The sequence below is a fragment of the Micromonospora wenchangensis genome (assembly GCF_002210435.1).
Classification (GTDB): domain Bacteria; phylum Actinomycetota; class Actinomycetes; order Mycobacteriales; family Micromonosporaceae; genus Micromonospora; species Micromonospora wenchangensis.
The window spans coordinates 115,344-173,014 of sequence record NZ_MZMV01000005.1 but is presented as its reverse complement, the minus strand read 5'-3'; the positions used below and the strand labels follow the sequence as shown (position 1 = coordinate 173,014).

General features: G+C 69.9%; 43 protein-coding genes and 1 pseudogene (2 of these 44 cut by a window edge). 21 read left to right on the top strand and 23 right to left on the bottom strand.

All coding sequences use genetic code 11. The features are described 5' to 3' along the window. From B5D80_RS04605 to B5D80_RS04555, 11 genes are all read right to left on the bottom strand, one after another. Window positions 1-451: the beginning of a sensor histidine kinase gene (locus B5D80_RS04605; protein ID WP_144081579.1), read on the bottom strand. The gene continues 1,004 nt to the left of window position 1, outside the view; the window shows 451 of its 1,455 coding nt (coding positions 1-451); its start codon is at window positions 449-451; the stop codon falls past the left edge of the window. 11 nt (window positions 452-462) lie between these two features. Then, complete coding sequence (locus B5D80_RS04600) at window positions 463-1,224, bottom strand: response regulator transcription factor (RefSeq protein ID WP_088642493.1); 762 nt, start codon at window positions 1,222-1,224, stop codon at window positions 463-465. A gap of 237 nt (window positions 1,225-1,461) precedes the next feature. Beyond that, a complete protein-coding gene (locus tag B5D80_RS04595; protein ID WP_088642492.1) occupies window positions 1,462-3,117 on the bottom strand; it encodes a PhpK family radical SAM P-methyltransferase in 1,656 nt (551 codons plus the stop codon). Window positions 3,118-3,156: 39 nt separating this feature from the next. Continuing rightward, on the bottom strand, window positions 3,157-4,479 hold the full coding sequence (locus tag B5D80_RS04590) for a class I SAM-dependent methyltransferase (RefSeq protein WP_211291394.1): 1,323 nt from the start codon (window positions 4,477-4,479) through the stop codon (window positions 3,157-3,159). Continuing rightward, window positions 4,476-6,266 carry a non-ribosomal peptide synthetase gene (locus B5D80_RS04585; RefSeq protein ID WP_088642522.1) on the bottom strand — a complete coding sequence of 597 codons (1,791 nt, stop codon included), beginning with the start codon at window positions 6,264-6,266 and terminating at the stop codon, window positions 4,476-4,478. The genes B5D80_RS04590 and B5D80_RS04585 overlap by 4 nt, the downstream gene beginning before the upstream one ends. After that, a complete protein-coding gene (locus B5D80_RS04580) occupies window positions 6,263-7,360 on the bottom strand; it encodes a thioesterase domain-containing protein (RefSeq protein WP_088642491.1) in 1,098 nt (365 codons plus the stop codon). Before B5D80_RS04580 ends, B5D80_RS04585 begins: the two co-directional genes overlap by 4 nt. Next, window positions 7,357-8,586, bottom strand: a complete 1,230-nt coding sequence (locus tag B5D80_RS04575) for a cytochrome P450 (RefSeq protein WP_088642490.1) — start codon at window positions 8,584-8,586, stop codon at window positions 7,357-7,359. Before B5D80_RS04575 ends, B5D80_RS04580 begins: the two co-directional genes overlap by 4 nt. Continuing rightward, window positions 8,583-14,477: a non-ribosomal peptide synthetase gene (locus tag B5D80_RS04570; RefSeq protein ID WP_088642521.1), complete on the bottom strand. Its 5,895-nt coding sequence runs from the start codon at window positions 14,475-14,477 to the stop codon at window positions 8,583-8,585. The genes B5D80_RS04575 and B5D80_RS04570 overlap by 4 nt, the downstream gene beginning before the upstream one ends. A gap of 30 nt (window positions 14,478-14,507) precedes the next feature. Next, window positions 14,508-14,756: a hypothetical protein gene (locus tag B5D80_RS04565; protein WP_088642489.1), complete on the bottom strand. Its 249-nt coding sequence runs from the start codon at window positions 14,754-14,756 to the stop codon at window positions 14,508-14,510. Continuing rightward, window positions 14,753-14,974 (bottom strand): MbtH family NRPS accessory protein, encoded by a 222-nt coding sequence (locus tag B5D80_RS35055; RefSeq protein WP_088642488.1) that lies wholly within the window; start codon window positions 14,972-14,974, stop codon window positions 14,753-14,755. The genes B5D80_RS04565 and B5D80_RS35055 overlap by 4 nt, the downstream gene beginning before the upstream one ends. Window positions 14,975-15,008: 34 nt before the next feature. Beyond that, complete coding sequence (locus tag B5D80_RS04555) at window positions 15,009-16,262, bottom strand: MFS transporter (RefSeq protein ID WP_088642487.1); 1,254 nt, start codon at window positions 16,260-16,262, stop codon at window positions 15,009-15,011. A 380-nt stretch (window positions 16,263-16,642) separates the two neighbouring features. Here B5D80_RS04555 and B5D80_RS04550 point away from each other — a divergent pair, with 380 nt between their 5' ends. Genes B5D80_RS04550 through B5D80_RS04545 form a run of 3 tightly spaced genes read left to right on the top strand, consistent with a single transcriptional unit; the run spans window position 16,643 to window position 20,748 of the window. Next, entirely contained in the window at window positions 16,643-18,091 is a 1,449-nt protein-coding gene (locus tag B5D80_RS04550; RefSeq protein ID WP_088642486.1) for a B12-binding domain-containing radical SAM protein, read from the top strand. Between the two features lie 30 nt (window positions 18,092-18,121). After that, the gene (locus B5D80_RS33620; protein ID WP_169733034.1) at window positions 18,122-18,919 is read left to right on the top strand and encodes a hypothetical protein; all 798 of its coding nucleotides are present in this window, start codon (window positions 18,122-18,124) and stop codon (window positions 18,917-18,919) included. Continuing rightward, on the top strand, window positions 18,916-20,748 hold the full coding sequence (locus tag B5D80_RS04545) for a B12-binding domain-containing radical SAM protein (RefSeq protein ID WP_211291392.1): 1,833 nt from the start codon (window positions 18,916-18,918) through the stop codon (window positions 20,746-20,748). The genes B5D80_RS33620 and B5D80_RS04545 overlap by 4 nt, the downstream gene beginning before the upstream one ends. 57 nt (window positions 20,749-20,805) lie before the next feature. Here B5D80_RS04545 and B5D80_RS04540 read toward each other — a convergent pair whose 3' ends face one another. Genes B5D80_RS04540 through B5D80_RS04525 form a run of 4 tightly spaced genes read right to left on the bottom strand, consistent with a single transcriptional unit; the run spans window position 20,806 to window position 28,788 of the window. Further along, the gene (locus B5D80_RS04540; RefSeq protein WP_088642485.1) at window positions 20,806-22,620 is read right to left on the bottom strand and encodes a non-ribosomal peptide synthetase; all 1,815 of its coding nucleotides are present in this window, start codon (window positions 22,618-22,620) and stop codon (window positions 20,806-20,808) included. Further along, the gene (locus tag B5D80_RS04535; protein WP_088642484.1) at window positions 22,617-24,527 is read right to left on the bottom strand and encodes a condensation domain-containing protein; all 1,911 of its coding nucleotides are present in this window, start codon (window positions 24,525-24,527) and stop codon (window positions 22,617-22,619) included. Before B5D80_RS04535 ends, B5D80_RS04540 begins: the two co-directional genes overlap by 4 nt. After that, the gene (locus B5D80_RS04530; RefSeq protein WP_088642483.1) at window positions 24,524-25,501 is read right to left on the bottom strand and encodes a TauD/TfdA family dioxygenase; all 978 of its coding nucleotides are present in this window, start codon (window positions 25,499-25,501) and stop codon (window positions 24,524-24,526) included. Before B5D80_RS04530 ends, B5D80_RS04535 begins: the two co-directional genes overlap by 4 nt. Then, entirely contained in the window at window positions 25,498-28,788 is a 3,291-nt protein-coding gene (locus tag B5D80_RS04525; protein WP_088642482.1) for a non-ribosomal peptide synthetase, read from the bottom strand. Before B5D80_RS04525 ends, B5D80_RS04530 begins: the two co-directional genes overlap by 4 nt. A gap of 228 nt (window positions 28,789-29,016) precedes the next feature. Between B5D80_RS04525 and B5D80_RS04520 the strand changes: the two genes are divergently transcribed. Continuing rightward, window positions 29,017-30,636 (top strand): amino acid adenylation domain-containing protein, encoded by a 1,620-nt coding sequence (locus tag B5D80_RS04520; RefSeq protein ID WP_211291391.1) that lies wholly within the window; start codon window positions 29,017-29,019, stop codon window positions 30,634-30,636. 140 nt (window positions 30,637-30,776) lie between these two features. Here the strand turns inward: B5D80_RS04520 and B5D80_RS04515 are convergent, their stop codons facing one another. Both B5D80_RS04515 and B5D80_RS04510 read right to left on the bottom strand, forming a co-directional pair. Beyond that, complete coding sequence (locus tag B5D80_RS04515; protein WP_088642481.1) at window positions 30,777-31,787, bottom strand: methyltransferase; 1,011 nt, start codon at window positions 31,785-31,787, stop codon at window positions 30,777-30,779. Window positions 31,788-31,796: 9 nt separating this feature from the next. Further along, a complete protein-coding gene (locus tag B5D80_RS04510) occupies window positions 31,797-32,303 on the bottom strand; it encodes a phenolic acid decarboxylase (RefSeq protein WP_088642519.1) in 507 nt (168 codons plus the stop codon). Between the two features lie 353 nt (window positions 32,304-32,656). Between B5D80_RS04510 and B5D80_RS04505 the strand changes: the two genes are divergently transcribed. From B5D80_RS04505 to B5D80_RS04470, 8 genes are all read left to right on the top strand, one after another. Then, window positions 32,657-35,803: an amino acid adenylation domain-containing protein gene (locus B5D80_RS04505; protein ID WP_088642480.1), complete on the top strand. Its 3,147-nt coding sequence runs from the start codon at window positions 32,657-32,659 to the stop codon at window positions 35,801-35,803. A gap of 184 nt (window positions 35,804-35,987) precedes the next feature. Then, window positions 35,988-36,650: a hypothetical protein gene (locus B5D80_RS04500; protein ID WP_088642479.1), complete on the top strand. Its 663-nt coding sequence runs from the start codon at window positions 35,988-35,990 to the stop codon at window positions 36,648-36,650. A gap of 20 nt (window positions 36,651-36,670) precedes the next feature. Continuing rightward, window positions 36,671-37,951: a protoporphyrinogen/coproporphyrinogen oxidase gene (locus B5D80_RS04495; protein WP_088642478.1), complete on the top strand. Its 1,281-nt coding sequence runs from the start codon at window positions 36,671-36,673 to the stop codon at window positions 37,949-37,951. Next, complete coding sequence (locus tag B5D80_RS04490; RefSeq protein WP_088642477.1) at window positions 37,948-38,715, top strand: HisA/HisF-related TIM barrel protein; 768 nt, start codon at window positions 37,948-37,950, stop codon at window positions 38,713-38,715. Before B5D80_RS04495 ends, B5D80_RS04490 begins: the two co-directional genes overlap by 4 nt. A gap of 30 nt (window positions 38,716-38,745) precedes the next feature. Further along, window positions 38,746-39,717, top strand: coding sequence for a zinc-dependent alcohol dehydrogenase family protein (locus B5D80_RS04485; RefSeq protein ID WP_088642476.1), 972 nt, complete (start codon window positions 38,746-38,748; stop codon window positions 39,715-39,717). A gap of 201 nt (window positions 39,718-39,918) precedes the next feature. Then, on the top strand, window positions 39,919-41,151 hold the full coding sequence (locus B5D80_RS04480; protein WP_088642475.1) for a helix-turn-helix domain-containing protein: 1,233 nt from the start codon (window positions 39,919-39,921) through the stop codon (window positions 41,149-41,151). Between the two features lie 219 nt (window positions 41,152-41,370). Next, entirely contained in the window at window positions 41,371-42,177 is an 807-nt protein-coding gene (locus B5D80_RS04475; protein ID WP_245854232.1) for a MerR family transcriptional regulator, read from the top strand. Window positions 42,178-42,231: 54 nt separating this feature from the next. Next, on the top strand, window positions 42,232-43,098 hold the full coding sequence (locus B5D80_RS04470; protein ID WP_211291390.1) for a hypothetical protein: 867 nt from the start codon (window positions 42,232-42,234) through the stop codon (window positions 43,096-43,098). A 90-nt stretch (window positions 43,099-43,188) separates the two neighbouring features. On the opposite strand, the gene B5D80_RS04465 is transcribed toward B5D80_RS04470, so the two are convergent. Next, window positions 43,189-43,833, bottom strand: coding sequence for a Dps family protein (locus B5D80_RS04465; RefSeq protein WP_088642472.1), 645 nt, complete (start codon window positions 43,831-43,833; stop codon window positions 43,189-43,191). A 209-nt stretch (window positions 43,834-44,042) separates the two neighbouring features. Continuing rightward, window positions 44,043-44,834 carry a rod shape-determining protein gene (locus tag B5D80_RS04460; RefSeq protein ID WP_158224124.1) on the bottom strand — a complete coding sequence of 264 codons (792 nt, stop codon included), beginning with the start codon at window positions 44,832-44,834 and terminating at the stop codon, window positions 44,043-44,045. A gap of 227 nt (window positions 44,835-45,061) precedes the next feature. Between B5D80_RS04460 and B5D80_RS04455 the strand changes: the two genes are divergently transcribed. From B5D80_RS04455 to B5D80_RS04445, 3 genes are all read left to right on the top strand, one after another. Next, the gene (locus B5D80_RS04455) at window positions 45,062-45,268 is read left to right on the top strand and encodes a hypothetical protein (RefSeq protein ID WP_245854230.1); all 207 of its coding nucleotides are present in this window, start codon (window positions 45,062-45,064) and stop codon (window positions 45,266-45,268) included. 166 nt (window positions 45,269-45,434) lie between these two features. Next, window positions 45,435-46,187: a rod shape-determining protein gene (locus B5D80_RS04450; RefSeq protein WP_088642469.1), complete on the top strand. Its 753-nt coding sequence runs from the start codon at window positions 45,435-45,437 to the stop codon at window positions 46,185-46,187. Window positions 46,188-46,258: 71 nt separating this feature from the next. Further along, window positions 46,259-46,522: a cation:proton antiporter regulatory subunit gene (locus tag B5D80_RS04445; RefSeq protein ID WP_088642468.1), complete on the top strand. Its 264-nt coding sequence runs from the start codon at window positions 46,259-46,261 to the stop codon at window positions 46,520-46,522. A 74-nt stretch (window positions 46,523-46,596) separates the two neighbouring features. Here B5D80_RS04445 and B5D80_RS04440 read toward each other — a convergent pair whose 3' ends face one another. Both B5D80_RS04440 and B5D80_RS04435 read right to left on the bottom strand, forming a co-directional pair. Continuing rightward, entirely contained in the window at window positions 46,597-46,926 is a 330-nt protein-coding gene (locus B5D80_RS04440) for a TraR/DksA family transcriptional regulator (RefSeq protein ID WP_088642467.1), read from the bottom strand. A 177-nt stretch (window positions 46,927-47,103) separates the two neighbouring features. Then, window positions 47,104-48,390, bottom strand: a complete 1,287-nt coding sequence (locus B5D80_RS04435; protein ID WP_088642466.1) for an NAD(P)/FAD-dependent oxidoreductase — start codon at window positions 48,388-48,390, stop codon at window positions 47,104-47,106. Window positions 48,391-49,005: 615 nt separating this feature from the next. On the opposite strand from B5D80_RS04435, the gene B5D80_RS04430 reads away from it, so the two are divergent. Next, window positions 49,006-50,247, top strand: a complete 1,242-nt coding sequence (locus B5D80_RS04430; protein WP_245854228.1) for a PucR family transcriptional regulator — start codon at window positions 49,006-49,008, stop codon at window positions 50,245-50,247. A 394-nt stretch (window positions 50,248-50,641) separates the two neighbouring features. On the opposite strand, the gene B5D80_RS04425 is transcribed toward B5D80_RS04430, so the two are convergent. Then, a complete protein-coding gene (locus B5D80_RS04425; RefSeq protein ID WP_158224123.1) occupies window positions 50,642-52,033 on the bottom strand; it encodes a condensation domain-containing protein in 1,392 nt (463 codons plus the stop codon). 283 nt (window positions 52,034-52,316) lie between these two features. Here B5D80_RS04425 and B5D80_RS04420 point away from each other — a divergent pair, with 283 nt between their 5' ends. From B5D80_RS04420 to B5D80_RS04400, 5 genes are all read left to right on the top strand, one after another. After that, a complete protein-coding gene (locus B5D80_RS04420) occupies window positions 52,317-53,576 on the top strand; it encodes a glycosyltransferase (RefSeq protein ID WP_088642463.1) in 1,260 nt (419 codons plus the stop codon). A 348-nt stretch (window positions 53,577-53,924) separates the two neighbouring features. Beyond that, entirely contained in the window at window positions 53,925-54,560 is a 636-nt protein-coding gene (locus tag B5D80_RS04415) for a SipW-dependent-type signal peptide-containing protein (protein ID WP_158224122.1), read from the top strand. A gap of 4 nt (window positions 54,561-54,564) precedes the next feature. Next, window positions 54,565-55,203 (top strand): hypothetical protein, encoded by a 639-nt coding sequence (locus B5D80_RS04410; protein ID WP_088642461.1) that lies wholly within the window; start codon window positions 54,565-54,567, stop codon window positions 55,201-55,203. 12 nt (window positions 55,204-55,215) lie between these two features. Continuing rightward, window positions 55,216-56,481, top strand: coding sequence for a signal peptidase I (locus B5D80_RS04405; protein WP_088642460.1), 1,266 nt, complete (start codon window positions 55,216-55,218; stop codon window positions 56,479-56,481). Between the two features lie 83 nt (window positions 56,482-56,564). Next, complete coding sequence (locus B5D80_RS04400) at window positions 56,565-56,966, top strand: hypothetical protein (protein ID WP_144081577.1); 402 nt, start codon at window positions 56,565-56,567, stop codon at window positions 56,964-56,966. Between the two features lie 180 nt (window positions 56,967-57,146). On the opposite strand, the pseudogene B5D80_RS04395 reads toward B5D80_RS04400, so the two are convergent. Beyond that, window positions 57,147-57,671: pseudogene (locus B5D80_RS04395) on the bottom strand (transposase family protein) (its annotated part continues 179 nt past the right edge of the window); the annotation flags it as partial.

The window sequence follows — 57,671 nt, the reverse complement described above, 5'->3', positions numbered from 1 at the left end:
TGCTGAGCGTGATCCCCGCGGCCGCGCCGGAAAGGTCGATGATCGTCAGCCGGTAACCGGGTCCGCCACCCGCGCTGGCGGCGGTGAACGGCTCGGAGGTGGCCCTGATGGATTCGGGCAGGACCGGCGGCGTCAGATCCTCGTTGCCGGACACCGCCTCGTGCGCCACCAGCAGCGACCCGTCGTCACCTGCCACGGCGACGTACTGGGTGCTGGGTGCCAGCATCCGCACCGTGTCCCAGCTGATCGTGTTTCCGCTGTCCCTGCCGACCTGACCACCGATCCGGTCCGCCAGCGACTGCAGGGTCGCGTCGAGCCGGTTACGCAGGAATGTCTCCAGCGCGGCGTAGGCGGTGACGTCGGCGACGAGCAGCCCGGCGGCGAGCAGCGCGAGGGTCCCGGCCAGCAGGCGTCCCCGCAGCCCCTGCCAGGCGCTGGTGACATGCGGCACCGCCGGCAGCCTCACGCCGCGGGCCCCCGCATCGCGTAACCGAATCCCCGAACGGTGTGCAGCAGCGGCGTCACGCCATCCGCGTCGATCTTGCCGCGCAGCTGGCTGATGAACTTCTCCACCACCGAGGTGTCGCCGCCGTCGTAGCCCCACACCTCGCGCAGGATCTGACGGCGTGACAGCACCAGTTCGACGTGGCGCATGAAGTACTCCAGCAGCCGGAACTCGGTCGGCGACAGCGTGATCGACCGACCGGCGCGGACGACCCGATGGGTCCGCTCGTCCAACTCCAGATCCCCCACGCGCAGGCACGTGGCGGGTTGCGCCGCCGGCACCGTACGGCGCAGCAGCACGTTCAGCCGGGCGACCACCTCCGCGGTGCTGAACGGCTTCGTCACATAGTCGTCAGCCCCCAACGCCAGGCCGGTCACCTTGTCCTCGATCCCGTCGCGGGCGGTCAGCAGCAGAACCGACAGCTGTTCGTCGCGGGCCCGAAGCTCCAGGCAGAGATCGAGACCGGAACCGTCGGGCAGCATGACGTCCAACACCGCAAGCTCCGGCATGAACTCGCGCGCCAGCACTCGCGCCTCGGCGCAGCTCGCCGCCGCCCGCACGGTGAAGCCCGCGAACGACAGCATCGCGATCAGCACCTCCGCGATCGCCGCTTCGTCCTCGACCACCAGCACGCGGGCCGGCCGCAGAGCAACGAGTCCGGCGGCGCGCGGGCGGAGCCCACCCGAGCGCCCCCGGCCGGCGGGGTTCGGGGTCGTCACCGCTCAACCATGCCGCACCGCCGCCGCCGATCACCCGGTGACAAGCTTCTCATCGCCTGCTGATTGGCTGAATCCGCCGTCCGGGAACCGACCGCAGTCACCATCCGGCGTGACGTGATGTCGTCCTGCGCGATCAGCACGAACGCCCACCTGACCGCCCTCCTCCGCCCCGGGGCAGCACTGCCGGTCCCGGCCATCCCTGGGCTGGATGTCAACCGGAACGTGCCAGAGCGATACCTAGGCGAGTCGGGTGGATCCGTAACGTGAGGGCCGCACGTCCACCCCGGCGTACCAGTCGGTCAGGGCCCGTTCCGCGATCCGGCGGCCTGCCTCGGCGGCCTCGCCGTCACCGTCGTTGAGCAGCATGAGATCACGAGCCAGCCGGTGCAGCTCGACGACCTGCTCGGCGCTGAACCCCCGGCCGCGCAGGTAGGGCAGCGCCCAGAAGTCGAAGTTCCACATCGGCATCCACGATGACTCGGTCACCTCGGCGAAGACCCGATCCACCGCGTCGCAGGCACCGGCCGAGTCCATCGTCGCGTGCCGCCAGCGGAAATCGCGCCCCGTCAACGCGTACTGCGCCGCCTGCTGGTGGATCGGGGCCCGATGGTTGTACCACCACGGCTCGATCCGGAAGAACGTCGGTGCCGCGTCGTTGACGAAGTCAATGGTGTTCTGCACGGTCTGTTCCGTCTCGCCGGGAAAGCCGGCGATGAACGAGGCGAACGAATTGATGCCGCGTTCGTTGAGCCGCTGGATTCCGTTGCGGTACCGGTCGACGCTCGCCGACTTGTTCATGGCCTTCAGGACCGTGTCGTCGCCCGACTCGATCCCGAGGAAGACACCGGCGCACCCACTGCTCGCCATCAGATCGAACATCTCGCTGCCCCGGACGTTGCCACACCGGAAGTACGAGTACCAGCGGAAGCCGTACCCCTTGCGGATCATCAGGTGGCAGATGTCGACAAAGCGCGGAAGCGGCACGTTGAAGGTGTCATCGATGAAGACGACGTCCGTCGCGCCCAGCTCGGCCATGGCGTCGAGTTCCCGTTCGATCGTCGACAGTGAGGCCAGCGACAGCGCCCCGGCGCGTACGGGGTAGTCGCAGAAGCTGCACTTGAACGCGCAGCTTCGCGCCGTGCGGGTCTGCAACACCGGTCCGAGGTCGGCGCCGTCGAAGTGGCTCCACTCGACCGCGCACTCATCGAGGGAGTTGTTCTCCGGTATCCGCCGGGTGCGCACCACCGTCTCCCCGTCCCGGACCCACAGCAGGTTCGGTACGCCGTCGAGTGACTGGCCGCCGCGGACGGCCTCGACGAGCTTGCGCAGGGTGTCCTCGCCCTGACCGTCGTGCACGTACACGTCGGCGCCGATCTCCGCGAGCACCCAGGGCAGCGTGGCCGAGTCGGTGTCCATGATCAGGTTGGCGACCAGCGGTCCACCGACCACCACCATCGTCTCCGGGTTCTGTTGCCGCACGTACTCCACCAGTTCGATGGCCGGACCCGGCGAGATGTAGAAGGTGGTGGTGATGATCGTGATCAGAGGATCACGGTCGGTGAGCAGTGCCGTCAACCGATCCTGTTCGGGGCGGAACGCCGAGACGAAGTCCGCCTCGTACCCGTGCTGGCGCAGGTGGCTGGTCAGGTACACCGCCGCCAGGTTCGGGACCTCCCCGATGTGGAACCCGACGTGGCCGGTGCCCGCGCCGGACCGGCGGCGGTCCAGTTCCGCCAGCAGATCCATGTACGGCAGCCGCTGGCCGTCGAAGCGGACATGGTCGTGACGCGCGGTCCGGTACTCGATGGCCTGGCCGCCCTTGCGGCTCACCAGGTCCAGGTGGCGCCCGAAGGGCGTGTCGTTGTAGCCGATGACCAGACAGTCGAGCCGCATGTCGTGTCCCTCCAGAAGCCTCTCCGAGGCGTCGCCGCCCTACCGGCGCGCGCTGAGCATGAACATCTGACCCGGTGCGGACCGGTCCCGGCCGGTGCGCTCCGCGTCCAACTCGACCAGCCAGGCCAGGTGCGCCGCGCCGGCACCGGACGCGCTGCCCCCGGTGATCAGCCAGTCCGGGAACGTGCAGAAGCTCCTGGTCGCGACGTCGTGGAACCCCGATCGCGCGCACTCGCTGGTCAGCACGTCCGGTGGGACGAGCCGCCCGCGTAGGTCAGCCGCCTCCTGCGGTGAGTAGAAGGACAGGAAGGTCTGGAACCGGCAGTCGGGGTTCCAGGCGCTCACCACCAGCCGGCCCCCGGGACGCAGGGTTCGCCCGACTTCGGAGAAGAACCGCTGGCGCTGCGCGGCCGAGAGGTGGTTGACGGTGCCCATCATGCAGCTCACGAGGTCGAAGGCGCCGTCACGGAACGGCAGGAAGGTGCCGTCGGCCACCGCGAACCGCCGCTGCCACCGCCCGTCGACACAGACCCGAACGCCGGCGTCGCTCAGATCGACACCGAAGGAGCGGACCCCGTACCGGTCCAGGACCTGGGGGTAGCGCATGGTGCCGCTGCCGATGTCGAGCGACGTACGGTAACCGTCGACAGGACCCAGGGCCCGGAACAGCTCGACCATCTCAAGCTGCTTCTTCGCGGTGTCTGCCGCCCCGGTGTTCTCGAACTGGAGATAGAACGTGGCGTCATAGGCGTCCAACCTGGTCCCGCCGGTGTCGAGCAGGCCACGGTCGTCGAGTTCCCTGACCAGTGCCGCCGGTCCTGACACGGTCCGGATCGGCGGCGACGCGTCGGCGACGGCCGCGCGGCAGGCCGCGTGCCGTGCGAGGGCGTCGAGGTAGGTGGCGTCCCAGGCCAGCAGGATCTCGAAGCGGTCGGCGGCCTCGCCGGCACGGCCCTCCTCCTGAAGGCGTCGGGCCAGGTGGTAGAGCTGTCGCAGCTCCTCCCTACCCGGTCCGGCCAGCGCCGCCTGCTGGAACGCGATCGCAGCCGCGGCCGGTGCGCCGATCCGCTCGAAGCATTCGGCTGCCGCGTGCCAGGCGGACGCCCGCAGCGGCGGGGACGCGCCGGCCGCCTGGAAGTAGCCGACCGCCTCGCCCGGCTCGCCCCGGCCGCGTAGCGCCTGCCCCATTGCGTACGCCGCCGCCGCGCGAGCGTCCAGAGCCGCCTCGGCCGTCCGGCCCACCGCCTCGATTGCCGGGTCGCCGTCTGCGGTGTCCGAGTGGTCCGCGTCGTCGCCCACGCCGAGCGGTCGGTGTTCGGCCTCCGTCAGGGCGGCGGCCCGAGCCGTCCAACGCGGCTTCACCGGCCACTCCCGTCGACCACCGGCGCCGTCGGCTGCTTCCCGATCCACGCGCTCAGCTCGGCCACGGTCGGATACCGCAGGAACGTCTCCAGCTCTGCCTGGATCCCGAGCTCCTCGTTGAGCCGGTTCGTCAGCACCCCCGCGAGCAGCGACGTGCCGCCCAGTTGGAAGAAGTTGTCGTCCGGGCCCACGTCGACCGCGTCGAGGACCTCCTCCCACAGGCGGCGGACCGCGTCCTCGACCGGCCCCTGCGCGGCGGTCGCGGTGCCGGTGCCGCTGACCGCCACGTCCCGCGCGGCCAGCGCGGCGCGGTCGACCTTGCCGCTGGGCGTCGTCGGGAACCGGTCGACCGCCAGGACCGCCACCGGCACCATGTACGCGGGCAACGTCGCGGCGAGTTGCCCACGTACGTCGGCTGGCCACCCCTCGGGGCCGGCGATGGCGTAGGCGACCAGCCTCCGCTCTGCGCCGGGCCTGCCGTGCGCGACCACCACGGCGTCGGCGAGGCCCCTGACGCCCTTCACCGCGACCTCCACCTCGCCCAACTCGACCCGGTGGCCACGGATCTTCACCTGGCCGTCGTCGCGGCCGAGGAACGTGACGGAACCGTCCTCGGCCAGGCGTCCCCGATCACCGGTGAGATACAGCCGCCCGCCGGTGGCGTCGTACGGGTCGGGGACGAAGCGTCGCGCCGTCAACGCCGGGCGGTGCAGGTAACCGCGGGCCAGTACCCGTCCGCCAACGGCGATCTCCCCCGTCGCGCCGACCGGCAGCGGCAGTCCCCGGTCGTCCAGCACCACGATCCGTGCCCCGTCGATCGCGGTGCCGATCGACGGCAGCTCGGGCCAGCCGGCCGGGTCACGCCCCAACCGGAACGAGGTCACGATGTGCGTCTCCGAGGGACCGTACTGGTTGACCAGGGTGGCCGCCGGCAGCTCGGTGAAGAAGCGCCGCAGCGTCGGCGTGACGTAGAGCTGTTCCCCGGCGGTGATGACCTCCCGCACCGTCCGGGGGAACCGTCGCTGCCCGGCGGCTGCGCCGGCCAGTGCCTGGAGCGCGACGAACGGCATGAACATCCGGTTGATCCGGTTGTCGTCGACGAAGCGCAGCAGCCGGTGCGGGTCACGCCGTATGTCCTCGTCCACCAGCACGAGGCAGCCGCCGGCGGCCCAGGTGCTGAACATCTCCTGGAAGGACGCGTCGAAGCTGAATGCGGAGAACTGGAGCGTACGGGTGCCCTCCGCGCAGTCCGACGCTCCGCGCTGCCAGTCGATGAGATTGACCAGCGGTCCATGGGGCATCGCCACGCCCTTGGGTACGCCGGTGGAGCCGGAGGTGTACATGACGTACGCCAGGTCGTCGACGGTGACGGTTGGTGGTGGCTGCCCGGTCGGGGCGTCACCCGGCGGGTCGTCGTCGTCCAGCCACAGGATGCTGACGCCGTCGCTTCGCGGCAGTCGCTCGGCGACACCGGGCTGCGCCAGCAGCACCGGCACGTCGCTGTCGCGCAGCATGAACGCGAGACGCTCCGGCGGGTAGGCCGGGTCGAGTGGCAGGTACGCCGCTCCGGCCCGGAGCGTGGCCAGCACCGCGACGGGAAGGTCGACGGAACGGTCGACGCAGACGCCGACGACGCGGCCCCTGACGTCGTGGCGCAGCAGCCGCCGCGCCAGCCGGGACGCCGCGGCGTCCAGGGCCGCGTACGACACCGTCCGTCCGTGGTACTCGACGGCCGGGGCCTCCGGTGTCGCCCGACACCGGTCGTCGAAGCCGCGCAGGACGGTCATGACCACGCCGCCGACGTTGCCAGGGCTTCGGTGAGGATGGCGGCCAGTTCCCCGACGTGTGGTTCGGTCAGCATCGAGTAGTGGTCGCCGGGGACCAGGTGGCGGCGTACCGGGTACCTGGTGATCCGCTGCCAACTGGCGGCGGCGCGGTCCTGGGCGACCGGGTCCCCGTCCGATGCGAAGACCAGCACCAGGTGCTCCACGGGCCGGTTTAGCCGATGGTGGCGGCGGGCGTGGTCGTGGGCGCGGAACAGCGTCAACCAGCTCAGCAGCTCGCTGAGGTCGGTGTCGGAGGACACGGCACCCACTTCCCTGGCCGTGGCGAGGACCCGGGCGAGGCCGTCGTCGAAGGTGAGCTGCCGCAGGTCGTCGGCGGGCACGGAGAAGGGGCGACCCAGCACCCGGCCCAGGTGCGTGGCGAAGGCGGACAGGATCGCGGTCTCGTCCGGTGCCCCGGTCTCCTCCGCCGGGTAGCTGTCCACGGCCGCCAGCAGATCGACCCGCGCGCCCGCCTCGCGGAGCAGGCCGGCCATCTCGGCGGCGATCAGCCCGCCGAGGGACCAGCCGATCAGCGAGTACGGTCCGGTGGGGTGCGCCTCGGTGAGCCGGGAGAGGTGGTGCCGGGCGATGTCGGAAAGCTCCGGTTCGTAGGGTTGGGTGTCGGCCGGGGGCGCGGGCAGACCGTAGACCGGTCGTTCGGCAGGCAGCAGCCGTACCAGCTCGCGGAAGCCGACGAGGTCCCCGCCAGCCGGATGTACGCAGAACACCGGGTCGGCGTCGCCGCCGTGCCGTAGCGTCACCGGGCCGGCCGGGGAGTCGGGCAGCCGGACGCCGAGGTCACGTCGAACCAGACCGCTCAGCACCGAGACGGTCGCCGCTTCCTCGTCGGCGTGCTCGAACAACGCGGAGACGGGCACGACCGTCCCGAACGTCTTCTTGATCCGGGCGAGCATCTGGATGGCGAGCAACGAGTGGCCGCCGAGCGCGAAGAAGTCGGCGTGGATGTCGACCTCGTCCAGGCCGAGCAGATCTTCGTAGATCCGCGCCACCCCGAGTTCCACGCTGTCACCCCGGACACTGCGTGTAGCGGTCATACCGTCACTTCCCCGTCGGGACGATGGATGGGCAGGAGGGCGACCTCGAGCCGGTCGAGGCCGTGCAGGAACGTCGAGGCGGTGCGGACCGGCTCCCCGCGCAGCTCGATCCGGTCGACCTTGTCGAGCAGCACCTGGAGCAGTACGCGCACCTCGATCCGGCCGACCGAGGCGCCGACGCAGTAGTGCGGTCCCGCGCCGAGGCTGAGGTGCCGGTTCGGGCGGCGGTCGATGCGGAACGCGTCCGGTTCGGCGAAGACCGACTCGTCGCGGTTGCAGGACGGGATCCAGAGCACCACCCGGTCGCCGGCCTGGACCCGGGCGCCACCGAGCAGGACGTCACTGGTGGCCGTACGCATGATGTGCATCGGTGGTGAGGCCCAGCGGAGCACCTCCTCGACGGCCGACGGGATGAGCGAGTGGTCCTGCCGCAGCCGCAGCCACTGGTCGGGATGCCGGGCGAAGGCCAGCAGCACGCCGGAGACGGCGTGTCGGGAGGTGCCGAGCCCGCCGTTGACCAGGCCGTCGCAGCTCAGCAGGATCTCGTCGTCGGCGAGCCGCCGGTCCGGGTCCGGTTCGTGTGCCAGGGCACTGACGACGTCGCCGCGGGGATCCTCCCGCCGGCTCTCCAGCAGGTTGGCGAAGTAGCCGAAGACGTGGGCGCTGGCGGCGCGCCGCGCGCTGCGGCGTCCCTGTCCGGTCTCCTCGGCGAAGGCCGCGCGGACGAACTCGGCGAGCCGGGTGGTGTCGGCCTCGCTGGTGCCGAGCATCCGTCCCATCGCCCAGACGGGCACCGTGTCGGCGAGGCGTTGCACGATTTCCACCGGCTCGCCGGTGGCCAGCGTTTCCACCTCGGCTTCGAGCCGCTGGCGCAACGCGTCCCGCATCGCTGTCACCTCGTCCGAACGAAACCACGCCGCGTGCGCCGCGCGTAACCGGGCATGGTCGGCACCGTCGGCGACGACGAGCATCCTGCCGGCGGCGGCGGTCACCGCGGCCTCGTCGGTGCCCAGTCGCATGCCGCGGGTCGAGGTGAACCGGACGGGATCTTCGAGTACCTGCCGGGCGAGGTCGTGGGTGGTCACCGACCAGAACGGGCCGTGCCGGGAGGAGCTGATCCTGACGATCGGACACCTGCGACGGGCGGTCCGCCAGAGGGCGAGGCGGCCGGTCCCCCGGTAGGTCGCCGGGTCGGTGAGGTCCACACCGGTGAGTTCCGGTGTCATGGCGACCCGTTCCGCTCTCGCGGGATCCCGACCGGGCCCGCCGGGTCGGTCGTCATCATGTCCAGCGCCACGGCGAGTTCGCCGATCACCCGGTCGACGGTCGTCTCGTCGAACAGCGTCGTGTCGTACTCCAGGAAACCCGTCATCGGCCCGGGGCCGTCCTGAAGGACGAGCGCGAGGTCGAACCGCACGGCGTCGGAGGCGACCGGTACCTCTGTGACGTCGAGACCGGGCAGTGTCGCCGGTCGGAGCGGCGTGTTGTTCAGCACCAGCTTCACCTGGAAGAGGGGGGTGTTGCGACCTGAGCGGCGCGGTCTCAACGCCTGCACGACCCGTTCGAACGGCACCTCCTGGTGACGCAGCCCGTCCAGCACGGTGGTGCGGGCGCGGTCGAGCAACCGCAGCCAGGTGGGGTCGCCGCCGGTGTCGATCCGCAGCACGATCTGGTTGATGAAGAATCCGAGCATGGTCTCGGTCTCCGGGGTCGACCGGTTGGCGACATCCGTGCCGACGGCGATGTCGTCGGCACCGGTGAGGTTGTGCAGGGTCGCGGCCAGCGCGGTCAGCAACACCATGAACGGTGTGGTGCCGGTCGTCTGGCTCAGTTCCCGGACGGCGTGGCTGGTCTCCGTGGACAACCGGACCGGTACGGTCCGGCCGACGGGTCGCGCCCCGGGCGGTCCCGGACGGTGCGTCGGAGGCGGGAACAGGTCAGGGACACCGGCGAGCCGTCGTTTCCAGAAGTCGAGTTGAGCGCCGACGTGCCCCTCGTCGTACGACCGCCGCTGCCAGACGGCGTAGTCGGCGTACTGCAGGGCCGGCGGTGCCGGATCGGGCGCACGTCCCGCCACCAGTCCGGCGTAGGTCTGCGCCAGTTCGGCCGTGAGCAGGCCGAACGACCAGCCGTCGTGGACGATGTGGTGCATCGACAGCAACCACGCGTGGTCCTCGACGCCGAGCCGGACCACCTGTGTCCGCAGCACGGGGCCGGTCGCGAGGTCGAAGGGACGCCGGTACTCCCCGTCGACCAGCCGGCGCAGTTCGGCCTCGCGTCGCACCGCCGGCAGTGCGGTGAGGTCGACCAGCGGCATCGGCACCGGCGCTGCCGGCAGGATCCGCTGTCGGGGCACGCCGTCGTCGGCCACGATGGTGGTACGGAGTATCTCGTGCCGGGCGACCACCGCGTCAACGGTCGCGGCCAGGGCCCGCACCTGCAACGGGCCGCTGATCCGGTCGAACACCGGGACGTTGTACCGGTGGTTCCCCGGGTCCAACTGCTCCGTGAACCACAGGCGTTCCTGGGCGAAGGAGGCTGGCAACCGGGCGCTGCGGTCGACCGGGACCAGTGCCGGGGCGTCGTCGTGGGCGCCGGCCAGGGCATCGACGTAGCTCGCCAGGTCGGCCAGGGTCCGGTGGTCGAAGGGTGCCCGCACCGGCACCTCGACACCGAGCTGTCTGCGCAGCCGGAACACCACCTGCAGGGTGAGCAGGGAGTGGCCGCCGAGCCCGAAGAAGTCGTCCTCGGGGCCGACGTCGTCGCAGCCGAGCAGCGCGCGCCAGATGTCGGCGACGACCTCCTCGGTCGCGGTCAGCGCTCGCGGAGGCGTCGTCCAGGTCTCCTCCAGCGCCGCCGGATCCGCCGCCATCCGGCGCAACTGTGCCCGGTCGACCTTCCCGTTGCGGCCCAGCGGCAGTTCGGTGACGGGCAGGTAGCGGGTCGGCAGCGCCGGTTCCGGCAGCCGCTCGCGCGCGTGCGCGGCGAGTTCCGGGACGATCGCCGCGCAGGCCCGACCCCAGAGCGGGTCGTTGGCGTACGGTGTGGGGTCCCAGCCCTCCTCCGGCTGGCGGGGGACGGCCCCACCGGGCGCGTCGACGGCCCCGGGGCGGCGCAGCACCACGTCGTAGGCGCCGTCGGCGTGTCCGGCCGCCCAGCTCAGCTCGACGTCGAGGGATCCGTCGTCGGCCAGTTCCCACCAGTCGTCGGGTGCGATCCCCTCCGGCGGCAGGCCGGTGACGTGGGCGACGAGTTCACCGACCGAGGAGGCCGCCTCTCGTTCGGCCAGCGACCGGCACAGGTGACGGGCCCAGGACAGGCGCGCGTTCGGCACGGCGGTCAGCCGTACGGCGGCACAGCGCTCGGCGTCGAGCAGGCCGAGCAGGTCGCGCGGGGTACGACGACCGGGTCCCCAGGCGTAGGTGGGGGGTTCCTCGACGGCGACGGGGGTGCCGACGGTGAGTATCACGTCGTACCGGAAGGTGACGAGTTCGTTGTCCTGACGGCCGCGTTTGGGTAGCACCTGGACCCGCGCGATCCTCGGCCACCGCGCGCCGATCTCGGCGAACACGACGGGGTCCAGGCAGAGTTCGGACTCGCGGGCGACGCTGCGCCGGACCCGCTGGCGCAGCTCGGCCAGGCGCATCCCGACCGGGGCCAGGTGCGCCTCGACGCAGGTGTGGAACAGCTTCGTCAGCGACAGGTTGCGTACGTCGCCGACAAAGACGTGGCCGCCGTCGGGCAGTACGTCGACGGCCTGGCGCAGCACCAGCAGCAGGTACTCGACGGACGGGAAGTACTGCACCACCGAGTTCATGACGACGGTGTCCGGCGGGGCGGTCGTCGGGGCGGCCCGGAAGCTCTCGTGGGCCGGCGCGACCCAGGTTTCGACCCGCTCGGACAGTGCCTCGCCCGCGCCGCGCACCGCGTACCGGACGTACTCGACGGCGGCGGCGGAGTTGTCGGTCGCCCGGTAGGATTCGCAGGTCGGGGCGATCTGGCCGAGGATCATGCCGGTGCCGCAGCCGATCTCCAGGACCCGGCGCGAGCGCAGCAGCCGGATGCGACAGGCGGTGTCGTCGAGCCAGGCCCGCATCTGCGCCGGGTCGAGGGGCCGCCCGGAGTAGCTGCTCAGCCAGCCGGTGAGGTTGAAGAAGGGGTCGTGGTCGCCCCGTAGGTCGCGGTACGTGTCCTCGTAGAGGTCCCGCCACTCCCGTACCCGGTCGTCGTCCCAGTCGCCGTCGCGCGTCCGCTGGTTCTCCAGGCAGACGAATGCCACGATCTGCTCGTCACCGGTGCCCGTGCCGATCAGGGTGGCGGCGCTGGAGCGGACCGCCGGGTGGCCGTCCAGCACGGCCTCGATCTCCCCGTATTCGATCCGGTGGCCGCGTACCTTGACCTGCTCGTCGCGGCGGCCCAGGTATTCGAGGTCGCCGTCGGACAGGTACCGGGCGAGGTCACCGGTGCGGTAGAGCCGGCCGCCCGGCTCGGTGCCGAACGGGTCCGGCACGAAGGCCGCAGCGGTGAGCGCGCCCCGACGCCAGTAGCCGAGGCCCACCCCGGTGCCGCCGACGTACAGTTCGCCCGGCACGCCGATCGGTGTGGGGCGCATGGCGGCGTCCAGGACGTAGACGCGCAGGTTGCTGATCGGTGTGCCGATCGGAACCCGCCCGTAGGGCGTGACCCGGTCGCCGTCGTACGCCGTGCACGCGACGGCCGTCTCGGTCGGGCCGTACTCGTTGACCAGTCGGATCGCGAGGTGCCGGCGGCGCAGTCCCGCGACCGCCTCGCCGTGCAGCGCCTCGCCGCCGACGGCGACCGTCCGGCACGGCAGTGCCGGTGCGTCATCCGTCGAGGAACGGGCCAGGAACCGCAGGTGGGACGGGGTCAGCTTGATGAGGCTCAGGTCGTCGGCCTGGTGGAGGACGGCCAGCAGTTCCGCTCCCGGCACGTCGCGCTCGGCGTCGCCGATCACCAGGTGCTGGCCGGCGAGCAGCGGCGCGAACAGGCTGGTCACCGTGAGGTCGAAGGCCAGCGACGAGTGGACGGCCACCCCGGTCCCCCGGGACAGGGTGTAGTACCGGGCGGCCCAGCGCAGATAGTTCACCACGTTGCGGTGGGTGAGCAGCGCCGCCTTGGGCTGGCCGGTCGAGCCGGAGGTGTACATCAGGTACAGCGGGTGGTCGGCGGAGACCGCCACCGCAAGGGGCTGCGCCGGTCGCGCCGCGATCGAGGTGCGTTCGGCGTCCAATCCGACCACCAGCAGCCCGGTGCAGTCGACACCGTCGGGCACACCGTCGGCCACCACGAGCAGGGTGGCCCCGCTGTCGGCGAGCATGGCGTTGGTCCGCAACGCCGGCTGTCCCGGGTCGAGCGGGAGGTAGGCCGCGCCGGTCTTCATGATCGCGAGGAGCACGGCAACGGTTTCCGGAGCGTGCGACAGCAGTACCGCCACCGTACGGCCGGGTCGGGCGCCGGCCTCACGCAGGTGCTGGCCGATCCGGTTCGCCGACCGCACCAGGTCGCGGTAGACGACGACGGCTCCGGCGTGCAGCACCGCCGGCGCGTCCGGGGTCAGTTCGGCCTGTTCGTCGACCAGCTCGTGCAGCGGCACGTCGACGCCGGGTGCCGTGGTGTCGTTCCACTCGACCAGGATCCGGTGCAGCTCCCGCCCCGGTGTCACCGGCAGCTCGCCCAGCCGCCGTCGGGGGTCGGCGGTGGCCGCCGCCAGCAGTTCGCGGAACGAGGTGGCCAGCCGGGCGACGGTCGACTCGTCGAACAGGTCGGTCGAGTAGTCGACCAGGCATTCCAGGCCCTGATCGGACTCCCAGACGTTGAAGTCGAGGTCGAAACGGGCCGAGTCGGTGTCGGTCTCCAGCAGCGTCACCGTGAGGTCGGAGAGCGACCCGCTCAGCGGCGGCGTGTTGTGCAGTGTGAAGTTGACCTGGTAGAGCGGGTTACGGCCGAGGTCACGCTCGGGAAACAGCCGCTGCGCGATGAGGTCGACGGAAACGTCCTGGTGTGCGTATGCCGCCAGGCACGTGTCGCGTACGTGCCGCAGGAGTTCGTCGAAGGTCTGCCGGCCGTGTGGGCGGACCCGGAACAGGACGGAGTTGGCGAAGAAGCCGATCAGGTCGTGCAGTTCGCGGTGCCGGCGGTTCGCCACCGCGCCACCGATGACGATGTCGTCCTGCCCGCTCCACCGGTGCAGCACCGCGCTCAGCGCGGCGAGCAGAGTCATGTGTGTGGTGGTGCCGTGGCCGAGGCTCAGTTCGCCGACGGCCGCGGTCAGTTCGGGGCCGAGTGCGAACCGGTGGGTCGCGCCACGATGGGTTTGTACGGCGGGACGTGGACGGTCGCCGTACAGCGTCAGCGCCTCCGGTGCCCCGCTGAGCTGGGCCTGCCAGAAGGTGAGCTGTTCCTGCGCGGCCGTGCTGTTCTCCCAGTCCACCTGCCATCGGCTGTATCCGGCGTACTGCACGGGCAGCGGGCTCAGCGGGCTGGGCCGGCCGGCGGTGAAGGCGCGGTAGAGCTGGTCCAGCTCGCGGCCGAACACGCTCAGCGACCAGCCGTCGACCGCGACGTGGTGGAACGTGACGAGCAGGATCGACTCGTGCCCCGACAGGAGGACGAGGCTGGTCCGCATCGATGGTTCGACGTCCAGGTCGAATGGCCGACGACGTTCGATCGACGCGAGGCGGGAACTCTCCCGGTGTGCGGCGTCGGGTTTCAGGCCGCGCAGGTCGATCACGGGCAGTGCCGTTTCGACGGCCGGCCGGACGCGCTGGCGTGCCACCCCGTCCACCACCGGGAAGACCGTGCGCAGGATGTCGTGCCGGGCCACGATCGCGCGCAGGCAGCGGTGCAGCACGTCGACGCGCAGTGGCCCGGCCAGGTGGAACGGGTTGACGCTGGTGTAGAACCCGCTGTCCGGCCTGAGCCGGTGCAGGAAGAGGATGCGGCGCTGCGCCGACGACACCGGGGCGTCGCCGTCGCCGGGCCGGTCGTACAGGGCCACCGGAGCGACCATCCGACGGTCCCGAAGCCGCTCCAGCAGCAGGCCACGCTGCTCGGGGGTGAGGCTCTGGATCCGCTGGGTCAGTTCACGCGCCGTCACCGTGCTCCGCCGGTCCACGTCGTGCCGCCGTCAGCTCGCGTCGGTCCGCAACTCGGCGGGCACCTCGAAGCGGAGTACGGACTCGCAGAACGTCCGCCACTGTGGGGTGTCGGCGTCCCACAGCACGCCCTCGTCGTCCTGCACCGGATGCAGCACGACGGTCAGGTCGTGGCGTAGGTAGACCACCGTCTCGTCGGTCAGGTCGGGTCGTTCCGGCTCGACCCATTGGGGAAAGCGACGCAGGTCGGCCAGCAGGTGCCCTCGGTAGTACGGGATCATCGGCGGGCTCCCTGCGCGGAGCGGACGCGTGGGCTCGACGGGCGGGTAGCCGTCCACACCCCGTCGATCCGGGTCGGGCGCCTGCGGCGCGGTCCGACGCGGCCGGCGTCCCGCCAGCCCGGCGGGTTCGGTCGTTCGTGCGGCGAGTTGGAGTACTGCTCCTGGTGGTGGTGAACGACGTGGTAGAGCCGCGCGTCGTCCGCATCCCCGTTCGTCATCGTCCTCGTCTCCTACGCGGGTTGGACCGGGTCTCTAGGAACGCGCGCCCTCCAGGGCCGGCTCGGCAGCCGGTGTCACTCCAGCCCGGCCGATGCTGCTGAAAGCCCCGGACAGCGCGATGAGGACCATCGCCGTGCCCACCACGACAAGGACGGGGGTGACACCGAACCCGGCCGCCAGGGCCGTGATCGTGGCCGCCCCGAGTGGTCCCAGCGCGGAGTGGATGGTCCAGAAGGCCGCGGTCACCCGGCCCAGCAGATGGCTCGGGGTGATCTCCTGGCGCAACGACATCGAGCAGATGCCGGCAACCCCGCTGCCGAGCAGCATCACCGCCATGAACACCGCGAGCGCCGGCACGTGGTGCACCAGTCCCATTCCGGCCACGGCGAGGCCGGCGAGGCTGAAGGCGCTGATCCAACTGGGCCCGAAGCCGAGCCGTCCACGGACCCGGGCGACCACGGAGGACGCCACGAAGGTGCCGACCGTGCCGGCGGTCAGGACGTAGCCGACCACCGCGTCCGACTGCCCGAGTTCGTCCTTGAGCCGGAAGATGACGGTGTCGGTGAGTCCGTAGGTCAGGAACGTCAGCAGCGACAGCAGCAGGGTGAGCTGGCGCAGCAGGGGATGCGCCCACACGAAGCGCGCACCGGCCAGGAACTCGTTGCGTACGCCGCCGGCTTCGGCGTCGGCCGGGCCGGGCTGGGCCGGTCGTGCGGCCAGCCGGATGAACAGCACGCCGATCGCGGCGACGGCGAAGGTGATCGCGTCGACGCCGATGGCCGCCGCCGCGCCGAAGGCTGCAGCCACGAGGCCGGCAAGCGCCGGTCCGGCGACGCTCGCGATCGCGTACGTGGCATAGAGGTGGCCGTTGGCCCTGGTGATCTGGTCGGTCGGGACGATGGCCGGGACCACGGCCACGTAGGTGACCTGGAAGATCATCGAGAAGACGCCGGCCAGTGGCACGACGAGATAGATCAGCCAGGACGGCTCGGCGACGAGGAAGACCAGCGCGACGGTTCCGTACAGCACGCAGCGGGCGCCGTCACAGATCATGAGGAGGGTCCTGCGGTCGAAACGGTCGACCACCACGCCGGCGAACACCCCGGTGGTGATGGAGGCGACGCCGGTCAAGCCGGTGACGATTCCCATCTGGACGAGTGAGCCGGTGACCTGGAGGACGAGCAGTGGTATGGCCACGTAGGAGAATGAGTCCCCGATCGCCGAGAGCGTCTGGATTCCCAGGAAAGTCCGGTAGTTCGAGTTACGCCACAGCGAGGTGCCGGCCACCGCGGCGTCGGGTCGGTGACCGCTCGTGGGATCGACTTCCCCGCCGACCCGTCCGGGTGGGTCCGTAGCGACTTCTGGATCAAGGTCGGACACGAGCAATCCCCTAACGTGGACCCGATTAGTCCATCATGATAGTTCTGCTCGGTCAAGGCTGGGTGCCGGGTGTGATCATCCGGTTGACAGGGATAAATGACTGACCTATGGTTCCATTGGTACATGTCACTGTAGTGACGGTTCCGACCTGGCCACAACGGGGCATTTATCACTGCCGGGTATCTGTCGCCGCACCGGGCGTCGCCGAAATGATCATGGAATGTCCCACCATCCTGACGGGCGAATTCTGACGGGCGAAAATGCGGGTATCATTCGTTCACACACCAATGTCCACCGTGCCGGTCCCGCAGCGTAGGTTGTTCTGGCGGAATTTCGACATCCAGTACCACTCGGTGCACCCGAACCTGCGGCACATGAAACGCAACATGTGGGAGCTGCCACACTGGGCGCTCTGGCTCGGCGGGGTCCTGGAGGCCCACGGCTATTCCGACATGGGCGTCCTCGACCTCTACACCGATCCGGGCACCTTCAACGCGCCGGGCCGCCTGGCGAAGGACGTCGTCGAAAAGGCGGCCCGCGACAACCCGGCCGACGTCTATCTCTTCTCCCCGATGACGGTCAACCTCTGCTACGCGTACGAGATCTCCACCGTCATCAAGCAGGTCCACCCCGCAGCCACGGTGGTCTACGGGGGCGTGGTGGCGACTCCGCTCGCCCACGAGGTCGCCGCGCACCCCAGCGTGGACTACGTCGTGGTCGACCGGGGTGAGCGCGCGCTGCCCGCACTGCTCGACGCGCTGCGCGACGGGCGGGACGTGGCGACCGTCGGCAACCTGGTCTACCGGGACAGCCACGGCAGGACCAGCCGGACCGCGATCCGCTATCCCGACGTCGCCCCCGCCGACCTGCCCTTCCCGAAAATCGACCTGTTTCCCGCCAGCAGCGGCGGGGACATCAGATATCTGCGGCAGGTCTACGCGCTCGGCTGCCCGTACCAGTGCACGTTCTGCACCATCCAGACGATCGGCCGCCGGCCCGGATACTTCCCTATCGAGCGGGTGCTGCGCGAGATACGGGCGTACCGCGCGCACTACGGCGCCCACCACAACATCTACTGGGGTGACGAGACTTTCACCCTGCACCCGGAACGGACGCTCGAACTGCTCGACGCACTCGACCGGGAGGGCGACGTCCGATACGATTGTCAGACGCGACTCAATTGCCTCACCGACGATCGGGTCCTGCGTAAACTCAAGAGCAGCGGCTGCCAGTGGATCGAGATCGGCCTGGAGACCGCGTCACAGGACTCGCACCACACGCACAAGCACCACATGAACCTGGACACGACCATCGAGACGCTGAAACGCGTCCGGGACGCGGGACTGGCCACCTGCGCGTTCACCGTCAATGGGTTTCCCGACCAGACGCCGGACGACATGGTCCGCAGCATCGACTGGATCAGCGACCTGATCGATCAAGATTTACTACAGGCCACCTACCTGTTTGGTCTCGTACCCTATCCGGGAAGCGGCATGTACCAGAATCCCGAGCGATTCGGTATGAAGATCCTGCACCGCGACTTCAGCCTGTACCACGAGGACCTGCCGCCGGTCTACGCCACCGACAAGGCCACACCGGACCAGATCTACCAGGTCTTTCTCGACGGGCTGGATACCTTCGCCCAGGCCATGGACAAGCGGCCGTACTTCAGTGACGTGCCGCCGGTCGGCGATCTGACGGAGTACGGCGGGTTCTGGGCGGACGCCCATGTGTAGCGTTCCGCGGCCCCAACGGACGGGAGCATGATGACTTCTTCCCCCTGGCGCGTGCTGGCCGACGGCAGCGCCGGCGTTGTCCTCACCGTCGCGTTCGAGGCGCGGCGCGGTGACCCCGGATTCGCGGACCTGGCCTCGTACCTCACCGGGTACCGGGTGCTTGAGGCGGTGCCGCCGGCCACGACCGTCACCGAGGTCACGGAGTACGGCAGCTACATCGAGCCGTGGTTGACCGGCGCACTGGCGGACGGCTCGTCAGTCGTCGGCGTCCTGGGGCACTGCGCCGGGGCGCCGCTCGCAGCCCGGCTCGCCACGGCGATCCGCCGGTGCGGGGCTGCCGAGCCGGCTCTCGTCACGGTGGACCCGGTCCTCGTGGACAGCCGGATCGCCGCGCAGGAATACCGCCGGGCCGTCGACTCCCTCGCCGCCCAGCTCACACCGGAGGAGTTGGCGGGCGCCCGCGCCGTCGGCGCCGGTACGGGGCCGACGACGACCGGCCGGGCGTTGCTTCCGGTGCTGGTCGCCCTGGAGGACGCCTACCGGACGGCCCTCGCCGCGGCCTGCCGCACCGTGCGCGTGCCGGCCGCGATGCGGCAGCAGCTCGCCGACCGGTTCTCCGCCTATCTCGCCTACCTCGCCGCGTCGTCACTGTCGGCCGACGAACCGCAAGCGGTGGCACCCCTCGGAGCCCTGGTGCTCTCCGGCACCCAGGACGCCGAGTACCCCGCCGGGCTCCTGGTGGGCGCGACCACGTTCCCGACCGACCGACCCCGGCTGCTGGCGGACGCGGACGTGGCGGCATTCATCCTGAAGGTCCTCGGGCCGTGACCGGCGCGCAGGAGCGCATCCGCCGGGAGCGGGCGGCGCGCATCGCACGGGACCTCTCCGAGCACGAGCGGGGATGGCGCTGGTACCCCGGGGACGGTCTGGACCCCGGTACGGTCTCGGCAGAGGCGATGCGGCGTGAGCTGGACCGGGATCGGGAACTGGTCGAGCGACTGGGCACCGCCACCGGGCCCGAGGCGGATCGGCTACGGCACCGCCTCAAACACTTTCCCGTCCTGTTCATCAGCGCGCCCCACGTGGAGGAACACGCCACCGGAGCCTTCCCCGGCATGCCGACTCCGCTGTTGTACGCCACCTGCCTGCTCGACCGTATGCTGCGCATCGACGAGTTCTGCGGCGACCGGGTGCCCGAGGTGGTCGGCGTGCTGAACCCGCCGGCGTACAGCGACGCGTTCGAGAGGACGCTCGTCGAGTGCGTTGCCGAACACCTTCCCGTGGTCGTCGGCATCAGCAACCTGTCGGAGGGTCACCACTTCGCGCTCCGCATCGCCGAACTGGTCAAGTCGGTCTCGCCGAACAGCATCGTGCTTCTCGGCGGGCAGCACGAGGATGCGGTGAATCCCGATGCCTACCGGTCCACGTCGGAGCGGGTCGGTGCGATGGGCGATCGCCAGCGGGAGGTGCACCGCTCGTACTCGTTGACGACACGGCAGTTGGACCGGCTGGCGGCCCTGCAGACCTTCGCCACGGAGCGGGAACGCACGATCGTGGACATTGTCTTCGCCGGGGACGCGGTCTTCGCCCTGCCGGAGCTGCTCGCCGTGGTCGCCGAGAGTCTGCCTGTCGACGCCCGCGCGCTGCGCAAGAGACTGCTCGCCGACCGGGCGCGCTTCGCCGCCCTCCCCGGGGTCGGGCAGCTCGTCCTCGTCGACGACGACACCCAGCTCATCACGTCGATTCCGCTCAGCGGAGTGCCGATCGACGGTAACAAGCTGCCGTTCATCGACGTGACCAGGATCAGCCACGAGAACCTGTTCTCCGTCTTCGGCAACCGGCCGACCGCCCAGGTCATGGCCGCTCTGGGCTGCAAGTACTCGTGCTCGTTCTGCCACGAGTCAGCGGATGCCTTCCTCTACAACCAGCCGAAGATCCGGCAGCGTACGCCCGAGCACGTGATGCGGGAGATCCGTCTCAGGATCGACCAGGGCTTCGACGCGGTGTTCTTCGACGACAGCACGTTCACCCAGAACCGCCGCTGGCTGTCGGATCTGCTCACGATGCTCGAAGCGGACCGGGCCGCCGGACGGCGGTTCGAGTGGGGCTGCCAGACCACCGTCAACGACGTGGACGAGGGGCTGCTGCGCCGGATGGGCGAGTCCGGGTGCAGCTACATCTACTTCGGGGTGGAGTCGGCACAACCGGACGCGGTGCGGGTCCAGAAGGTGCAGCAGTTGCGGCTGCTCGCCGAGCCGACGGACTGGACGGAACAGTTCCGACGGGTTGCCCGCTGGTGTCGCACCGCCGGCATCCGGGTCGGCACCTCGCTCCAGTTCGGTCTCGGCGAGACCGACGAGCAGCGGATCCGGACGCTCCAGCTCGTCGCGGACCTGCATCGGGAGGGATGCGTGCCTGACGGTTGCGTGGCCCTGAACCTGAACAGCCCGTATCCCGGCACCCGCCAGTGGCTGGACCTGATGCGGTCGGACGCGCCGTTGCCCGACTACCGCGACAAGCTGGAGCGGCACCCGGCCTTCGAGACCGCGCACCAGTTCTCCGCGATCACCGGCGAGGCCGTCTCCGACCTGTACCACCTCGCCGCGGACATCCTGGGCTCCGCGCTGCACCAGGAAGCGGTCCGGACGCGGCAGTGAACGGGCCGTCCGGACGAGACACCGCAGCGTCCGGCCGGCGACCGCGCCGGGTCATGGCTACGACCGCTCCGGGACCTGTTCCAGGGTGTCGGCGAGGCTTCGTGCGGCGAGGATGCGCGTGTAGCGCAGTTCGATGCCCACTGCCCTGCACCGGGCGGCCAGCTTCATCGCGGCGATCGAGTCTCCGCCCAGGGCGAAGAAGTCATCGTCCAGCGAGACCTCGCCCAGCTCCAGCACGTCCCGTACGCACCGCAGGAACTGTTCCGCCACCCCCTCGGGATGCCGGCTGGTCGGTCGCACCGCAGGCCGGGGCGCCGCAGTGACCGCCAACTCGGCGAGGGCGGCCCGGTCGAGCTTGCGGTTGGCGGTGAGCGGCAACGCGTCCAGCACGACGAACCGGTGCGGCAGCATGTAGTCCGGCAGCGCCTCGGCGAGCGTGGCGCGCAGCCCGGCCGGCTCCAGCCGGACGTCCCGCTCCGGTACGACGAACGCCACCAGGGCGTCCCCGGGGGAGGCGACCTTCACGACGGCGGCGGAGCGCACCGCACCGGTCGCCAGGACAGCGGCCTCGACCTCGCCCAGCTCCACCCGGTACCCACGGATCTTGACCTGGTCGTCGGTTCGTCCCACCACCACCAGGCGCCGCTGGTCGTCCACCCGTACCAGGTCGCCGGTACGGTACGCCCGGGTGTCGTCCGGCAGCGTGACGAAGCTCCGTTCGGTGAGTTCGGGCAGGTTCAGATAGCCGCGAGCCAGGCCGGTCCCCCCGATCAGCAGCTCACCGGCGTCGTCCGCCGCCTCTCCCGGCTCCGTGGGTAGCAGCGTGATCCGGGTGTTCGGGATCGGGCCGCCGACGGGCACCGGATCGTGGGCGGCGTAACTGTCGAGGTGGAATCCGGCGGACTCGTCGAGGCGCAGGAAGCAGCGCCCGACCACCGTCTCGGTCGGCCCGTAGTGGTTGTAGATGGCCGACCCGGGGAAGATCCGGCGCAGGGTCGACACCTGGTGCGCCCGCAGGATCTCGCCGCCGACGACGACGAACCGTGGCCCGGGTGGCGTCGGCCGCCCGTCCGTGGCGGCGTCCAGCAGTTCGGCGTGCGAGGGGGTCACCCGGACGAGGTCCAGCCGGGAGTCCTGGAGCAGCCGGGCGAGGACCTCGTGGTCGGCGTCCGGCGGCGCCAGCGCGAGGCTTCCCCCGGTCACCAGCGGGAGGTAGACGTTGGTGACGGAGAAGTCGAACGCGATCGAGGTGTGCAGCAGGCTGTTCACCGGTCGGCCCCGCGAGAATTCGCTGATCAGCCACTCCAGGTAGTTCGCCAGTCCCTGACGTTCCACCAGCACGCCCTTGGGCCGTCCGGTGGAGCCCGAGGTGTACATCACGTACGCCAGGTCGCCCGGGCCGGCGACATTCTGGTCGACGGGGCCGTCTGCGGCCTCGTCGAGCGAGACCGCGCGGTAGGAGCTGCCGGGTATCCGGCGGTGGTGCCCGGGTCCGGTCAGCACGATCGCCGCCGCCGCGTCGTCGATCATGAAACGGAGCCGTTCGGGCGGTAGCGTCGGTTCGAGTGGCAGGTAGGCACCGCCGGACTTCAACACCGCCAGCAGGCCGACGACCAGTTCGGGTGACCGCTGCGCGTACAGGCCGACGACCTGCCCCGGGCCGACACCGAGGTCACGCAGTCGCCGGGCGAGCCGGTCGGCGCGCTGGTCGAGCTGCCGGTACGTCAGACGGGTGTCGCGCGTGGTCACCGCGACGGCGTCCGGTGCGCGCTGGGCACACCGCACGACGAGTCCGACGACGTCCGCGACGGCCGGCGAACCGTCAGTGGTGACGGTGGTCTGCCCGGTGCTGGGCGGCGGCAGCTCGGTCATCTCGACTCGCGCTCCAGTTCCGTCAACATCTCGGCCAGATCGTCGTCGACCTCGTCGGCTGCCGGCCGCCCGGTCAGTTCCGCCGCGAGCCCGGCAACCGTGGGGTGCAGGAAGAAGTCGGCCAGGCTGAGGGACGCGCCCAGACGTTCCTGGAGCAGGGTCACCACGACGGTCGCCAGCAGCGAGTGCCCGCCCAGCACGAAGAAGTTGTCGTGCCGGCCGACCTCGGCGAGGCCGAGCACTTCGCACCAGATCGCGGCGATCGGTGCCTCGGTCGCGTCCACCCCAGCGGTGGCGTCCAGCGTGTCGGCGGCCCCGGCGGGACGTTCGGGCAGGTAAGCCGGCACCAGGCTCCCGTCCGGTCGCTGCCGTACCAGCCGGCCGGTACGTGTCCGTCGGTCTCCGACGACGGTCCACAGCTCGCCGGGCATTCCTACCGGCGCCGGTCTGCCGTGCGGGTCGAGCACCTCGTCGTGGGCGTCGCCGACGGCGGGTCCGGCCAGCGCGGCGACGTCGGGCACCCGGTCCGGGGCGGCCTGCCCCACCGCGGTCACGGCCGCCCGGTCACCGTACGGTGCCAGCTCGCGGATCGGTCGGTCCGGGTTCCGGCCCAGGTCGGCGAGGATGGCCAGCCAGCACTCGGCGAGCGCCTCGACGGACGGGCGGGCGAAGAGGTCGGTGTCGTAGTCGATCCGTCCGGTGAACCGCTCCCCCGTGCGGGCGACGGTGCACACCAGGTCGTAGGTGGAGTTCTCCCGGTCGACCTCCTGCACCGTGGCGATCAGACCCGGCAGGGACAGCTCCGCTGCCGCTTCGGTGATCATCTGGAAGACCACCTGGAAGATCGGGTGCCGGTCCGGCCGGCGTACCTCGCCGTGGGCCGCCACCACCTGTTCGAACGGTACGTCCTGGTGGTCGTACGCGTCCTGGCAGGTGTCCGAGGTGTGCGACAGCACCTCGCGGGCGCTCTGTTCACCGTCGAGCCGGATCCGGAGGGCGAGCATGTTGACGAAGGCGCCGATGAGTTGCTCGACCTCCGGCCGGTCGCGTCCGGAGGTCGTGCCGCCGAGCACGATGTCCCGCTGGCCCGTGCAGCGGTGCATGAGAATCGCGAAGCCGGCGAGCAACGCCATGAAGACCGTGGCGCCCTCGGCGCGGGCGAGTTCGCCGAGCCGCGCGGTCACGTCGGCGTCGATGGCGAAGCGGTAGCTGTCGCCCTGGTAGGCGGGCCGGGCCGGGCGCGGGTGGTCCGTCGGCACCGCCAGTTCCGGCGCGCCCCGCAGCTGCTCCCGCCAGTAGTTCGCGCCGCGCTCCCAGCGTCCGGTCCGCAGCATCCGGTGCTGCCAGGTCGCGTAGTCGGCGTACTGCAAGCGCGGCTCGGGCAGGCAGGCCGGCTCTCCGGTGTGTTCGGCGCGGTAGAGCGCCGCCAGTTCGGTGAGGAAGATGTCGACGGACCACGCGTCGGCGATGACGTGGTGGAACGACATCAGCAGCACGTACCGGTGTGGGGCGGTGTGCAGCAGGGTGAGGCGCAGCAGCGGGGCGCGGGCGAGGTCGAACGCACGCGTCGTCTCCTGGTCGGTCAGCGCCCGTACCAGTCCCGTCGTCGGCGCGCCGTGCCTCGCCAGGACGTCCCGGATGTCGATCACGCGCAGGCGCGGCACCCGCTCGGTGATGAGTTGGCGCAGGCTGCCGTCGACCGTGGCGAAGCAGGTCCGCAGGCTCTCGTGCCGGCCGGCGATGCGCCGGACGGCCAGGTGCAGCGCGGTGACGTCCAGGTCACCGCGCAGATCGAGGGCCCGGGTGATGTTCTGTACCGCGCCGTCCGGCACCAGTTGGTCGAGGAAGTGGATCCGACGCTGCGCCGAGGACGCCGGGCTGGCGGCGACCGGGCCCGGGCCGGTCATGACGGCGTCTCGACCGTCGTGACCGGTTCGGCCATGGCGACGGCGATCCGGCGGGGGCCACGGAACGGTTCGCGTGCGTGCGCGGTCAGCATGTTGTCGATGACGAGCACGTCGTCGCGTTGGTAGTCGAACCGGGTGCCGGCCGCGCGGTAGCAGTCGCGGACGTGGCCGATGACGTCGTCCGGGATCGCGCCGCCGTCACCGAAGTAGCTGTTGCTGGGCAGGCCGTCCTCCCCGAACATCTCCAGCAGGCCGGCGCGGACGTCGGGCCCCAGGGTGGTGACGTGGAAGATCGCGGCGTGGTTGAACCACACCCGCTCGCCCGTGTGTGGATGCCGGTGGACGGCGTCGCGGACCGAGGTCGTCCGCAGCCAGTCCTGGCCCCGCCACTGCGCCTCGATGCCGTGCTCCGCGCAGTAGCGGGTGACCTGGTCACGGTCGGTGGTGTCGAAGACCTTCTGCCACGGCAGGCCGACGTCGGGGGTGAAGTTGCGCCGGACCATCCACCTCCGCCGGGTGAACTCCTCCAGCACCTGCGGGTCGAGTTCGCGCAGCACGGCGCGGGTGTCGGCCAACGGTGTGGCGCCCCGCTCCAGCGGCGGCTGTAGGCAGTGGAAGTACAGCGTCATCGGCCAGGAACTCTGGTAGGAGTTCTCGTTGTGGAAGAAGATCTCCTCGGTCGGCGGGTAGTCGGTGGAGGTGTAGATCCTGCCCTTGATGGTCGACCGGGGAGAGGAACGTTCCGCGTACGGCAGCGGGTCACCGGACAGGACGCGTACCGCCGCCTCGAAACCGTCGACCCCGCCGACGTCGAAGCCGCGCAGCAGAACCGCGCCGTCGGTACGCAGCCGCTGTCGGATCTGCGGGGGTTCGGCCGCGATCCGGTTCGTGAGGCTCTCCCCCGGGCGGTCGCTGCTGATGACGTACGGCAGGTCCACGGCGTTTCCTTCACTGCCGGCCGCGGGTGGGCTCATGGTGTTCCGCCCGCCTGGTGGTCGATGAACTCACGGGCCGCCGGGACGATCTCGTCAAGCCGGTCGGCGTCGCGCCCCGTACGCTCGCCCTCGGCGTCTATCCTCGCGGCGACCTGCGCGATCGTCGGTCCACGGAAGAACTGCCGGAGGCCGTAGCCGGTGCCCCACTCGGCGCGCACGCGCGCCAGCAGCCGCATGGCCAGCAGGGAGTCGCCGCCGGTGACGAAGAAGTCGTCGTGCACACCGACAGGCCGGTCGTGCAGCACCCGCGTCCAGAGCCGGGCCAGCCGTCGTTCGGTCGCAGTACGCGGCGCCGTGGCGGCGTTGGACAGGGTGATCTGCCGGCCGGGACGGCTCGTCAGGGCCCGACGGTCCGTCTTGCCGGTCGCCGTGGTCGGCAGCGCCGGCAGTACCACCAGACGGTCGGGCAGCATGTAGTGCGGAAGCGTCGCGCGCAGCGTCGGGTGCCAGCCCCCGGTCTCGACGTCATCGGCAGCGGCGACGTAGGCGTGTATCCGGCGGTCGGTGGGATCACCGTCGTCCACCACGGCCACCGCGTCGCGGACGCCGGGCAGGCGTCGCAGGGCCGCTTCGATCTCGCCCAGCTCGACCCGGTACGCGCGGATCTTGACCTGCTGGTCGGCCCGCCCGAGGTACTCGATCCGCAGGCCCTGCGGGGTGGTACGCCACCGCCCCCGGTCGCCGGTCCGGTACATCCGCGCGCCGGGCCGCGTGCTGAACGGGTCAGGTAGAAAGGCAGCCGCCGTCCGGCCGGGGTCGCCCAGATATCCGCGCGCCACCGTGGGGCCGGCGATGAAGATGGTGCCGGGCGTGCCCGGCGGCACCGGCCGCAGCGCCGGATCCAGCAGGTACGCGGTCATGCCCGGCAGTGGCTCGCCGATGAGTACCGAGGCGTCGCCCGGCCAGTCGGGCGGGCAGACGAAGTAGGTGCTGTCGACGGTTCCCTCGGTGAGCCCGTAGCAGTTGACCACCTGGGTGTCGGGTCCGCCGAGCCGCCGGATGCCGGCGAGTTCATCGGTGGACACGGTGTCGGACCCCACGATGACCAGGCGCAGACCGCCGAGGTCCTGGCCGCTGCCGCGCAGGTGCCCGGCGAGCGCCCGGAGCACCGGCGGTACGAAGTCCGCGACCTCCACCCGCTCGTTGCGGACCAGGGCGAGCAGCCGGTCGGGTGAGAGCAGGAACTCGCGGGGGCAGATCACCAGCTTCGCCCCGGACGTCAGGGTACGGACGAGTTCGCCGAGGAAGCCGTCGAAGCAGAAGTTCGCCATCTGCAGGTGCGACCGGATCCGGCCCTTGAGTCCGAATGCGTGCTCCCACGCCATGCACGTGCTCAGCAGACCGGCGTTCGTCGTCATGACGCCCTTGGGTCGGCCGGTCGACCCGGACGTGTAGATGACGTAGCTCAGGTGTCCGGAGGTCGTGGTGCGCGCCGGCCGGCTGGTCGGCAGGTGGCCGTACCCGGCGTGGTCCGGCTCGACGACGAGTACCCGCCGCCGGTCACCGGCGAGGTCACCGGCAAGCTGCGCCTGGGTGAGCAGCACGGTCACGCCGGCGTCGTCCAGGATCACCTCGCGTCGGGCCGCCGGCATGTCGATGTCGATAGGCACGTACGCCGCACCGGCCTTCCAGACCGCCAGCACGGCGACGATCGTCTCGGCGGAGCGTTCCATCAGGATGGCCACGCGTGTCTCCGGCACCACACCGAGCTGGCCGAGGCGGTGGGCGAGCTGGTTGGCCCGCCGGTCCAGTTGCCCGTAGGAGAGCCGCACGGGGCCGCAGACGACCGCCTCGGCGTCGGGGTCGGCCTCGACCGTCCGCTCGATGAGATCCAGCACCGACGTCGCCTCCGGTGCGACGACGGACGGCCCGGTCGACGCCGTGGCGACCACGGCCCGTTCCGCCGGGGTGAGCAGGTCCAGGTCGTCGATGCTCGCGTCCGGCCGCTCGCACATGGCGGCGAGTACGGCCTGCCAGTGGTCGGACAGGCGGTCGATCGTGGTGCGGTCGTAGCGGCTCGTCCGGTACCTGGCGACGAGTTCCAGTCCGCTGCCGGGTGTCTCCACGGCGTCGAGGGTCAGGTCGAGCTTGGCCAGGCCGATCTCGACCTCCGTCAGCGTGGCCAGCAGGCCGGCGAAGGTGTGTTCCCGGCCGGTGCCGGTCACGTACTGGAACATGATCCGGAAGAACGGACTGCTTTCCAGGTCCCGGGTGCCACCCAGCGCGGCGACCACCGTGTCGAACGGGATCTCCTGGTTGTCGTAGGCGGCCAGGCAGGTGTCGCGGACCCGGGCCAGGGACTCTCGCACCGTAGGCGCACCGGACAGGTCGGTGCGTAGTGCCAGAGTGTTCAGCAGCGGCCCGACCATGTTCTGCACGTCCGGGTCGTCGCGCAACGCGATCGGCGTGCCCACCGTGACGTCGCCGCGTTCCAGGTAACGCGACAGGGTGATCTTCAGACCGGTCAGCAGCACCATGAAGATCGTGACCCGCTCGGCGCGGGCCAGGGCCCGTATCCGTACGCAAAGGTCACCGGCGACGGGATAGCTGGCGTGTCCGGCGGCGTGGCCGCCCGCACCGCTCGTCCTGTGGTCCGGCGGTAGGCAGGACTCGTCGGCGACACCGTCCAGTTGACTGCGCCAGTAATCGAGTTGACGGTCGTGTTCTGCGCTCGTCCGCCATTTTTCCTGCCGCGCGACGACGTCCGAGAATTGCAGCCGAGGTTGCTCCGGAACTATTTCGACGCCCGCCGCGATAGTGGCGTACAGGTCGCGGAAGTCGCGGAACACCAGGTGCACCGACCAGCCGTCGGAGACGATGTGATGAACACCGATCAGCAGCGTGTGCCGATCGTTTCCGGTACGAATGACGGCCGCTCGGAACAGTGGGCCGCGGTGGATGTCGAACGTGCGGTGCGCGAGTCGGTCGACCAGGTCGTCGGCCGCCGCAGCACGTGGTTGGGCCGGCACCGCCGACAGGTCGACGAACGGCACCACGGCCGCACCGTCGGCGGTCGACGTCGCGACGACGGGTTGACCATCCTCCGCCGGAAAGCTGGATCGCAGGACACGGTGACGGCCGACGACCTCGCGCAGCGCCCGGACCGCGACCGCCGGGTCGAGCGGGCCGGTCAACCGGATCGCCGAGTAGCTGTTGTAGACCGGGACGCCGGACGTGATCTGGTCCAGGAACCAGAATCGGCGCTGGCTCGCGGAAACCGCCGGCGGTGGCGACGGCGTCTCCGTTTTTTCATCCGAACGCCGCATCAATCAGCCTCGCCCGTCCTGGTCGCCGCTGGAATCATGAGGTGAACGCTCATTGACCGGCACCCACTCGGACACCGTTATCGGTTCCGCCACCGTCGAAGTCCGTCAGGGACCACGATCGTGAAGACCACCCCAGTACAACAAGGCTCGCGGAGTTTCGTCAAGGCCCCGTCCACACGCCCGGGAAGCCCTCAGCCAAGATCAGCGATCCGTGAAAACACATTGGCGTTGGTCGAGTCCTTCCGGTGCCCCGACGGCTGGACGCCGGCGTTGGTGACGGTTAATCTGATTCGCCTACGGACGTTCGGGGGCGACGTGGAATCGATCCGGCTCGTGGGTGCCGACCTCGCCGCCGGCAAGCCGATTCTTCCGCTGCTGGACGCCGCCCTCGGTCGTTTCGGGAGACGGCCCGCCGTGTCCGACACCGACGGTTACCTGACCTTCGCGGAGTTGGACGCCGAGTCCCGTGGCCTGGCGGCGGAACTGCTGGCGGTCGGCGTGGGCGCGGCCCAACGGGTGGTCATCCAGGCCACGACGTCCCGGTGGGCGATTGTCGCGATGCTCGCCGTGCTGCGGGCCGGCGCGCAGTACGTGCCGGTCGACCGCCTGTTTCCCCGTCAGCGGCAGGAGGACGTGATCGCGGCAAGCGGCGCGAGCTGCCGCGTCGTCGAGTCCGGGCAACCTCACGAAGGCCGCTCTCCCCTACGGATCACGGGTGCCACCGCCCGGTCGTCCGAACCGCCCTCCGGCGTCGGTCCGACGGGGCCGTCCCCGGCGTACACGTTGTTCACCAGCGGCTCGACCGGCACGCCGAAGGGCGTGGTGGTCACCCACGACAACCTCGGATACTCCACCCGGGCCCGCATCCGGTACTACCCGGAAGCACCGTCGACCTACCTGCTGTGCTCGTCGATATCCTTCGACAGCTCGGTGGCCGGCATCTACTGGTCGCTGGTTACCGGGGCGCACCTCGTCATCCCGGCTCGCAACCCGCTGGACGTCGAGGCCATCGTGACGGCCGCGTACCACCACCGAGGCTCCCACATTCTGCTGCTGCCCAGCCTCTACGAAGCGGTGTTGGACACGGCCGGCCCGGGGCTGCTCGACAGTCTCCGCACAGTCATCGTCGCCGGTGAGCCCTGCCTCCCTCGCCTCGTGCTCCGTCACTTCGCGCAACTGCCCGGCGCGGCGCTCTACAACGAGTACGGACCGACCGAGGGCACCGTGTGGTCGATGGTCCACCGGTGCCGCCCGACCGATGCCGACGGCGCCGACGTGCCGATCGGCCGGCCGATCCCGGGGACCACCGTGCACATCGACCTCGACGGTGGGCGGGCCGGTTCCCCCACCGGTGAGCTACGCATCTCGGGGCCGGGCGTCGCGGCCGGATACGCGACCGGGACCGGTGCAGTCGTGCCCTTCCCCGTCGTCGACGGAACACGCAGCTACCGGACCGGCGACATCGTCGGTCTGGACGCCGAGAACCTCGTCCACTTCGGCGGCCGTACCGACAGTCAGCTCAAGATCGGCGGATTGCGGATCGAGCTGGCCGAGATCGAGCAGGCGATCGTACGGCGTACCGGGGGGCGTCCCGTCGCCGTCGGTATCGCCGGGCGCGGCTCGCCCGTTCCCGGTCTCGTCGCCTTCGTAGCCGGTGCCGACGTCGGCGAGAGCCTGCCCGCCCTGCGCCGGCTGCTTCGCGACGACCTGCCACGCGGTGCCGTGCCCGCCCGTTGGCAGACCGTCGAGCAACTGCCGCGACTGCCGAACGGCAAGCTCGACCGGGCGGCGGTCGACCGGATGGCCGCCGATCACCTCCGGCGTCCGTACCCCGCCGAGGGTTGGTAGACGCAGCCGGACCTGAGACGGGGACCGTCCGCGGCGAGCAGAGGGCCCTTTGCGCCGTGGCGGTCCTGCCACGACGCGGCCAGGACCCACACGGTCACCAGCAGACCCGGGCCAGGACCGCCCGGTCGTTTCTCGACCGCTCAGCGCGGTCGGCCCTCGATGATCGACAGCCAGCCCGGCTCCGGCTTGGCGATGACCCGGGTCAGCCGGAGGCCGGCCGCCTCGAACAGGGCGGCGAACTGCGTCCTGGTTCGCTCCCGGCCGGTGAACGAGGCCAGGATGACCAGGTCGATGCTCTTGCCCGGATGGGCGGCGTCACCGTCGGGCAGGACGGTGTCCAGTGCCACCACCCGGCCGTCCGGGTTCATGGCCCGCCGGCAGTTGCGCAGGATTCGTACGCACCGCTCGTCGTCCCAGTCGTGCAGGATGTACTGCAACGCGTAGACGTCCCCGCCGGCCGGCACCTCGTCGAAGAAGTCGCCGGGGACGGCCGTCCAGCGGTGATCGGCGCCCAACGTGGCAAGTTCGTGTCGGGCGACCACATGGTGCTGGTCGAACAGCACGCCGCGCCAGCCGGCGTGCCTCCTGAGCACCTCCAGCAGCAGGCGTCCCCGGCCGCCGCCGACGTCGACCAGCACCCCGGTGTCGGCGAAGTCGTAGATGGTGGCGAAGCCGCGACTCTCCAGCTGTGAATACTGCGCCATCCCCGGGTCGAACTCCGCGGCGGCCTCGGGGTTCGCGGCGAGGTAGTCGAACAGTGGCCGTCCGAAGATCTGTTCCACGGCCGGCACACCGGTGCTCACAGCGCTGCCGAGCTGCCCGACCGGTTGCCAGAAGGTGGGGTTCGTGACGAACACCATGGCCTCCCGCACGGAGGTGGGGCAGTCGCTGCGCAACGCCTCGCCGAGCGGGGTGAGGTGGAAGCGACCGGCCGCGTCCTCGTGGAATATGCCGCGGGTGGCCAGGAGTCTCAGCACCCGGCGTAGCCCGTCGGCCTGGGTGGCGGTCCGGGTGGCCAGGTGTTCGACCGTGCGGGGGCCGTCGGTGAGGTGGTCGGCGACACCGGTCTGGGCGGCCACCCGCAGGGCCCCGGAGAACACGTATCTCAGGCCCTCGTCGAGCAGGAAGGCCGCTGACTTCTCCGCGTCCATGGCTCCCCCTCACGGGTTGCGGCGGTCGGCGTACCCGGCGGGAAGCTGGTGGGGAGGGCGGTCGATGACGGTGTCGTCGTCGGTGCCGCAGGATTCGACGAAGGTGATGTCGGCGAACTCGGCGACGACGTGTACGGGGTACGTCGGTCCGTCGTCGCGGTATCGACGCATGCGTTCCAGGTGGTCGTTCTGGAAGAGCACCGTACGTTCCGGGTGTTCGTGTACCCAGCTGGGGAAGAAGATGACGCCGCGCAGTCGCCGCCGCTCCGGCATGATGGTGACGCACACCGACGTGCCGGTGGGCTCGGTCCACGACACTGCGTAGACGTCGGGTGCGAGGGCCGCCAGGTCGACCTTCTGGTCCTTGACCCACCGCCCGCCGACCATTCCGGAGTGGATCCGGTAGTCGATGGTGGTGGCGTTCTTCACGTACATCTCGTACTGCCATCCGTTGGCGTAGGTGTAGATCAGGTGTCGGCCGACGATTCCCGCCACCTCGACCGGTGTCCGGGTCACTGGTTCCTCCCCTGCGTCGGGCAGGTCGACGACGGCCACGACAGGGGAGGTGTCGGGGCGGTAGGTCGGGCTGCCGGGTGGTCGTGCCGTAACCGGCGGGGGGTGATGGCGGTCCGGCCGTGGCTGCGACGGTACGTGTCGGTTGCGGTGGCAGGGACCAATTCCCGTTGGAAGCAAATCCTGCCCGGTATGGGGGTCCAACCGGGTGTGCCGGCCGGGAGCCGGTCCGTTCCTACCGTGGCATCTGCCGGTGCTGCCCGGGTCCGAACGCTCAGGCCCCACGCCGCGGTTGTGCGCAGCGTGCCGCCCGGTTGACGGGTACACCGACTTCTCCAACGACCGGATGGTGACGGATGTCCACTGACGAGGAAGCTCCCAGCGGGACGATGGCGGGTGCGACGAGCCCCGGTGACGCTCCGGCGGGCGGCCCTGTCGACAGTGACCGGCATCCGCGTCGGCGCGCGGTCGACGACGTCTCGGCCACTCGGGCGGCGGCCACGACGGTCGACGGGCTGTTCGACCGGACCGCCCGGCGGACGCCGGCTGCGGAGGCGGTGCGGGCGGGCCGCGTCAGGTGGACGTACGAGCAGCTCCGGGTGACCGCCGACCGGATCGGTGCCGCGTTGACGTCCCTGGGGGTGACCCGGGGAACCGTGGTCGGGCTGGTCGGCCACCGTTCGCCGGAGGCCTGTGCGGCGATGCTCGGCGTTCTCAAGGCGGGTGCCGCCTATCTCCCGCTCGATGACCAGCTGCCACCGGCACGGCTGGCGCGCATGGTCGAGATCGCCCGGCCGGTCGTGGCCGTCCGGCTGCCCGGCAGCCGGGACGTCGTGGACGACATGGTGCGCTGCGTCGACTACCCGGTGCTCACGGCGCACCGACCCGTGACCCCGACGCGCCCGGCTCACACCGGCGCCGATCCCGCGTATCTGATGTTCACCTCGGGTACCGCCGGACGGCCGAAGGCGGTGATCGTTCCGCATCGCGCCGTGCTGCGCACGGCAGTGGACAATCTGTTCCTGGAGTTGGGCCCGGGCGAGCGGATGATGCACGGCGCGACGATCTCGTTCGACGCGGCGACGTTGGAGCTGTGGCTGCCCCTGCTCAACGGTGCCAGCGTCCTGATCGTCGACAACGAAACCCTGTTGTCGGCTGCGGGGTTCCAGCGGTGGCTGGGCGAGAACGAGCCGACGGCTGTCTTCCTGACCACCGGGCTGCTGCATCAGCTCGCGCACGAGCGGCCCGGGATCTTCGCCGGCGTGCCGCATCTGCTCACCGGGGGTGAGGCGCTGAATCCGCGGCTGGTGCGGCAGATTCTGCGACACGGCCCTCCGGGCCGGTTCGTCAACGGTTACGGCCCGACCGAGGCCACCGTCTTCGCCACCACCCACACCATCACCGCGGTCGCCGAGGACGCCCCGGACGTTCCCATCGGCCTGCCGATCGGTAACACCTCCTGCCTGGTTCTCTCAGCCGAGGGCAGGCCGGTGCCGCCGGGTGTCGATGGCGAGTTGCACATCGGCGGCGACGGTCTGGCCCTCGGCTACCTGGGCGACGACGAGCAGACCGCCCGCTCGTTCGTGACGGTGCTCGTCGACGGCGTCGCGCAGCGGCTATACCGCACGGGGGATCTCGCCTGCCGTGACGACGACGGTGTGCTGCACTTCCGGGGCCGTCGGGACGATCAGGTGAAGGTCCGCGGCAACCGGCTGGAGCTCGACGAGATCAGGCATGTCCTGAACGCGCACGAGGCTGTGACCGACAGCGCGGTGGTCACGGTCGAGGACGCGGTCAGTCGGCACGTCGTGGCGTACTACACGTGCACCGATCCCGCCCCGGACAGGGCAGAGCTCCGCCGTCACCTGGCCCGTGACCTGCCGAGGTATGCCATCCCGTCGGCGTTGCACCGGCTGCCGGTGTTGCCGCTGACCCCGACCGGCAAGGTCGACCTCGACCGGCTGCGGTACGTGGCCACCGTGGGTGCTCCTCCCAGCGGGGAGACCGGGCGTGCGGACGGCGGGGACGTCGCGGCGCGGGTGGTGCAGGCCTGGTCGCTGATCCTGCCGCAGGGTGATCCGGCGTCCGACGAGGACTTCTTCGGGCAGGGCGGGGACTCGCTGCGTGCCGCTCAGCTGGTCAATCGGATCGTGACGACCCTGGGGATCGATCTGGCGCAGAGCCGGCCGTTGCTGCACCGGCTGCTCGCCGACCCGGGACTCGCCTCGTTCACCGGTGCCGTGTCCGATGCCGTGAACGGCGCGCTGGTCGTCGAGGACACCGCCGACGACCGGTGGCGGCGCGAGCTGTACCTGCACCCGACGGTGCGGCGGCGCGAGCGGGCGGACGTGGCCGCGTCCCGGCGTCCGCCGGGCCGGATCCTGCTGACCGGCGCCACCGGGTTCTTCGGCTCGTACCTGCTGCGTGGCATTCTGCGGCACACCGGTGCGGACGTCGTCTGCCTGGTCCGGGCGGACGACGACGACCATGCCCTCGCGCGGGTCCGCGACGCTCAGCGACGGTACGGGCATCGTGGGGCGTTGCCGCCGGGGCGGGTCACCGCGGTCGCGGGCGATCTGCGTCGACGTCACCTCGGCTGGTCCGACGGGCGGTGGCGGGAGCTCACCGGCACCGTGGACGCCATCCACCACAGCGCGGCGCACGTCAACTTCGTGTACCCGTACGAGGAGCTGCGCCCGACGAATGTCGACGGCGTGCGCAACCTCATCGAGTTCGCGATGAGCGGCCGGGGCGTCGCGTTGCATTACGTGTCCACCATCGCCGTGCTGGCCGGCTTCGGCTCCGCCGGTGCCCGCCGGGTCGGTGAGGACGAGCCCCTGGAGCATTTCGGCCGGCTGTCGATGGGCTACCCGGAGAGCAAGTGGGTCGCCGAACAGCTGCTGCGGCGGGCCGCGGCTGAGGGGCTACCTGTCGTGGTGCACCGCCCGTATGAGATCACCGGTGACAGCGGTACCGGGACCTGGAACACGGAGGCGGCCATTTGCGCCCTGTTCAAGGCGATCGTGGAGATGGGCAGCGCGCCGGAGATCGACCTGCCGCTCGACTTCGTGCCCGCCGACTACCTGGCGGCGGCGATCGCCTTCCTGACCGGCAGCGGGGATTCGGTGGGTCGGACGTACCACCTGACCAATCCCCGGCCGGGACGGTTGTCGGACATGGTCGGCCGCATGCGGGCGCGGGGGCACCGCATCACCGTCATCCGCTACGACCAGTGGGTCAAGGAACTGGTCGGTTTCGTCGACGCGCAGCCCCGACATCCCATTGCGGCCTTCGTGCCGATCTTCACCCTGCCGGCCACGGGCCTCGACCTCACCGTGAAGGAGCTGTACACGCGCAGCGTGTTTCCGGAGCTCGACCGGTCACACGCCGAGCGGGACCTCGCCGACCTGCCGTGGGCCTGTCCCCCGACCGATTCCGCCATGCTCGACCGTTACCTCGACTACTTCGCGCGGGTGGGGTTCATCCCCGACCCGCCGGGGTGACGGTCGGCGACGCGAGCACCGCCCGTGGGAGTCGGCCGCCATCGCCGGATCCGCGCTCCCGCGTGGGAGATCCGGTGCTCAGCCCCCGCTCCCCATGTTCTGCCGGGTTGTCTGACGCCGGGGTCGCCCGATCGGCCCTGGCGGCTGTCGACCGCCACCGTGTCCCGAGGAGAAGGTGATTCAGATGGACCGCGATGTTGTCGGGCCCACCGCCGGGTCTCTGCGTGAGGAGATCGTCCGGCTACGCAAGTCCGACCCGCCCAACGAACTGCTCGCGATCGCCGCCGCCGACTCGCTCACGACCGCGCAGATCGAGCGGGAGATCTGCGCGGAGCTGCGCGCGCACCGGGCCGAACTCGGCGCGTACGCGGCGATGATGGGCCGGTTCGCCCGGCCGCCGGCCGGGAACACCTTCCTGGCCTTCTACTCGATGGTGATCGCGGCGGGGCCGAAGCTGCACCGCTGTGCCGACCTGCTGGGTGTGAGCGAGCAGGACCGTTCCCGTCGGTACACCACGCCCCTGGAGAACACGTTCAACGGATACGTGTCCTGGCTGGCGCTGCACGGCACCCAGGCGGAGATCTGCATGGCGTTGCTGTCGGACATGGACTCGTACTTCGGCGTGTGCGACGCCATCGTCGCCAGTGCGGAGCGCGGCGGGATCGCACTGCCCCCGGAGGTCGTCGAGTACTACCGGCCCGGGGACATCAGCGACTTCTACGCCGTGACCCAGTCGACGCTGCAGGACGCGTTGGACCGGGGTGACGATCCGGCGTGCGCCGTCGCGGCCGGGCGGTTCATGGACGAGTACCTGCGGTTGTTCTGGGCCGAGGTGGCGGCGGCCTGACCGCGGGAAGGGGCAGGCTCATGCGGATCGTCGTGGTCGGTGGCGGGCTGGCTGGTCTGACCACCGCGTGGCTGTTGGAGCACGACCACGAGACCACCCTGTTGGAGGCGCAGGCCGAGTTGGGGGGTCACGTCAGGTCGGCGACGACCCTCCACCACGGTGTGGAGTGCGCTGTCGACCTGGGTGCGCAGGACTTCTCCGCCGTCCTGTTCCCCCGGCATGCGCGGCTGATCCAACTCATGGGGCTGGCGGCGGAGGTCGTGGAGGTACCCACGACCGTCACGATCCAGGTGCCGGACATGCCCGTCCCGCTGCTGGTGACGCCGGACGGCACCCGCAGCGGGATCCTCGGTGCCGGCGGGGAGGCACGTGCCCTGCTGACGCGGGCGGCGGTCGACTGGGACACCGAGGGGGTCTCCTGGGAGAGGAGCTACGCCGATCTCGTCGAGCCGCTTCCCGTCACCGACGGGCTGAAGAGAACGGTCCTGTACGCGCCCGTCGCCGCGCTGTACGGATGCAGCATCGACGACGCCCGGCAGGTGTCCGGGCGGGCGGCCACCGCCGTGCTCGCGCGGAGCGCCGCGCCCGCTGCGGGTGGGTCCGCCGGCTGGCAGAACCTGGTCGGTGGGCTGGCGCGGCTCGTCCGGGCGATCGCGGTGGACCTGCTGGCCACGACCATCCGCACCGGGTCGGAGATCACCAGGATGGAGTCCGGTGACCGGCGGTGGACGCTGAGCACCGCAGGCGGACAGGTCTACCAGGCCGACCAGGTGGTGCTGGCGGTGCCACCGCCGCGCTGCCTCCGGCTCATCCGGCAGTTCCCCCACGCCGATCGGCTCAACCGTGCTCTCGCCGGCTTCCGGTACCTGCCCTCGACGACCGGCCTGCACCTCGATCCGGCCTATCTGCCGGCACGGGCGGACCAGTGGTCCACCTCCAACCTGACCGTCTACCGGGAACACGCCGACTCGACGGCCTGGTACGGGCCGATCACGGGGGCCCAGGTCTTCCGAAGTCAGCTCACCCACCGGCCCCGGTTGCCCGAGCGCCTGGTGGCCACCGCTGACTTCGAACAGCTCTATCCGGATGCCGCGGCGGTCCGCGGCCGTCGGGTGCTGGCCGATCACCAGGGCCGCGACGGCCTCTGGTTCGCCGGGCACCACCTCGCCGACATCGACTCCCAGGAGACAGCAGTGAACAGTGCCATCGACATCGCCACCCGGCTCGCTCCCGACAGTCACCGACTACGGATGCTGACCGAGGAGGTCGGCCACGACCAGCGGCAGGGACGGCAGGCATGACCGGGATGCGCTGGTCCAGCGACGACCACCCGTACGTCGTTCCGTGCCTTGACATCCGCGGTGGCAGGGCGAATCCGTCGGCGTGGCACGAGGGACGGGCCTGCGACGACCCGGTCGAGATCCTCGACCGGTACCGCTGTCAGGGGACGGAGAAGATCTTCCTCGACATCCAGGACGGCTGGCGGGACGACAGCCGGTTCCTGCCGCTGCTGCGTGAGCTGTGCAGTGGTGGCGGCGCGCTGCTGGTGTCCGTCGACAACGGTAGGGCCCGCGACGACCACGACGTCGAGGCGGTCCTCGGAGCCGGGGCTGCGGCGGTGGCGCTGAGCACCGCCACCGTGGACTCACCCGATCTCGTGTCGAGGGCGGTACGACGTCACGGTTCGGCCAGCGTCCTGGCGGTGATGAACTGCCGCCGCGCCGGCGATGGTTGGCAGGTGCACGTGGACGGTGGTCGGCGGGCCACCGGTATCGACGCCCTGTCCTGGGTGGCGGCCTGGTCAGCCGCCGGAGTTGGCGCGATCCTGGCGAACTGCCTGGAGCGGGAGGGCGCCACCGAGCAGGGGTACGACATTCGCTTCACCAGGGCGGTGGTTGATGCCGCGGGGGTTCCGGTCATCGCGTCGGGGGGCTGCGGCGAACCCGCGCACATGGTGTCGGTCCGGTCCCGGGCCGGTGCCGCCTACGCGCTCGCCAACACCATCTTCCACCGCGGCATCCACAGCGTGTCCGACGCCATCCGGCACTGCGACGGTCACCGCTGAGGATCGGCCCGGACGGAGCAGGGGGCTCGGATGTACGCGATTCAGTTCAGCCGCCACGGCGAGCCGGCGGCCGTGCTCCGGCAGGTCGAGCTTCCCCGGCCGCAACCGGGGCCGGGTGAGGTCCGGGTCCGGTTGACCCACCGGCCGGTCAATCCGTCGGACCTGCTCTACATCAGCGGGGCTTACGGTCGACGTCCCGTGCTTCCTGCCGTTCCCGGCTTCGAGGGCGTCGGTCGCGTCGACGCCACGGGTGCCGACGTCGGTCTCGCCGCCGGTACCAGGGTTGCCGTCTCGGCGTTCGGCACCTGGCAGGAGAGCGTGGTGGTGCCCGCCGCCGACGTCCTGGTGCTTCCCGACGGCATCGACGACGATGTGGGCGCGCAACTGATGATCAATCCGTTCACCGCCCGTCTGCTGCTGCGCCGTGTCGCGCTCCCGCCCGGGGCGTGGCTTGTTCAGACCGCCGGGCTGTCCGCGGTGGGCCGGATGATCGCGCATCTCGCGTACGCACAGGGGGTCAATACCGTCAGCACCCATCGCGGCAGCGGCCCGGTGAACGTCGAGGGTCTTCCGCCGACCGATCACCTCGTCGACACCAGCCGCGCGGATCTGCTTTCCGTGGTGGGCACACTGACGCATGGCGTCGGTGCCTCTGCGGCGCTGGACGCTGTCGGTGGGGAAACGGGAACCGACGCGCTGCGGTGTCTTCGTACGGGTGGTCTTATGGTCAGTTTCGGACTGCTCTGCGGTCAGCCGGTCGCCGCATCACCGGCTCACCTCATCTTCCGGGGTCTTACCGTCGAGGGATTCTGGCTGCCTCATTACCTGAGCGGAATGCCGCCGGACGAGATTGCCCGGATAGGACGGCATATCATCGCCGATGCTCTCGACGGGACGCTGCCGTCTTCCGTCACACGCCGGTATGCCCTGAGCGAGGTCGTCGCGGCCGTCGCCCATGCCCGGCGCGCCGGGCTCACCGGCAAGATCCTCCTCACGGGCTGAGCTGACTGCGCGGTGGTGTTTTCTTGCGACTTGCACACCGCAGGGATTCGACCGGGCGCTCCTGATCCGGAGCGCCCGGCAACGCGATGGAAATTCCAGCCTGTTGACCACCACCGGCCGAAGTTTGTGCGTTTTTTCGGCAATGGCAGTCAGCCCTCGAACTATCCGGGAGTCGCTCTATAAGGCTGATAACGTAGCGTGATGGGGCCGAGAAACGTGCCCGGTAGGCAGCCGCCATCCGTGGGCGACCGGATAGCTTCAGCACGACGCAGACGCGGAATGTCCCGACGGGTGTTAGCCGACCTGATCGGTCGCAGTGAAGAGTGGCTTCGGCAGATCGAGAACGGCAAGCGTCGCCTGGACAGCATCGAATACGCGATACGCATCAGCGACGTTCTCGACATCGGCGACCTGTTGACGGATCTCGGTCTTGCCGAGGCGCACGCGTCACGGACATCGCGGCCGGCGAACGCGGTGGCGCGGACCCGGGCGGCGATCCTCAGTGCGGTGGGCACCGATCTTCTCGGTGACGAGGCGCAGCGCCGCCCGCAGGTCGTCTCGCTGGAGCGGGAGGTCGAGGAAGCCTGGCGGATCTGGACTGGTCACGCGAACCGCTACCAGCGGACCTTCCTGCTGCTGCCCCAACTGATCCAGGACGCGTCCGCGCGGCTGCGTACCGAGGTCACCGCCGATCCGATCGCTGCCGCGCTTTCCGTGCACTATCTGGCGCGCACGATCCTGTCCCGGGTGAACGAGGAGCAGCTCGCCTGGATCATGGCCGACCGGGCGTTGGTGGCCGCCGGGCGGGTCGGCGGGGAATCGCTGTTGGCTGCGGCCTGGCACGGGGCGTCGAGCTACCTGCGGCAGGGGTGTTACGAGGAGGCGCAGCGGCTGGCTCTCGCTGCGGCGGCCCATGAACCGCCCGGCGACGCCCGGGCGGACAATCTGCTGTCGCTGCGTGGAGCGCTGCTCCTGGTGGCTGCGGAGGCTGCCGCGGCGGACCTCGATGTCGAGCGTTGCTTCCAGTTGTTGCAGGACGCCCGCCGCATCGCCCGGAACGTTCCGGACGATTTGCAGCCCCACATGATCCCGTTCGGGATGACCGAGGTGGGCATCAGCGCCGTGCAGTCCGAGATCCGTCTCGGTCGCATCGCCGAGGCGATGCGGCTGGCCGCAGAGGTGGACATCCCCGACGACTATCCGCCCGACCGTCAGGCGCGGTTCTTCATTCCACTGGCTTTTCTCCACGCCCGCCGCAACGAGGATGCCGCTGCGGCCTTCGCACTGGGCAAGATCGCCGGTATCTCACCGGAGGACATCCGCTACGACCACCTGTGCGGTCAGGCGTTGCACCGCCTACTGCGCCGCAACAACCTGACCATCCGCCGCGAGTTGAGTCGCCTCGCCGCACTGAGCGAGTTCCGTCCCGGGTGAGTGGGGGTGCGGCCGCTGACGCCGGCGAAGAAGACGAATTCGACTGGGCCTATGTCAAGAACTGGCCAGACGAGCTGCCGCTGCTGCATCTGTCGATCGGCCGGGATGACCGACGAACCGAGCAGAGCCGGCCTTGCCTCGCATCGGCACCGCCTGAGTGACGAGGACGACTGCGGACGTGTTTGACCTCGCCCCAAGGGAATGGCCCAGGCTGGGCGGGTGAACGACGTGGAGCTGATCCTGCCCGGCGAGTTCGGCGCCGCGACCCGCCTGTCGTCGAAGGCGCTGCGGCTCTATGCCGAGCAGGGTCTGCTGGTGCCCGCAGCCATCGACCCCGCCACCGGCTACCGCCGCTACCACCGGGATCAGATTCCCCGTGGTCGGCTGATCGCCCGGCTGCGCGTCCTGGGTCTGCCGCTGGCGCGCATCGCCACGCTGTTGGAGTTCAGCCCGCAGGCCCGCCAGGCCGAACTCCGCGCCTGGCTGGCAGCCCAGGAGGCCCAGCTTCGACGTCGGCGCGAGCTGATCGAAGCCCTTGACGGCGCCGCCGTACCGAGCACGGCCGCTCCGGGGCTGCGATTGAGGCCACCACGCAAGCTGTTGTGTCAGGAACGGCGCGTGCACATCGGCGAACTGGACACCTTCGTCACCGAGGCACAGCAACGCATCCGGGCCCGGCTGCAGGCAACCGGTGTGCCCTGCGACGGGCCGGCCCTGGTGCACTTCCATGGGTTCGTCACCCATGACAGCGACGGACCCGTCGAGGTCGCGGTGGCGTTCATCGGCGCCGTTGAACCCGTCGATGACCTGCGAGTCCGGCTGTCGCCGGCCGGCACCGACGTCTACCTACCGGTCGCCGAAGCCGACGCGGGATTCCCCGACATCCTGCACGCCTACGAGACGTTGGAGGCATGGATCGACGCGAACCGCCTGATCAGCCTCGCCAGCCCGGTCGAGATCCGTCCCGGCACCGACGGTGCGCTCCTCGACGTCACCTACCCCATCTCGACCATCGGAGGAAGCTGAAGCATGCACCCCTACATCGGTTCCGGGCCCTACTGCTACGCCGACTCGCTGGCGATGGCCCTCGGCCCGACGGCCCCCTCCCCATCGGTTATCGAAGTGCTGACCGGCTCGCCGTTCGGCATGCATCTGCTCGGCGGGCGGCTGCCGCTGTTCGACCCGTACGGCTGGGACGACCGCGGCATCGACGACGCGATCGCTCTGCTCGGCTGGACCTGCCGACGACAAGGTGCCGACGATGGCGAGCAGGCCCTGGCGATGCTCAACGAAGCGGTCAAGACCGGCCCCGTCCTGGCCGGTCCACTGGAGATGGGGCTGTTGCGTCACGTGCCCGGGATGACGGGACCGATCGGGTCGGACCACTTCGTCGCTGTTCTGGAAGCCGACGACACGCTGGTCCGGTTCCACGATCCGTACGGCTGCCCCTACGCGACCCTGCCGACCCGGGACTTCCTGGCCGCCTGGCGCGCCGACACGATCACCTTCTACCACGTCGAGCCGTACACCATGCGTGGCGACTTCCGGCAGGTCCGCGAGGTCACCACCGAGGCAGCGCTGCGCGCGGCCCTGCCCGGCGCGGTGGCCTGGCTGCGTGGGCGCGACGACCTTGCCGTGCCGCCCGGCACCATCGGCGGCGCCGCCGCGGTGCACCGCCTCGCTGACCTGGTTACCGACGGACTCGACCCCGAGACGCACGGTCACCTGACGCATTTCGCGATCCGGGTCGGTGCTCGGCGGCTCACCGACGCCGCCACTGCACTTGCCAGTCTCGGCCGCGGCGAGGCCGCCGCTGTCGCTACCCGGCAGGCCCGGCTGGTCGGCAGCCTCCAGCACGACATCGTCAACGGACACACGGAGTCCGCCGCCCGAACGTTGCGGCAGCTCGCTCCGACCTACGACCAACTGGCGGCCGTCCTCAGCTGACACCGCCATGCCGAGAACGCCAGCCGACGACAACCCTCCGACGACCGGACCGATGGCGCTGTCCGGATCAGTCACCTCTCCGTTTTCTCGTCATCGGCCTCCTGCCCGGGGGCCACCGCGCCACGGTGCCGGTGTCTGCCGGGCCTCCTGAACGCGGGTGGCGCTGCCGTTCCGGCCGCGCTCGGCGGCCGCCTTCTCGTCGTGGCCCTCCTGATTGGCCGGGGTACCGGCTTCGGTCTCCAGGTGAGCCCGGATGAACCAGTGGAACTGCTCCAGGTGTCCGGCCTGGGTGATCAGCAGGTCCTGGGTGACGGGGTCGGCCTTCTCCGTCGCGTAGATAGCGGCCCGGTGTGCCTCGATCACTGCGCCGTAGACGACGTTCAAGGCGGCGAGGTGGGTGTGGGTGTCCGCCCGGCCGATCGCGTAGTCGTCCCAGTCGCGCTGCCTGACCAGCGCCCCTGGGGTGCCCAGGGGTGAGCCGCCGAGAGCGGCGATGCGCTCGGCGACGTCGTCGACCATGACCCGTACGGAGTCGACCTGCGGGTCGAGCATGGTGTGGACCGCGATGAAGTGGGGTCCGACGACGTTCCAGTGGACGTGTTTGAGGGTCAGCGCGAGGTCGTTGAGCGCGTTGAGCCGGTCCTGCAACAGGAAGATCACCTCGGCGGCGGTGTCCGGCTTGAGTCCGGGGACGGTGTAGGCGGGAACGTTCGGCTGGTAGGTGCTCGGCGACATCTCTTCTCCTTGTTCGGGATTGGTGTGGCGAGACGCGGTGACGTCGAGACCGCAGTTCGGGTCAGCGCGGGGTGGGTCAGCTTCTCGGGCACCGTCCGTGTCGATCGGGCGGCTACCGGCGGCGTACCGGTGCGTTCGGACATGCGTCGCCGCGCCCACGTCGTGTCGGCGATGCTGCGCCGGCCGGTGTCCTTCAGCGCTGCCGGGTGTCAGATCCGGACGGGATGGCGCAGCATCGACATGGCGGCCAGCCCGGCGCCGTTGAGCGCCGCGGTGCGGGGAGACGCGGCGCGGTGCACCGGCAGGCGGAGCGCGGCGGACAATGCCGGGGACAGGCCGGGATGTGTGGCACCGTCGCCCACGAGCAGCAGCCCGCGGGTGAGGGCAGGGGCCAGTCGCGTCCACGCTGTCTCGCCCCGCAGGGCGTCGAGGTGGTGTGCGACGACGTCGCTCACCAGGTCGACGGTGGCGCCGCGGGCGAGGTCGCGGGTGCCGATGTCGGCGCGCCGGGCCGCGACGACCCGCCCGTGGTCCAGCAGGGCGACCTCGGTCAGCTGGGCTCCGACGTCGGTGATCAGCAGGCTGCCGGCGGCTGCTCCCGAACCGATCGCGGCGGCACGCACGGTGTCGATGAACACCAGGTGGGAGGGTGCGAGGACCGCCTCGACGACGCGGCGCACCACGGTCTGGTCGTGTTCGCCGGCCAGGACCGGGCGGCAGGCCGCGACGACGCCGCCGGGAGGTACCGGTTGGTCGAAGCGGCGGATCAACTCAGACAGCAGGGTCTCGCAGCGGTCGGCGTCGATGATGCGGTCGCGCCGGATCAGAGAACCGGCGGAGGAGAACGCGTCCCCGCACGGCGCGCTGATGGTGCCGCGGTGCGCCGCCCAGACGCCGATGGAGCTGCTGCCGAGGTCGATCGCGACCGCGGTCGGCGGGGCCGAGCGACACGTGCCGGCGGCGCGCCGGTCGGAGGAGAGGACGTTCGCGGACACGGTCACACCGATCACTTCCATGGATACGGGGCGTCTACCGAATCCCATCGTCGCTGCTGAACAGATCGGTGACAGCGGTCGGGTCCGGCGAAACTTCGTCGCGTTCGTTGCCGACGCCCGGCAACCCGGCCTGCGGTCACCTGTTGCGGGGTGGGCCGGATGCCGGTGACCTCGGTCGACGGGTTGCGTGCTGTCGTGGCCGTTTGCTGGTCCGTACGGCTATGGTGGCCGCCATGGGTGACGGGCGCGGCTTCGGGGGCGTCGGCCGGCGAGCTTCGCTGCCGACGTTGCTCGTGTGGGCTGTGCTGGTGTTGGTCGTGTCCGCCGCCCGGGACATCGGGTTGTGCATCGTCTTCCGGCTGGCCCGCCGTGCGGTCCCGGGTTGTGTACCGGCATGGTCGGCGGACCGGGCCCCGCCGACGTGGACGCTCACCGCCTGAAGCCGCCCGTTGCGTGGCGTCGGATATGACGCTGCCCCTTGGCTGGGAGCACCATGCCACCCCTCGTTCCTGACTGTCGCTTCGGCACGCCCGTTGACCTGCCGGCGACGTCGCTTCCCTTCGTTGACCCTCGACACCTGGTTTCCGACGTACCGGGGCGGACGACATGCTGACCGCCGGTGCCTACGCTCGTCCGGGCGTACAGTCCTGCCTTGCCCTCGACCTCGGAACGTCCACCGTCCGGCTGTGGACGTCGCAGTCGGGAACGGTGATCACTGAACCGACGGTGCTCGGCCGCCGCAGTACCGACCGGCACGTGGCCGGACGAGCTGCGCTGACCGCTCAGGCCCGCGGTGTGAGCGTCACGTGGCCGGTGCGCGACGGTGTGGTGCGCGACTTCTTCGCCTGCGTGCATCTGCTGCGGCTGCTGACCGCCGATGTCCGCCTACCTTCCGACACCGCCTATCCCGTCCTGGTCGGTGTGCCGGCGACCGCGACCCTGCGCCAGCGCAACGTGCTTGTCGCCGCGGTCCGCCGTGCCGTCGGCGGACGGGTCAGCGCGGTGGAAGAGCCACTCGCGGCCGCTCTGGCCTGCCGTCCTGACCCGGGCGGTGACGTGGTCGTGGTGGACATCGGGTCTGGACGTACCGAAGTGGCTCGTATCGGTGACCGCAGCATCGTCGCGGCGGAGCGTGTCGAGGACGCCGGGTCCGTCGACCGGATCCCGGCGATCGCCGATTGTGTGCGCCGTCTCGACCGTCCGCGGGGTGGTCAGCGGCGGCTGCTGCTCACCGGTGGTGGTGCGACCGCCCCCGGAATCGCCGCGAGGTTGGCCGCGTTGACCGGCCGCTGCGTCACGATGCCCGCCGAACCGCCGCTGGCCACGCTCACCGGTCTGCGCCGGCTACTCACGGGCTGACGTGGGCCTGTCCCGCCATCCGTATCCACTTCCCGGCCGCGGTCGCGGTCGTCTTCTTCCGGAGTTCTGTCATGGACGTCGAATTCACACCGCTGCCGGGCATCGGCGAGTGCCACACGTTCACCACCGTCACCGGTCGTCGGGTCGGCGTTGTCACCCACTACGCCGGCGGTCGACGCGAGCTGATCCACGGCGTCGGCGACGATCCCGATGCCGCCTGCAGCCTGACTCTCTCGCGGGGCGAGGCGATCGCGTTGGCGGGGTTGCTGGGGATCCTGGACGTCGTCGACGTGGATGTCACAGGCACTCAGCACCGGCATCCGGCTGACGGCTGACGGGGCGGAGTGCTGCCGCGATCGGCGGCCGCGCCGGCTTCGTCGCCGGCGCGGCCGCTGGTCGTGCATATCGGTCAGCCCTGGTGTTTCTGCTGGCAGGGTACGCAGAACCGGGCGTGCGGTAGCACTTCGAGGCGTTCGGCGGGGATGGGGCCGTCGCATTTTTCGCAGCGGCCGTAGCTGCCGTCGGCGATGCGGCGCAGCGCGCCGGTGATCTGTTCGAGGTTGTGCCGGGTGGCCGCCACCAGTGCAACGCGGTTGTGTGCTTCGCCGGGGTCGCCGGTGTCGGGCGAGATTTCCGTCAGTTCCTTGAGCCGGGTCGTCTGGGCGGCGAAGTCCTCGCTCAGCGATGCGCGGAGGCCGGCGAGCCAGCCCTGATCGGACACTTCGATGTCGACGCTCATGTGCCGCTCCTTGGTCGGGAAACCGGAAGTGCTTCGGGAAACCAGAAAAGCGGAAGCTCGAACGGTTCCGCCCTGGCGATCGGTGGGGGTCGTGAACTACCCCGCTCGCCGGTGGGTCTCGACCCGGCGGCTGCGGGCTGCGTTCGTTCCGGAGGTTCGGCAGTGCTGACGCGTGCGCTAACGCAGCGGGTCGAACGGCGTCAGTTCCGCGGGCACCTCACCCTTGAGCACCGCTTGGGCCACCAACTGGCCGGTGACCGGCCCCAGGACGATGCCCCACATGCCGTGGCCACCGGCGACGAACACCCGCGGTGCGGCGGTCGCGCCGATCAACGGCAGGCCGTCAGGGGTGCACGGCCGGGAACCGACCCACTCGTCGCGGCGGTCATCGAGGTTCACCCCGTTGAGCAACGGCCGCACGGCGTCGACGACGGCGGTGATGCGTCGCGGGTCCAGTTCGTCGGCGGGTCGGCGGAACTCCATCATCCCGGCCACCCGCAGCCGGCTGCCCAACGGGGTACAGGCGACCCGCTGCGTCGGGAAGTACAGCGGGCCGGCGGGCATCCGTTCGACGGGCACGCTGAAGCTGTAGCCGCGCCCGGCCTGCACCGGGCGGCGTACCCCGAAGGGTGTGGCCAGTTCGCCGAATGCCGCTCCGGTGGCGATGACCACGGCGTCATGGCGGTGCTGCTGCCCGGACGGGCCGGTGACGCGGACGTCGGTGGTTGCCGGCTGCAGACCGGTCACCTCGCTGCTGTCGAGGATGCGGCCGCCGCGGGCCCGGACCGCATCGGCCAGCGACGTGATGAACGCGGGAGGGTTCAGGTACCGCTGCCCGAAGATCTGGACAGCGGCGGCGACCCGGTCGCTCAGAACGGGCTCCATCGAGCGGAGCACCTGGCCGGTCACCGGGCGGAAGGTGACGTCCTGACCGGCGTCGCCCATCTGTTCCAACTCGTCGAGCAGTCCACGGCTGTCACGTTCGCGGGCGAAGCAGGCCAGGAAAGGGTCGGCCGGCGTCGTCACGGTGCTCACCCCGCCGGCCGCGAGGGCATCGAAGGCGTCCAGGCTGCGCTCGTTGAGCGGGACGTAGGCGGCCATGCCCCGCCGCCACCGCCGGGCGGTGCTGTGGAACACGAACGACAGCAGGAAGCGCCACAGGTCACGGTCGGCGCGCAGCGGCAGGTACACCGGGGATCGGGAGCTGAGCACCGCGCGCAGCCCGTAGCGCAGCACCGCGGGTTCCGGCAGTGGGGCGGTCAGCCCGGGGGTCAGCCAGCCGGCGTTGCCCCACGACGCGCCGGCGCCGGGGTGCTGACGCTCGTAGACCGTCACCTGTGCGCCGGCTTCCTGCAGGAACCAGGCCGTGGACAACCCGATCATGCCCGCTCCGATCACCGCGACGTCGCGCGGTGAGCCATGCACGAACGCGGGAGTGCCTGTCACGCCGAGCTCGTCAGACATACCGCTCCTCTGCTGCGCTGGGCGGCTGGACAGCCGTTCGGTGGGTTGGCCACGTTGTCGGGGCCTGCTGTCCGGCCATGGTCGCTTGACCACCGCGAACCGGGCCAGGGCTGTGGCCGGTCAGCTGAACCGTCACTCCTTGCCGACGTTCGGCAACCAGAAGGCGCTCAGGACCGCCGGACCGCTGCCATCGGTGCCGTGGCCGGGATGCGGTGGCGGGGTGTCGCGTACACGGTGCCGCCGTATCGCAGGGTGGTCACTGCGGCGCAGTCCCGGTGGTCCACCGCGTCGCTGCCCGCGCGCGGCGGGGTGATCCGCGGGGTGCCGGCTGGTGGGTCCGTGCGTACGAACAGGGTCTCGACCCGGCCCTGCTGCGCCGCAGCGCAGATTGCCGTGGCATCGGTGCTGGCGCGACCGGTCCCCCCGCAGTTCCCGGTAGTTGGCCGCCGGGGCGGCCTCACCAGTGCCCGGGGTGCGAAGGTGACCTTGTCCACGGCATGCTCCGGGTGATGGCCAGCCAGCCCCGCATCGACCGGTACGGACCTCGAATCGGCGTTCACCGCCGCCAGGATGGGCGATGCTGGGTCAGACGCAACGGTGAACGGGAGCGGCCACGTGAGTGACAACGGCACACGGCGCATTCAGCGGCCGGCGGCGAGCGAACCCGACGGGCAGTGGCTCGCCGAGGTCGCGGCCAGCGCCAGCCGTGACGCCGGCGACGTGCCCGTGGCGTTGCTGGGCGACTACCTGCCGCTGCTCGCCGATGCCGCCATCACCGGTCGTAAACCCAAGCGCGCCGAACTCGACGCCGTCGAGACGCTCGGGCGCAAAGCCGCCGAGCAGGGCATCTCCGCCGGCCGGGTGGTGCAGCTCTACCTCTCCGCCGCCCGACGGCTGTGGCAGGACCTTCCGGACGTCGTACAAAGCCGTGACCGTGAGGCCGTGCGTGCGGCGGCGGCCGCCGTGCTGCACGTCATCGACGACGCCGTCGCGACCCTGGCCGAGGGTTATGCCGTCGCCCGTCGTGACCTGGTCCGACACGAGGAGACGCTGCGCCGCGAACTCATCGACGACCTGCTGCGCGGCGACTCCGACCTCGGCGGTCTGGTCGACCGGGCCGAGCCGTTCGGCCTCGACCTCGCCCGCGTCCACCAGGTCGCCCTGGCCGCGCCGAGCCGGCGGCTGCCGGACACCGACACGGCGATGACGGTGCTGGAGGCGGTCATCTTCGACCGGCTCGGCGACCGTGACGTTCTCGTCGCGACCAAGGACGGGCTCCTGGTCGTCATCGCTCCCGCCGAGACCACCAGCTCCGACGGTGCGCCTGCCGGCCACGACACCGACGACAACCTCGGCCGGCTCATGCATGACCAGTTGCGCCGGTTGCCCCGCGGGCAGCCCTGGCGCATCGCCGTCGGCCGGCCCCACCCGGGCCTCTACGGCATCGCCCGCTCCTACGAGGAAGCCCGCGAGGCCCTGACCATGGCTGGCCGGCTTCGTATGCCCACTCCCGTGGTCGACGCCCGGGACCTGCTCATCTACCGCGTCCTGCTACGCGACCAACCCGCCATCGTCGAACTCGTGCACGCCGTGCTGCACCCGCTGACCCGGGCCCGTGGCGGCGCCGAACCGCTGGTAGCCACCCTGCAGGCGTACTTCGACACCGGTGGCGTCGCCACCGAGACCGCCAAACACATCCACGTCTCGGTACGAGCGGTCACCTACCGCCTCGAACGCGTCCACACCCTCACCGGTTACAACCCGGCCGACCCCGCCCAACGGTTCACCCTGCAGGCCGCGGTGCTCGGTGCCCGCGCCCTCAACTGGCCCGAACAGCCACTGCCGGCAGCCGGCTGACCTGCTCCTCACCCGATGAACCACGGCCGAATCATCCGCAACAGCACCGCCGCTGCGGCAAGGAGTGAAAGATCCATGGCTCTACCATTGAGCAGAGCACGCCCTCCTCGACACCAGCCTCGACGTAGAGCGCCAGCGTGTACGACCGGTCGCGGCCAGCACGTCATCGACCAGCTTGAACGGCGCGAGGCGGGTCAGCACGCCGAGGTGACCCGCCGCCAACGGCTCGACAGCTACCGTGACCGTCCGGATTACGGCAATCCGATCCGCCGAGCGGGGCTCCTGATCCGGATTTTGTTTCGTTGACTATTCTTGATACCGAAACACCACCCTCACCCCTTTGCCAACACGCTCTTGACCAGCCACGCCCACGCCCAACTGGATGGCGTTGGCACTAGCCAGCCTCGCGAAGCACGTCTAGGAGAACTGTCGCGACGGCAGAACGATATGCTGCCATTACCTGCTGACACTTCAGCACATTCGGGAACATACAGTTCAGACTTATGCCGGACGAGTTTCGGTAGAACCACATGTTCGCGGTGTTCGTGTGGGATGCATTCGGGATTGTCGAGGGTTGCCAGACATCATATTGGTCGAAGTTAGGCATCTTCCGAAAATCGATAAAAGAAAAGAAGTTCACCGGGAAAGGCCAAGTCCTCAGGTGATAGTACTGCGGGGCCAGCAATTCCCAGGCCTTGACGAACGGCACGTCCACGCTCTGGATCAGGGACTTGAAGCTCGCCTGTGCGGCGTGGAGAACTTCCGGAAACGAAAGGTCAGCCGACACCGGAAAAGCGATGGGCATGGTATTGACGAACCATCCGAAGGATTCACTCCACCGCGGATCCCTCCGCTCGCTGATAGGAAGGAATCCATAGTACGAGGTCGCCCCGGACACTTTCTGCAGCGCGATCCCCACCGCAGCCAGCAGACCCAGGAATAGCTTTCCGTCATAACGGACACAAAGGTCTTCGAACGCCGTCGCATCTTCGTTGTCGAGGAGCTGGAAGGTTGTGTTGTGGGCCGGATACATACGACCCACCTCGACGCCAAGGTCGAGCGGAATCTGCGGAAACAACCCTCCGGACTGCGCGACGAAAGATCGCCAGTACCTTAGTTCCGGGCTGTCCGCGGTGATCCCGGAGTACCTCCTGCGTTGAGCTTCGGCGAAGTCGAGGTAGCTACCGGCCGGCTCGGCGGACAACTGCCGACCAGCGCGGGTGTCTGCGTACGCGCGCTGCACCTGATCGACGGCTATCGCCAGGGATATCCCGTCGCAAACAATGTGGTCGAACGCCAGGAAAACCATTGAAAGCTCGGCACCGACCAGCACGCCCATCCGGAACAGCGGCCACGACAAAGTGCTGATTTCTTGGTCGAATATGGCCTTCAGATGGTCCGCAGCAGCGTCTGCCGTGGGCATTTCTCCGCTGTCCAGGTGTTGCAGCGTAACGTCGGCCGGGGACATTACGTCACAGCGCAGGGCGCCGGCGAGATGTTCGAAACCGCACCTCAATACCTCATGTCGCTCAACAAAGTGCCGGAGGGCGACCTCCAGCGCGGGGAGATCGACATGACCGGGAATATGGAAGGTGACCGCGATCCAGTAGTCCTCGGAAGCGTGTTCGCGCCGCGCGGAAACCGCTGCCGTGAAGTGCTTCTCCTGGTTGAAGGAGGCGACTTTCTCACCGAGGTAGGCCGGGTCCAGGTCTTCAGGGGCGCAGAGCCGCCATTCGTGAATATGGCCAGGCATCGCCTCGAGATCCGAAAACGGTATCTGCCGCATGTGCGTCCACCCCTCCGGGACGTTAGGCTGACGGCCACGCATGGGGTGCAGTGCGGTCTGCGACCGTCGGATGTTCTATTGGGCTCAACAAACAGGATTGTACATTTTCAGCAGCAACGAATCGAGCAGTTGAGCGAAAGGTCCACCTTGATAGAGTTCGCACGCACAGCGCGGGATTCCCTCGGATGGACATGACCATGAGTGCGGTTCGGCTGTTCGGCGCTGGCACGAGCGGACCGAAGGGAGGATCATTTACGACAGCAAGCGGGAAGGCGGGGTATTGATGATATTGCTCCTGGCGGCATTCGGATCACGTGGGGACATTGATCCTTTCGTTGCACTCGGCCGCGCGTTGGTCAGTGCGGGTCATGAAGTGCGGTTGGTGACCCAACGCGAGTTTTGCGATCTTGGCCGGGGTTCGGGGCTGGACATGAGACCGATCGACATGGACTCCAGCCGCCACCTCCTCGGTCTACCGGCGGCGCGAACAGCCCTGCGCCGAGACTACGATCCTGTAGCTATTGCGCGGTTGATGTCGGCGCTGACCCCTCAGTTCGAGCGCATCTACAGGGGCACGCTCGCTGCCGCACGGGGTGTGGGGGCGATGCTCTGCCATCCGATGGCGTTCCCTGCACTCGATGTCGCCAACCACCTGGGGATACCCGTTGTCGAGGTGCACCACGTGCCCGCCGTCCGAACACGTGCATTCCCCTCCGCCACAGGGCACCGGATCGGTCCTACGCTGGGGCCCTTGGGGAACCGGCTTTCATACGCTGCCGACGATTGGGGTGCATGGAAGCTGACCGGACGCATCATGAACCGGCTCGGACGAGAGGTTCTTGGTCGTCCACCGCTGTCCACCCGGCAGGCGCTGAACCTGCGACGCCAACGGGTCGGAGTGATCGTCGGGGTGAGCCCGAAGGTGCTGCCTCGGCCCGATGACTGGCCGGCAGAAGTGATCATGACAGGATATCTGCGAGATTCCGCCCAGACTGACGGCATGCTGGATCATGCCACGTCGCGCTTCGTCGCTGCCGGCGCTCCGCCGATACTTGTCACGCTCGGCTCGACGCCGACGCTCGACCCGAATCGGGTCAGTCAGCTCCTGGTTGCCGCCGCGCGTCGTGCCGGGCTGCGGATCGTGCTGCAACGTGGCGTTGCCGGACTCGCTCACAGCTTCGATCCGCGATGGGTTCATCTGGTTGAAGACCTTGACTACCACCAGATCCTCGGGCGGGTCGCCGCGGTAGTGCACCACGGTGGGGCTGGCACCCTCGCCCAGGTCCTCGCCCACGGCAAACCGTCAGTCGTCCTGCCGAGCTTCGCCGATCAGTTCTTCTGGGCACACCGTGTGCCGGCCCTCGGGGTCGGGCCCCGGCCGCTGCCCCTACGACGGCTCACCGAGTCCGCCCTGGCGCAACGGCTTGCTGAGGTTACGGCCAATCCTGAGTACGGCAGCCGCGCCACGATCATCGGTGCGGGCATCGACGCCGAGGACGGTCCAGGCGCCGCGGCCGTCGCGGTCAACGATCTCCTCACCTAGGAATCCGCGCTACGGCGATCCCGTTGGCTGCAGACGCATGAGCCGCCGTCGAACCGTGGACAAGGTCGTTCAGGATGCGCCGGCACGGCTTGCCGTGGTCGGACGGGCAGAACAGGGCCTATCCCTCGCGTCGCCGGTTCTCCGGTGCCTGGCATCGGGAGTCCAGGTGTGGCAGAATCGGCAACATCAAGTGTTTTGTCCGCTTATCGGATAAGTTGCTCCTTGTGTGGCCCCTCACCACGCCTCGGCCCGCCTGAACGGCGGCCCGTCACAGAAGGCAGCCCGGGTCAGACCACCACTGCGCCGTGTCGCCGACACAGCGCACTGGCGTCGTACAAGGAGGACACGTTGGGGGAAGAGGCAGGGACCACCAGTGGCGAGTCGGTCAGCCGAACAAATCGCCGCAAGTTCAAAGCGATTCTCGCCGGAGGGCTCGCCCTCGGGGTTGGAGCAACGATCACGCTTGCCGCCTGGAACGACTCTGAATATGCCAAAGGCACCTTCAGCGCAGGCACGTTCGGCATCGAGGGAAGCACCGACGGCACCACCTACGCGGAGCACCCCACAGCCGGCTCGGCCGCGGCACTGGCCTTCAGCACCGGCTTCGACGACATCAGCCCCGGCGACGTGGTGGCGGCACCGTTCGCCGTTCGACTAACCGCGGCCACCACATACGACGCCACGGTCACGGTGGCGTCGGCCACTCCCGCTCCGCCGGCCTTCGTCGGTCTCACCTACGGAATCGCGACCGTTCCCACCTTCGCCGACTGCGATGCGACACCCACCACCCCGACGTGGATCGTGACCCAAGGCACCCCGCTCACCTCAGTCGCCGGCGCGACATCGTTCAACCTTACTGAAGGCACCCCACCCACAACACCTGGCGCGCCCGCCTTCCTGTGTTTCGTCGTCACGGCGGGACCCACTCTGGTGCAGGGCACATCCGTCGTCCAGACCTGGCAGCTGTTGGCGGAGTCCGTCTAGAGCGATGTCCGCGGTCAACCACCGGGCTGCAGCCAATCCGCCCCGGCTGCGCAAGATCCGTGCCGTACTCGCCGGTGCGCTCGTCCTCGGCTTCGGGACGACGTCCACACTCGCCTCGTGGACCGACGGCGAGTACGGCGCGGGATCATTCGCCGCCAGCATCTTCGGCACCGAGTCGCAGACCGCATCCAGCAGTTGGGCCAGCCACACTCCAGCAGCGAGTTCGGCGATGCTGGTCTTCAACGCCACAGCGATGTCCCCCGCGGTCTCGTACTACGCGTGGATCGACATCCGCACCACATCGACGACGACCACCAGTGGGACCGTTGCACTGAGCAACTCTTCGAACGACTCCGGCGCGCTCCTGCCAGTTCTCCAGTATCGCGCGGTGCGGACCGCTGCCACCAACACCACCTGCGCTGCCGCCGCCTTCACCGGATCCCCCGTCTGGATCGTCGGCCCCAGCTATACCAGCATCACCTCGGTGCCCACTCCCGCCGTCTCCTCCCCCGTTACAGCTCCGGGCGGCACGACACCACAGCTGCGCTTCTGCTTCGAGACGCGCATCCAGTCCGGAGCGAGCAACACCTACCAGGGCACGACCGGCTCCGTCACCTGGCAGTTCACTACAACGTCAACGTAAGGATCCCTGCAGATGGTGGGACGATTCCATCAACGGCGCAGCATCCTCGTGCGGGTCGCCGATATGGCGCTGACCCTGTTCGCCATCGGCGGGGCGGTGTGCGTAGTCCTCGTTCCGCTGGCCCTGTTCTTCGACGTCTCCCTCATCCTGTTCAAGACCGGATCGATGGGGCCTACCATCCCCGCCGGATCGCTGGCGGTGGTACGGGAGATACCCGCCTCCGAGGTTGCCGTGGGAGATGTCGTCACTGTCGACCGCACCCCGTTGCCCCCGATCACCCACCGCGTGGTTGACATCGCCGATGGCGGAGGAGAGGTGCGCCTCCTCACGCTGCGGGGTGACGCGAACGAGTCCAATGACGCCGCGCCGCACGCGGTGACACATGTGCGGCTCGTCGAGTGGTCGGTGCCCAAGCTCGGGTACGCGGTGCGCACGTTGTCGAACATCTACGTGACAAGCATGATCGCGATGGGCATCGCGATCATGGTCACCTGGGCGTTCTGGCCTCGCGGCGCCTCGCCGCGGACGCTTCGGAAACGCCCCTGGCACCGCCGGAGGCCGTCTCCGGCACCGCGGTCAGATCACGGACACCGCACCCCACCGGACGTCGGCCCACGCGCGGGACGTCCACTCATCGTTGTGGCGCTACTGTCGGGCCTCACCGCCGCGGTACTGGTGCACCCCGGCCAGGCGCGCGCAGGAACGACCGAGAACGTCATCCGTAGCAGGAGCCTTACCCTGATCTCCATCGGCGACCAGGACCGCATGACCCACATGGTGCCGGACGATCCCGTGCCCTGGCAGGTCGGCGTCACGGCGCAGGCGAGGCAGCCCGGCACGGTGACCATCTCCCTGGCGGCGCTGGGCGCACTCGCCCTCAATCCCGACGGGCTCCAGGTCATGGTCGCGGTGTGCGCCAGGCGCTGGGTGGAAAGTGCCTGTCCCGCTGGCGAGCAGAAGCAGGTCCTTCCTCAGGGCCCAGCCGCTGCGCTGACCACCCACCCGGTAACCATCAGCTCGATGCGCGCCGATCAGCAACGGTGGGTGCTCATCACCGCAAGCCTGCTCACCAACAGTATGGCTTTGGGGTCGGCCGACCTCGTCGTCACGGCGGTCGGCTTCGGCGACCGGGCATCGACAGGCGGCAACGTCGGCCCCCTTCCGCACACTGGACCCGAACTGCGGACACCGGTAATCGCCGGCGTCAGCGCGCTCATCGCCGGCCTGCTGATCATGCGTGCCACGCGCAGACGCCGGCCCTGGATACGACAGCCGTGAAGCCCCCGCTGTTCTCTGCTGCACCACTGGTAGGCAACCGTCGACTCGTGTTCCATAACTGGACCAGAAGCACCATGGCCCTCGTGCTCGCCGGCATCGTTAATGTGGCCGCATCGCCACAGGCAGCGGTGGCTTCATGGAGCGGCAGCGAGTACGGCACTGACACCTTCCGGGCCGGCACGGTCAACCCGCCGACCAATCTGCGATGCACCGCCGGTCTGTTGGCGCCGCCGACCTTCACCTGGGACCTGCCCGTCGGCGGCCTGACCAGGAGCGCCTTCACCTGGTCTCTCTCGGGTCCCTTCTCCGGGGGTGGAACTCTCGCGGCCAATGCCACCACGGTCACCGTCCCGGGCCCGCTGCTTGCCATCGGTAGCGGCACTTTCCAACTGTCTGCCACCGGCCCCGGCGGCTGGACATCCTCTCAGGTGACCGGCTCTGTCGGCATGCTCACCACGGTTCTCTACTTCTGTAGCGTCCCATGAGGCTTTCGCACCACGGCGATACCCCGCGGCTCTGTGGCGGTGGTGCAGCCGGTGCGGGGTGTAACGCACCCTGACGAACTCCGCCTCCCTTCGACCGCTGGAAATGCCGGTGGTCGCGCGGCGACCACTAAAGGACGTCTCGTAACTCGGTGAAGGCGTTGCCCGGCAACGGTGTTGGTGTCAGCCGGCGAGGATGATGTTGTGGAGGTGGGCGATGCCGGAGGCGGTGTCGGTCAATGTGTGGGCGGCTCGGCGGTAGTCGCGGAGGATCTTGAAGGTCTTCATGCGGACCAGGGTGTGTTCGACCTGGGCGCGGATGCTGCGGTGTTGCTTGTTCAATTCCTTCTTCCCGTCGGGTAGTTCGCTGCCGTCGGTGGGTTTGCGGTACGGAATGATCACCTCCGGGTTGCCGCGGTAGGCGCCGTCGGCCATGACCGGCCTTCCGGTAAGTTTCTGGTTGATGCCGGAGGTGCGGTAGACGACGGTGTCGTTGCGGTTGCCGGGTTGCGGATCGCCGAGGGCGACGACGAGGCGGGTGTGGGCGTCGATAGCGACCTGCAGGTTGATGCTGTAGCGGTAGTTCTTGCTCGGGGCGGCCAGGCGGTGGTCGCGGGTGGGGACGAGGGTGCCGTCGACGATGGTGATCTGCTCGACCCTGCGCCGGCGTCCCGGGGTGAGGGCGAGCAGGGGGCCGAGGGTGTCGAT

Coding starts and splice junctions, on each gene's coding strand:
- B5D80_RS04595 (WP_088642492.1), bottom strand. CDS start 3,117: ATGCGGCTCGACTGTCTGGTCATCGGCTACAACGACACGCCCTTCGGG.
- B5D80_RS04585 (WP_088642522.1), bottom strand. CDS start 6,266: ATGACCGTCCTGCGCGGCTTCGACGACCGGTGTCGGGCGACACCGGAG.
- B5D80_RS04580 (WP_088642491.1), bottom strand. CDS start 7,360: ATGACCGCTACACGCAGTGTCCGGGGTGACAGCGTGGAACTCGGGGTG.
- B5D80_RS04575 (WP_088642490.1), bottom strand. CDS start 8,586: ATGACACCGGAACTCACCGGTGTGGACCTCACCGACCCGGCGACCTAC.
- B5D80_RS04565 (WP_088642489.1), bottom strand. CDS start 14,756: ATGATCCCGTACTACCGAGGGCACCTGCTGGCCGACCTGCGTCGCTTT.
- B5D80_RS35055 (WP_088642488.1), bottom strand. CDS start 14,974: ATGACGAACGGGGATGCGGACGACGCGCGGCTCTACCACGTCGTTCAC.
- B5D80_RS04550 (WP_088642486.1), top strand. CDS start 16,643: ATGTCCACCGTGCCGGTCCCGCAGCGTAGGTTGTTCTGGCGGAATTTC.
- B5D80_RS33620 (WP_169733034.1), top strand. CDS start 18,122: ATGACTTCTTCCCCCTGGCGCGTGCTGGCCGACGGCAGCGCCGGCGTT.
- B5D80_RS04540 (WP_088642485.1), bottom strand. CDS start 22,620: ATGACCGAGCTGCCGCCGCCCAGCACCGGGCAGACCACCGTCACCACT.
- B5D80_RS04535 (WP_088642484.1), bottom strand. CDS start 24,527: ATGACCGGCCCGGGCCCGGTCGCCGCCAGCCCGGCGTCCTCGGCGCAG.
- B5D80_RS04530 (WP_088642483.1), bottom strand. CDS start 25,501: ATGAGCCCACCCGCGGCCGGCAGTGAAGGAAACGCCGTGGACCTGCCG.
- B5D80_RS04525 (WP_088642482.1), bottom strand. CDS start 28,788: ATGCGGCGTTCGGATGAAAAAACGGAGACGCCGTCGCCACCGCCGGCG.
- B5D80_RS04515 (WP_088642481.1), bottom strand. CDS start 31,787: ATGGACGCGGAGAAGTCAGCGGCCTTCCTGCTCGACGAGGGCCTGAGA.
- B5D80_RS04505 (WP_088642480.1), top strand. CDS start 32,657: ATGTCCACTGACGAGGAAGCTCCCAGCGGGACGATGGCGGGTGCGACG.
- B5D80_RS04500 (WP_088642479.1), top strand. CDS start 35,988: ATGGACCGCGATGTTGTCGGGCCCACCGCCGGGTCTCTGCGTGAGGAG.
- B5D80_RS04495 (WP_088642478.1), top strand. CDS start 36,671: ATGCGGATCGTCGTGGTCGGTGGCGGGCTGGCTGGTCTGACCACCGCG.
- B5D80_RS04490 (WP_088642477.1), top strand. CDS start 37,948: ATGACCGGGATGCGCTGGTCCAGCGACGACCACCCGTACGTCGTTCCG.
- B5D80_RS04485 (WP_088642476.1), top strand. CDS start 38,746: ATGTACGCGATTCAGTTCAGCCGCCACGGCGAGCCGGCGGCCGTGCTC.
- B5D80_RS04480 (WP_088642475.1), top strand. CDS start 39,919: ATGGGGCCGAGAAACGTGCCCGGTAGGCAGCCGCCATCCGTGGGCGAC.
- B5D80_RS04470 (WP_211291390.1), top strand. CDS start 42,232: ATGGCCCTCGGCCCGACGGCCCCCTCCCCATCGGTTATCGAAGTGCTG.
- B5D80_RS04465 (WP_088642472.1), bottom strand. CDS start 43,833: ATGTCGCCGAGCACCTACCAGCCGAACGTTCCCGCCTACACCGTCCCC.
- B5D80_RS04455 (WP_245854230.1), top strand. CDS start 45,062: ATGGGTGACGGGCGCGGCTTCGGGGGCGTCGGCCGGCGAGCTTCGCTG.
- B5D80_RS04450 (WP_088642469.1), top strand. CDS start 45,435: ATGCTGACCGCCGGTGCCTACGCTCGTCCGGGCGTACAGTCCTGCCTT.
- B5D80_RS04445 (WP_088642468.1), top strand. CDS start 46,259: ATGGACGTCGAATTCACACCGCTGCCGGGCATCGGCGAGTGCCACACG.
- B5D80_RS04440 (WP_088642467.1), bottom strand. CDS start 46,926: ATGAGCGTCGACATCGAAGTGTCCGATCAGGGCTGGCTCGCCGGCCTC.
- B5D80_RS04435 (WP_088642466.1), bottom strand. CDS start 48,390: ATGTCTGACGAGCTCGGCGTGACAGGCACTCCCGCGTTCGTGCATGGC.
- B5D80_RS04425 (WP_158224123.1), bottom strand. CDS start 52,033: ATGCGGCAGATACCGTTTTCGGATCTCGAGGCGATGCCTGGCCATATT.
- B5D80_RS04420 (WP_088642463.1), top strand. CDS start 52,317: ATGATATTGCTCCTGGCGGCATTCGGATCACGTGGGGACATTGATCCT.
- B5D80_RS04410 (WP_088642461.1), top strand. CDS start 54,565: ATGTCCGCGGTCAACCACCGGGCTGCAGCCAATCCGCCCCGGCTGCGC.
- B5D80_RS04405 (WP_088642460.1), top strand. CDS start 55,216: ATGGTGGGACGATTCCATCAACGGCGCAGCATCCTCGTGCGGGTCGCC.